Raw genomic sequence first — 56,262 nt, forward strand, 5'->3', positions numbered from 1 at the left:
CAGTTCATGGGCTTTATCTACGCCACCATGGAACACCTGGTGTCCCATGCCAGCCGCCTGCGCAACCGCACGCGTGGCCGCCTGAGTTGCCCGCTGGTGCTGCGCACGCCCATGGGTGCGGGCATTCGTGCGCCTGAGCATCACAGTGAAAGTACCGAGGCGATGTTCGCCCACGTGCCCGGCTTGCGCGTGGTGGTGCCGTCCTCGCCAGCGCGGGCCTACGGCTTGCTGCTGGCGGCCATCGATGACCCGGACCCGGTAATCTTCCTCGAGCCGACGCGGCTGTACCGGATGAACCCGCAGCCGCTGACCGATGATGGAAAGCGCCTGCCGCTCGATACCTGTTTCACCCTGCGCGAAGGCAGCGACCTGACCCTGATCAGTTGGGGCGCCAGTGTCATGGAAACGCTCAAGGCCGCCGATGCACTGGCTGAGCAGGGCGTCTCGGCGGAGGTCATCGATGTCGCCTGCATCAAGCCGCTGGACCTCGATACCCTGGAAGCCTCGGTGCGCAAGACTGGCCGGTGCGTGATCGTGCACGAAGCGCCACGCAGCTGTGGCGTGGGTGCCGAAATTGCCGCCAGCCTTTACGAGCGGGTTTTCCTGGATCTGCAGGCGCCGATCCAGCGCGTGACCGCACCGGACATTCCGCCACCCTTGTATCGCCTCGAGCACCTGTACATGCCGAGCGTGGAGGACGTCCTGCACGCCTGTGACAATGTCCTGAATTTCGCCTGAGGAGGCCTTGATGAAATTTTTCAAACTGCCCGATCTGGGCGAGGGGCTGCAAGAAGCGGAGATCGTGCAATGGCACGTCAAGGTCGGCGATACGGTCAAGGCTGACCAATTACTGGTATCGGTGGAAACGGCCAAGGCCCTGGTCGATATTCCGGCACCCTACGACGGCGTCGTGGCCAAGACCTATGGCGCAGAGGGGGACATCCTGCATGTGGGCGAACCCTTGCTCGGCTATGAGGGCGACGGAGATGCCGGCACCGTAGTCGGGCGCCTGGAAGGCGGGGGCAGCCTTCAGGCCGATCAGTTCTTTGTTGGCGCGGCACCGTCTACCCGGGAACACATGGCAACCCGGGCAACACCTGCGGTACGCCAGTTGGCGCGGCAACTGGGTATCGAGTTGAGTGCGGTGAGTGGCACCGGCAGCGATGGCCTGATTACCCGTGCCGATGTCGAAGCCGCGGCGCAAAGCGCGCAGGACCGCTTCGGTGGCGAGAAGCTGCGAGGGGTGCGCCGCAGCATGGCGCTGAACATGGCCAGGTCCCACGCCGAAGTGGTGCCGGTGACGCTGTTTGCCGATGCCGATCTGCACCGTTGGGGCGCGGCCCGCGATCCATTGATCCGGCTGAGCAGGGCGATGGCGGCGGCCTGCGCGGCAGTGCCGGTGCTCAACAGTTGGTTTGATGGCCGTAGTTTGTCGATTCGCCAGCATGACCGGCTTGACCTCGGCATCGCCGTCGATACCCCCGATGGCCTGTTCGTACCGGTATTGCGGGATGTAGGCAACCGCAGCGCGGACGACTTGAAAGCCGGTGTAAGCCGCTTGCGCGCCGATGTGCAGGCACGCTCGATTCCGCCCCAGGAGATGATGGGGGCGACCTTGACCCTGTCCAACTTTGGCACCTTGTTTGGCCGATACGCAAACCCGGTGGTGGTCCCGCCGCAAGTGGCCATTCTTGGCGCCGGCGGCATTCGCGACGAGCCGGTAGCGGTCGATGGCCAGGTCGTGGTGCACCCGATCCTGCCGCTGTCGCTGACCTTCGATCATCGTGTGGTGACGGGCGGTGAAGCCGCGCGCTTTTTCAAGGTGCTGGTACAGGATCTGGAGCAGCCTGACTAGCGGGCAACAAAAAAGCCCTGGGCAGAGGCCTCAGGGCTTTTTCGCGGTTGCGATCACTCGGCGGCTTCAGCCGTGAGCAACTCCGACAATGCATCGGGTTGGCTCTTGAACGCCTTGGCGAACACGTCGCGGTTCTTGGCCATGTAGATGCCGGCGTCTTCCACTTGTTGCTCGGTCAACGACGGCACGGCCTTCTTCAAGACTTCAGCGAGCAGTTCGGCCAGCTCGAGCATTTTGTCATGACGGTCAGCTTCGGCTTTATCCATGAACAAGCGCTCCAGATCTCGGCTGCTGCGGTATACCACTTCGACGGCCATTCACCACCTCACATGCCTTTGCGATAGTGGCCCTTCATGACCACTGTATTTTTATACAGCTAAAAGGATAAGCGAATCGCTCCCTCAACGCAAATCCTTGTAGCCGCTGCCGAAGGCTCGGTGCGCCGAACCCACGCCGGGTACGCCGAACAGGTGTCTTGCGTCGACCAAACGCCATCCTATTGAACCTGCTGGCCTTTTTTCTGCATGCAGAGAAAGCGTCATGTGCTTGCCGCATCATTCGTTCTAGTCGATCCAAGGAAAACCGCATCGTGAAAATCAATTGGGCCGAGTCCCTGCGCCAATGTGTCCATGAGCTGGCCGAGTCGTTGGGCAATCTGTTCGTGGAGTCCTTTCACTACCTGGCATTGTTCGCCATTGGTGCCGTCACGGCCTGGGCGGCGGTCATGGCCTTCCTGGGCATGATCGAGAAGGGCCATATCACCGTAGACGACATCCTGCTGCTGTTCATCTACCTAGAGCTCGGTGCCATGGTCGGCATCTACTTCAAGACCAACCACATGCCGGTGCGCTTTCTGATCTACGTGGCGATCACCGCGCTGACCCGCCTGCTGATCTCCGATGTTTCGCACCATAATCCGCCAGACCTGGGCGTGGTTTACCTTTCTGGGGCAATTTTGCTGCTGGCATTCGCCATCCTGGTGGTGCGCTACGCCTCCTCGCAGTTCCCTTCAGTGAAGATCGAGAGCCCGCACCGCAAATCGGGTCCAGGCGCCAGTGAACAGGTGGAAGTCGAGAAGGGCGAAATCTAGTTTCAGAGGCCCAGCGCCCCATGTGACAGGCTACGTGGCTTGTCGTTGCGCGCTGGGTTGACCAGCTTGAGGTTGTCGCCATCGGTCATGGCCGCCAGGATGTCCATGGCGCTGTGGCCCTGTTCGATGGCAATGCCGAATTGAATGCTTTCTATCAGGCGTTTCAGGCGCTGTGGGTCATTGCGCTGCTCGGCGCTGATCATGCGCTTGGCGACCACGCCCTGCGCATTGGACAGGGTCAGCATGATGCTGCCGTCCAGGCGTTGAATGCTCAGGTTGACCCGGTAGTGGGGTTGAAAGGCATCGCTGATCAATTGGAAAGGGTTGTCCATGTTTGTCACCTGACTGGTCAAGACATGCGTTTATTGACTGGGTGGGATCCTGTTTAGTTCGCGACACCAGACCGCTGACGGGTCTCTATCCAATCCAGAGCAAGACGCATGCCGGGCCGTCTGCCGTTCGCCGGGCATAAAAAAGCGAGCCTTGTGGCTCGCTTTTTTCGACAGGGTTTTTCAGCCTGGCCCATCAGCCATAGCGTACTGCTGCCTGTTCCTTTTCCAGAAATTCTTCCTGCAGCAGGGCGTCGGATTTTTCGGAGACGGTCCGGTTGACGGATGCGCGGTTGGTGCGCAGTTTGCCATACAGATGCGCCAGCGCATGCTCAAGCTTGGTGGCCGCGCCTTCGACTGCCTGATCCAGTGACGCGGCTTTATGGGTGACGGAAATCGGTTGGTGGCCTTTCGGGCGCGCTTCCATCTGGCAGCGCATGTCGTGCGGGCCTGGCTTGTCGCCATTTTCGTCGCGTAGATGAACCTCCACTCGGGTCAGGTCCTCTTCGTAACGTTCGAGCGCGGTGTCTACTGTGGTACGTACCCACTCCTCAAGTCGGATGCTGCTTTGAATATGGTTATCGCTATTGACTTGGATTTGCATAGTTCATCCCTTATTCAGCTAGCTCGCAAGAGAATCAATGGTGTCGCTCCGTGGAGCGGAAATCATTGCCTCTTGGTTACAAGGTCAGGCACTGAGAGAAACTTTTCAACCCCTTTTAAAATAAAAATATTTAGCCGCAAAAAAACGGAACGCATCATCAGTGATGGCAAACTCTTTGCGTAAGACCGCGGCATTTTGCGTTTGCGAATATTTATCATTACTATTGGCGTACTTTCCCCCCACCACATGAACAGCAATCGGCATTGAACTTAGCGCCGTGGATGCCGAGATGATGGACAGTCCGCAAGATTTGCACGGCCCCGCTGAGAAGGTGGGCGATGCGCCGAACGCACGGGCGCAGTTTCTCGAGGTGTTTCTCTCGCAGCGAGCCCGGATGGAAGCGCTGGTCAGCCGCCGCGTCGGCTGCCGGGCGACGGCCGCAGACCTGGTCCAGGATTTGTTCCTGCGCTTCTGGCGCAGGCCTGTGGTGCAGGTCGAGGAGCTCAGCACCTACCTTTTGCGCAGTGCCGGTAACATTGCCATCGATCATTTACGCAGCGAGGGCGCGCGCGAGCGGGTCAATGAAGGCTGGTTGCCCGAGCAACAGGAAAACCAGAGCGTCGAGCCCCAGGCGGTGCTGGAAGCGGGCAATGATCTACGCCATGTCGAGGCGGCCCTGCGCAGCCTGCCCGAGCGCACCCGGCAGATCTTTTTGCTCAATCGCATCCATGGCCGCAAATACGCTGAAATCGCCAAGGCCATGGGCCTGTCCCAGAGTGCCGTGGAAAAACATATGATGCGCGCTCTTCAGGCGTGCAAGGCGAGTTTGCACACGCCGCCCGCGATGCCAGGCAAGCCAGGGAATGCCGCGCGATGAACAACACTGTCAAGGTTACACCGGAGCAGGAAGAGGCCGCACTGGCCTGGCTGAGCCGTCTCCACGATCAACCCGGCAGCGGTGATCGGGCCACCTTCAGCCGTTGGCTGCTGGCCGACCCTGCCCATGCCGAGGCCTATGCCCAGGCACAGCTGCTCTGGGAGCGCTGCGAAGGGCCTGCCGGCACTCTGGCCGAAGAGGACGCAGGCGCCCTGCAGGGTTATCTCGATGCCATGGACAATGCCCGCGTCGGATCGCGGCGGCGCCTGGTATCTGCACTGGCCATGGCTGCCTGCCTGGTGCTGATGCTGGGTGTGACGGCCGGGTGGCAGCCCACGCACTGGCTGCAGGACATCGGTGCCGATTATGTGTCGGCAGCCGGAGAAGTCAGGACCGTCACCCTGGCCGATCAATCGCAGCTGACCCTTGATGCCGGCAGCGCGATTGCCGTGGACTTCAGCCACGGCCAGCGGCATGTCCAGGTACGCCGTGGCGCGGTGTTCTTCAGTGTCACCCACACCGGCGAGCCTTTCGTGGTCGAGGCCCAGGGCGGCGAAACACGCGTGCTGGGCACTCGGTTCGAAGTCCGCGTGCAACCGGTGGGGGCGCAAGTGACGGTGCTATCGGGGCGAGTCGGCATCAGCCCGGACCGGGGCCCGACGCAACAGATACTCAGTGCCGGACAGCAGGTCGAATATGCCCGGGGCAGCACCGCCGGCGTGCACCCGGTCGACAGCGAGGCGCAACTGGCCTGGCGTTCGGGCTGGTTGAACTATTACCAGATGCCCCTGGCCGAGGTGATCAAGGATCTGGGGCGCTACTACCCCGGACGAATCGTGGTGCTCAATAGCGAACTCGGCGCCCGCAAGGTCAGCGGCAGCTTCCCCAGCGCTGATCCGCAGGCAGTGCTCGATTCCTTGCGCGGGGTGCTCGGCTTCGAGCAACACAACGTTTTCGGCCGTCTGATCGTGCTGCGCTAGACGCGATCGAAAAAATAATCGGAAGGCAGGTGAGGTAACGCGCATCGGCATCCGTGTAGTGGGTGAAAGTGCGATTCATTCGCATCAAAACGCTTCCACTCACAGGTCACCAGCATGAAGTACAGGGCGAAACCGGTTGGACCCTGTTTGCGCCACCGGCAGTGGTCGCAGCCGATGAGGTACAGCAACGCAGCAGGCTTTTCAGCTTCGCCATGGCGGCCAAGCCCTTGCCCCAGGCGTTGAGCGACTTCAGCCGCATCACCGGCCTGAGCGTGATTTACACCGCTGACGCGCCGTACCGGGTCACGGCCCCTGCGCTGGACGGGCAGTTCACCGTCGAACAGGCCCTGCAACGGTTGCTCGCCAATTCCGGTTTCACCTATCGCCGTACCGATGCCCACACCCTCACCCTGGAACCGTTGGCGCTTGGCGGCGCATTGAACCTGGACGCGACCAACATTTCTTCCCGGGTCGCAGACGACACTAGCTACCAGCCGCCGGCGATCAGCTCGGTGATGCGCTCGCAGGCACCGATCCAGGAAATTCCCCAGGCGATCAACGTGGTACCGGCCCAGGTGCTCAAGGACCAGACGCCGCGCAACCTCGACGATGCCCTGGCCAATATCAGCGGCGTGACCCAGGGCAACACCCTGGGCAGCACCCAGGACTCGGTGATGAAGCGCGGTTTTGGCGACAACCGCGATGGTTCGATCATGCGCGATGGCATGCCGGTCGTGCAGGGCCGCAGCCTCAACGCCACCGCCGAGCGGGTCGAAGTGCTCAAGGGGCCGGCCTCGTTGCTGTATGGCATCCAGGACCCGGGCGGGGTGGTCAACGTGGTCAGCAAGCGCCCGCAGTTGGCCCGCTACAACGCACTGAACCTGCGCGGCTCGACTTACGGCGATGGCAAGAATGGCAGTGGCGGCGGGCTCGACAGCACCGGCGCGCTGGGCGATTCCGGGCTGGCCTACCGATTGATACTCGACCATGAAGATGAGGACTACTGGCGCAACTACGGCACGCATCGCGAGTCTCTGGTCGCGCCTTCGCTGGCCTGGTTCGGCGAAAGCACTCAGCTATCGATGGCTTATGAACAGCGTGAGTTTCTCTACCCGTTCGACCGGGGTACGGCCATCGATCCCAATACCAATCACCCGCTGGATATCCCCAGCACCCGGCGCCTGGACGAGCCATTCAACGATATGGAAGGGCGCTCGGACCTGTACCGCTTCGAGGCCGACCACCAGCTCAATGACGACTGGAAGGCCCATTTCGGTTACAGCTACAACCAGGAAACCTATGATGCCAGCCAGGTGCGGGTGACGGCGGTGAACCCGGCCAAGGGCACCTTGACCCGCAGTATGGACGGAACCGGCGGCGCCTTGAGCCGCGACCGATTCGCCACCTTGAGCCTGGAGGGGAATCTTCAATGGGCGGGAATGCGCCACGATCTGCTCTTTGGCCTGGATGATGAACATCGCAAGATCTATCGCGCCGACCTGATCCGGCAAAAGAGCCAGACCACCTTCAGTTACCTCGACCCGGTGTATGGCCGCGAAGTCGAAGGCACGAACGTCAGTGCCGGCGACAGTAACCAGAGCGACAAACTGCGCACTGATTCGCTGTTCTTCCAGGACTCGATCCACCTGACCGATCAATGGATCCTGGTTGCCGGGGCACGCTTCCTGGAATTCGACCAGATTGCCGGCAAGGGCCGTCCGTTTACCGCCAATACCAATAACAGCGGCCAGGCCTGGGTACCGCGGGCCGGGCTGGTCTATCGCTACACCGATGCACTGTCGTTCTATGGCAGCTATACCGAATCGTTCAAGCCCAACTCCACCATCGCGCCGCTGAGCGGCGGCACCGTGATCGATTCGTCGATCGAGCCTGAACAGGCCAAGTCCTGGGAGCTGGGTGCCAAGCTGGACATGCCGGGCGCCGTGACCGGGACGGTGGCGCTGTTCGAGATCACCAAACGCAATGTGCTGGTCTCCAACTATGACGCTGTGACCGACAGCACCACCTACAGCAACGCCGGCGAAGTGCGCTCCCGGGGGCTGGAGCTGGACCTGAGCGGCCAGTTGAGCGAGCGCTGGAGCCTGATCGGCAGTTATGCCTATACCGATGCCGAAGTCACCAAGGACCCGGAGCTCGAAGGCAAGCGTTTGCAGAACGTAGCGAAGAACAGCGGTTCGCTCTCGGCGGTCTATGACGCAGGCAGCCTGTTGGGCGGCGACCGTCTGCGGGTGGGGGCCGGGGCGCGCTGCGTCGGTGAGCGGGCGGCCAATGCGGTCAACGATTTCGAGCTGCCGGGCTACACCGTGGCCGATGCCTTTGCCAGTTACGACACCGAGCTCGATGGGCAGAAGGTCAGGCTTCAGCTCAATGTGAAGAACCTGTTCGACAAGACTTACTACACCTCGAGCGTGAACCGGTTCTTTGTGTCGATGGGGGATTCGCGGCAGGTGACGTTGTCCAGCACCCTGGAATTCTAGGTTGCCTGCACGGGCCTCATCGCGGGCAAGCCCGCTCCCACAAGTATGTGCACCACCTGCCTCTGTGGGAGCTGGCTTGCCCGCGATCGACCGCAAGGCGGTCGCGATGGGCTCAACGCAAAAACGCCAACCGATACTCCCCAGGCGCAGCCCCCACCGCCTGTCGAAACCGGTTGGTAAAATGACTGGCACTGGCAAACCCGCACGCCATGGCAATCTCACCCAACGGCAAGCTGCCATTGCGCAGCAACTCACGCGCCCGCCCCAGGCGGCGGGCCAGCAAATACTGATGGGGCGGCAAACCAAAGCTTTCGCGGAACATCCGTGCGAAGTGGTACTCGGACAGGCTGCACAGCCCCGCCAACTGTCCCAGGCTGAGCGGTTCACCCAGGTGCGTCTCGATGTAGTCGGTCAGCTGCCTGCGCAGATGCGCCGCCAACCCACCCTTGAGCTTGAGCCCCGAACGTGCGCCGACCTGGCTGAGCAGGGCATGGCTGAGCATTTCATGGGCCAGGCTGCTGGTCAGCAGACGCTCGCCAGGCTCGTCCCAGTTCATCGCGATCAACTGACGAAAACGCCAGGCCTGAATCGGGTCGTCGAGAAAGGTGCTCTCGCGCAATTGCAGTTCGCGAGGTTCGCGGTCAAGGAGGCTGATGCAACCGAGGGCGAACTGCTCCTGGCTGAAGTAGAGATGGGCCAGGCGGATATTGCCGTTGATGACCCACGCCGAGTCATGCCCGGCCGGGAGGACGCACAACTTGTCCGGGGCGCCTTTGGTGCCGGGCTGCTCGCGGCGAAAGGTTTCGGTGCCGCCAGCGATATAGCACGACAGGGTGTGGTGGCTCGGCCCCTGGTAATCCCGGGCGTCATGGTGGTTGTTCCACAAGGCCGCAACCATGCCGTCGCCCAGCTCCGCGCTGTGCTCCAGGCGAGCATTGGGCGAGCTGTGCAGGGCTTGAAAGACTTGCAGATGGTCCAGGCTGGTCATGATCGTTTCCTCAGCGTTTATCCTACCCCGCCCGCCTGGCGCTGCCAGCGTCGTGCGCTAAAAAGCGCAAGATTATGCAAGCGGCGACGCAACTGCGCCTTGAAACTGAAGGCTCTTCTCAGGAGCCCGATCATGAACCTCTCGCTTTACCTGTTGACCGTCTTGATCTGGGGCACCACCTGGATCGCCCTGAAACTGCAATTGGGCGTGGTCGCCATTCCCGTGTCGATCGTCTATCGCTTTGGTCTTGCGGCGCTGGTGCTGTTCGGTATTTTGCTGATCAGCCGTCGCCTGCAAGTGATGGACCGGCGCGGGCATCTGATTTGCCTGGCCCAGGGGTTGTGCCTGTTCTGCGTCAACTTCATGTGCTTCCTCACGGCAAGCCAATGGATTCCCAGCGGCCTGATCGCGGTGGTGTTCTCCACGGCGACCTTGTGGAATGCACTCAATGCCCGAGTATTCTTCGGCCAGAAGATTGCCGCCAACGTACTCGGCGGTGGCGCCTTCGGCCTGCTCGGGCTGGGGCTGCTGTTCTGGCCGGAATTGTCCGGGCACGCGGCCAGCCGCGAGACGGTGATGGGCCTCGCGCTGGCCTTGTTCGGCACCCTGTGCTTTTCTGCCGGCAACATGCTCTCGAGCCTGCAACAGAAAGCCGGCCTCAAGCCACTGACCACCAATGCCTGGGGCATGCTTTACGGCGCGTCGATGCTTGCGGTGTATTGCCTGTTCAGCGGTATTCCCTTCGACATGGAGTGGAACACACGCTACATCGGCTCGTTGCTGTACCTGGTCATTCCGGGCTCGGTCATCGGTTTTACCGCCTACCTGACCCTGGTCGGGCGCATGGGCCCGGAGCGTGCGGCCTATTGCACGGTGCTTTTCCCGCTGGTGGCATTGAACGTGTCGGCCTATGCCGAAGGCTATCAATGGACGGCACCGGCCCTGTTCGGGCTGGTGCTGGTGATGCTCGGCAATGTGCTGGTGTTTCGCAAACCCAAACCACCGACATTGACCGCCAGCGGCAAACTGGCCTGATCAGCCCTTCCAAACCTGCGGGTTGACCAGGTCCCGCGGGCGTTCGCCGAGCAGGGCGCTGCGCAGGTTATCCACAGCACGGTTGGCCATGGCTTCGCGGGTTTCGGAAGTGGCCGAACCGACGTGGGGCAGGGTCACCGCATTCTTGAGCTGGAACAGCGGTGATTCGGCCAGCGGCTCCTTCTCGTAGACGTCCAGGCCGGCACCGCGAATGGTGCCTTGCTGCAAGGCCTGGACCAGCGCCGGTTCGTCGACCACCGGCCCGCGAGAGATGTTGATCAGGTAGGCGCTGGGCTTCATCAGCGCCAGTTCGCGATGGCTGATCAGGTGTTTGGTCTGTTCGCTCAGCGGTACCACCAGGCAGACGAAATCCGCTTCGGCCAGCAGTTGCTCGAGGCTGCGGTATTGGGCGCCGAGTTCCTGTTCCAGCGCGGTCTTGCGGCTGTTACCGCTGTAGATAACCGGCATGTTGAAACCCAGGCGGCCACGGCGGGCGATGGCCGCGCCGATGTTGCCCATGCCGACGATGCCCAGGGTCTTGCCGAATACGTCGCTGCCGAACTGTGCCGGTGCCACGGTGGCCTGCCATTGCCCGGCCTTGGTCCAGGCATCCAGCTCGGCGACGCGGCGGGCGCTGGCCATGATCAGCGCGAAGCCAAGGTCCGCGGTGCTTTCGGTGAGCACGTCCGGGGTGTTGGTGAGCATAATGCCGCGTTCGTTGAAATAGCCCAGGTCGTAGTTGTCATAGCCGACCGAGACGCTGGAGACCACCTTCAACTGGCTGGCGTTTTCCAGTTGCGCGCGACCGAGCTTGCGGCCGACGCCAATCAAGCCGTGGGCGTGGGGCAGGGCTTCGTTGAACTGGGCCGCGATATCGCCTTGTTTCGGGTTCGGCACAATCACGTCGAAATCTTGCTGCAGGCGCTCGATCATCGGTGCAGTGATGCGGCTGAAGGCAAGTACAGTCTTTTTCATCGGGCGAACTCTCGGCAGGCGGTAAAGAATGAAAGGCACTAGTGGGTAGCAAGCTATCATTCTCTACGGCGTTTGTGCAGCCCGATTTCAGTTGGCGATACGCAGCTCGTGGGTCTTGAGGTCCGCTTCGTGGGCGGCGAGGATCTCCGGCAGGGAGTTGCGCAGGTACTCGACCCAGGTCTTGATCTTGGCATCCAGGTATTGGCGCGACGGGTAGATCGCGTAGAGGTTCAGCTCCTGCAGGCGGTACTGCGGCAGTACCCGCACCAGCGTACCGTTGCGCAGCCCTTCGATGGCCGAGTAGATCGGCAACACGCCCACGCCCATGCCGCTGCTGATGGCGGTATTCATGGCGTCGGCCGAGTTCACCTGGAACGGCGCCTCGGTGATGTTGACCACTTCCTGGCCTTCGGGGCCATCGAACATCCATTTTTCCAGCGCGATGACCGGGCTGACCATGCGCAGGCAGGCATGGTTGAGCAGGTCCCTGGGCTTTTGTGCGATGCCATGGGCTTTCACGTAATCGGGCGAAGCGCAGACGATGCTGTAGGTAATGCCCAGGCGTTGCGAGACAAAGCCCGAGTCCGGCAGCTCGCTGGCCAGCACGATGGACACGTCGTAGCCCTCGTCGAGCAGGTCCGGCACGCGGTTGGCCATGGTCAGGTCGAAGGTGACATCCGGGTGGGTCTTGCGATAACGGCTGATGGCGTCGATCACATAGTGCTGGCCGACGCCGGTCATCGAATGCACTTTCAACTGCCCGGCGGGGCGCGCATGGGCGTTGCTGGCCTCGGCTTCGGCTTCCTCGACGTAGGTCAGGATCTGTTCGCAGCGCAGCAGGTAGCGTTTGCCGGCTTCGGTCAGGGCAATCCGACGGGTGGTGCGGTTGAGCAGGCGGGTTTGCAGATGGGCTTCAAGATTCGAGACCGCGCGTGAAACGTTGGCGGTGGTCGTATCCAGTTGCACTGCGGCGGCGGTGAAACTGCCGACTTGGGCAACGCAACTGAAAGCACGCATGTTTTGCAGGGTGTCCATGGGTCGCTCTCTGAGTAGACGACAAATTGTGACACGAAGTTACAGCTTCAGTCTTCAGACTAAAGGCCGATTATCGCAGGATCGGTAACAAAGATTCGCAGGAATCCCGGCTTATCGGTGCTCATGCCGGCCCCTAGAATTGCGCTCCTCAACGCCGTATCCATCTTTTCTTCGGGAATTCGCAGCTGTGCCGCGTCGCATCATCAGAGAGCTCGGTGCTCTCAGCGTTCTGGCTTTAACCTTGAACATCAGCGGCTGCATCGGAACCGGGGGAATTGCCCCACAAGGCAAGACACTGGCAGCCAATGAGCTGGCGACCGACGAAGCGATCCAGGCCGCCGCCAGGGACGCGCACTGGCCGACCCGGCAATGGTGGAAAGCCTATGGCGACCCGCAGCTCGACCGCTGGGTCGAGCAGTCCGTGCAGGGCAGCCCGAGCATGGCCATGGCCGCTGCCCGGGTACGCCAGGCCAAGGCCATGGCCGGTGTCGTCGAATCGGCCGAATCATTGCAGATTAATGGCCAATCCACGCTCAAGCGGCACAATTGGCCGGCCGACCAGTTCTACGGCCCCGGCGAGTTGTCCGATAGCACGACCTGGGACAACAACGCCGCTGTTGGCTTGAGCTACGCCCTGGACCTCTGGGGGCGCGAGCACAATGCCAGCGAGCGCGCCGTCGATCTCGCCCACATGACCGTGGCCCAGGCCAGGCAGGCCCGGCTGGAGCTGCAAAACAACATCGTGCGCGTCTATATCCAGCTGTCGTTGCACTATGCTCAGCGCGACATCGTCGAGGCGACGCTGGCGCAACAGGAGCAGATCCTGGAACTTGCCGAACGTCGGCTCAAGGGCGGCATCGGTACTCACTTCGAAGTCAGCCAGGCGCAGACCCCGTTGCCCGAAACCCATCGGCAATTCGATGCGCTGGACGAAGAAATCGCCCTTGGCCGCAACCAGCTGGCCGCACTGGCCGGCAAGGGCCCGGGTAACGGTGCGCAGCTGCAACGCCCGAGCCTGGCCTTGCATACTGCCTTGAAACTGCCGTCGGCGCTGCCGGCCGAACTGCTTGGCCAGCGCCCCGATGTGGTTGCCAGCCGCTGGAGAGTCGCCGCCCAGGCGCGCGGTATCGAGGTGGCCCATGCCGGTTTCTACCCTAACGTTGACCTGGTTGGCAGCCTCGGCTACATGGCCACGGGCGGCGGTGCGCTGGAATTTCTGACGGGCAAGAAATTCAACTACAGCGTCGGCCCGGCCATTACCCTGCCGATTTTCGACGGGGGGCGGCTGCGCTCGGAACTGGGTGAGGCCTCGGCGGGCTACGACATGGCCGTGGCCGCCTACAACCAGACCCTGGTCGATGCGTTGAAGAACATCTCTGACCAGTTGATCCGCCGCGAGTCCATGGACAAGCAGCAGACCTTCGCCGCCGAATCGGTAGCCTCGGCCCGGAAAACCTACGACATCGCGATGATCGCCTATCAGCGCGGGCTGACTGACTACCTCAACGTGCTCAATGCGCAAACCTTGCTGTTTCGTCAGCAGCAGATCGAGCAGCAGGTTCAGGCCGCCCGCCTCAGTGCCCATGCCGAGTTGGTGACGGCGCTGGGCGGTGGCTTGCAGGCCGGCGACGACGCGCCCTTCGAGCAAAAGACCCAGGCACCGAAAACCCTGGCTGTATTCGATCACTGAGTAGGCGGCCATGAGCGCATTGTCTGTACCTTTTCGCTGGCTGGGTTCGCTGGAGTGGCGGCGTGGCTTCTTTGAGTGGGCCCGAAGCGACGGCGTGACCTGGGTTTATATCTTCAAGGTGTTGACTGCGGCCTTCCTGACCCTCTGGCTGGCCATGCGCCTGGAATTGCCGCAGCCGCGCACGGCGATGATCACGGTGTTTATCGTGATGCAGCTGCAGAGCGGCCATGTGTTCGCCAAGAGCTTCTATCGCTTCCTCGGCACGCTCGCCGGCTCGGTGGTGACGGTGGCCCTGATCGCCTTGTTCGCGCAGAACACCGAGCTGTTTCTGCCGAGCCTGGCCCTGTGGGTCGGGATCTGTTCGGCCGGTGCCATGCGCCATCGCAACTTTCGCGGCTATGGCTTCGTGCTCGCCGGGTACACGGCGGCAATGGTCGGTTTGCCGGTCCTGTCGCATCCGGAAGGGGCGTTCATGGCGGCTGTCTGGCGGGTGCTGGAAATCTCTCTGGGGCTGGTGGTTTCGACGGCAGTCAGTGCCGCGATTCTGCCGCAGTCGGCCAGTGCTTCGATGCGCAATGCCCTTTACCAGCGCTTCGGCGTGTTCGCCGGCTTCGTCGCCGAAGGTCTGCGCGGCACCCGCGAGCGTGACAGCTTCGAAAGCGCCAACGTGCGCTTCATCTCCGAGGCGGTGGGCCTTGAGAGCCTGCGCGGAGTGGTGGCCTTCGAAGACCCGCACATGCGCAGGCGCAGTGGTCGAGTCAGCCGCCTGAACAGCGAATTCATGGCCATTACCACCCGCTTCAATGCTCTGCACCAATTGCTCGAACGGATTCGTAGCCGGGGGCATGCCGAGGTGGTGACGGCCATCGAGCCAGGCCTGCATGCGCTGGCAAGCGTGCTCGACAACTTCTCCGGGCGCACCCTGACCGATGCCGACGCTGCCAGGCTGGCCGAGCAACTGGCGTTGTATAAAGAGGAATTGCCGTCGCACGTTCGACGCTTGCGTGAGCTGTTTGTCGAAAGCGGCCCCAGCGATGCCGACCTGCTGGATTTCCACACCGCCTACGAACTGCTCTATCGCTTTGTCGACGACCTGCACAGCTACGCCCTGACCCATGCCTCGCTGGTCGATCACAGCCATGCCCGGGAGAACTGGGACGAGCCGTTCATGCCGCAGACCAACTGGTTGGTGTCGCTGGCGGCCGGGATCCGGGCCTCCTCAATCCTTCTGATACTGGGCAGCTACTGGGTTGCCACCGCCTGGCCCAGTGGCGCGACCATGACCCTGGTCGCCGCCGCGACGGTCGGATTGTCGGCGGCCACGCCCAATCCCAAACGCATGTCGTTCCAGATGGCCTGCGGCACACTGTTCGGCGCGCTGGTGGGGTTTGTCGAAACCTTCTTCGTGTTCCCCTGGATCGATGGTTTCCCGTTGTTGTGCATGGTGCTGGCGCCGGTGCTGGTGATCGGTGCCTTTCTCGCTTCCAGGCCGCAACTGGCGGGCTACGGGGTGGGCTTGCTGATCTTTTTCTCGATCGGCTCGGTCCCTGACAACCTGACGGTCTACAACCCCTACACCTTTATCAACGACTACATCGCCATGATCATCGGCATGCTGGTCTGTGCCGCCGCCGGGGCAATCATCCTGCCGCCCAACAGCCGCTGGCTGTGGCACCGCATGGAGCAGGACCTGCGCGCCCAGGTGGTGTTCGCCATCAGCGGTCGCCTGCGTGGCCTCGGCTCGGCCTTCGAAAGCCGCACCCGCGACGTCCTGCACCAGGCCTATGGGCTGGCGGCAGGCAGGCCCGAGGTGCAGCGCAACCTGCTGCGTTGGATGTTCGTGGTGCTGGAGATCGGCCACGCGATCATCGAGCTGCGCCGCGAGCAGGCCCTGTTGCCAGTGCACCCGGCCTATGCCGAGTCGCAACCCTGGCGCCAGGCGATCCGGGTCATGGGCCGTTCATTGATCCGCCTGTTCATCCAGCCCAATGCCAGCAATCTTGAGCGCAGCCAAGTCGCGGTCGATCATGCCATCGCCCGTGTCCAGGGTACCGACGAGCCCTTTGCCCGGCACTTCGACACCTCCGCCTTGCGCCGGGTGCAAAGCTATCTGCACTTCATCCGTACCTCATTGCTCGACCCGCAATCACCGCTCGCCGACTTTGTTTTTACCCCCGCCCCGGCCCGCGAGCCGCAAGGACTGACCCATGCCCCGTGAAATAGCCTTCCATGGCATCTACATGCCGACCGTGTCGCTGATGTTCCTGATTGCCGCCGTGGTGGCCTGGGCCTTCGACCGGCTGCTCAGCGGGCTCGATGTCTACCGCTTCTTCTGGCACCCGGCGCTGCTGCGCCTGTGCCTGTTCATCTGCATCTTCGGCGCCATGGCGCTTACTGTTTATCGTTGAGACCCTGACTGATGAAAAAGCTTTTCAGCCTGCTCGGCACTTTGCTCGTCCTGGCCGTCGCCGTAGTGATCGGCCGCGAGCTCTGGGTCCACTACATGAACACACCCTGGACCCGCGATGGCCGCGTGCGCGCCGATATCATCAACGTCGCTGCCGATGTGCCGGGCTACGTGGTCGACGTGCCTGTGCGTGACAATCAACTGGTGAAAAAGGGTGACCTGCTCATGCAGATCGACCCCGAGCACTACCAGATCGCGCTCAAGCAAGCGCAATCGCTGGTGGCCTCGCGCAAGGCCACCTGGGAGATGCGCAAGGTCAACGCCAACCGCCGGGCCGATCTGGACAACCTGGTCATCTCCAGGGAAAACCGCGACGACGCCAGCAACATCGCCAACTCGGCATTGGCCGATTACCAGCACGCCCAGGCGCAACTGGACGCGGCCGAACTGAACCTCAAACGCACCCGCATCCTGGCTACGGTCGATGGCTATGTCACCAACCTCAATGTGCATCGGGGCGACTATGCGCGCACCGGCGAGGCAAAGATGGCCGTGGTCGACAAGGATTCGTTCTGGGTGTACGGCTTCTTCGAAGAAACCAAACTGCCGAACGTACGGGTCGGCGACAAGGCCGATCTGCAGATGATGAGCGGCGAAGTGCTCAAGGGGCATGTGGAGAGCATCTCGCGCGGCATCTATGACCGCGACAACCCGGAAAGTCGCGAGCTGATCGCCGACGTCAACCCGACCTTCAACTGGGTGCGTTTGGCCCAGCGGGTGCCGGTGCGGATTCATATCGATGAAGTACCGGACGGATTTTTGCTGGCGGCGGGGACGACCTGTACGGTGGTCGTGAAGCCAACCGAAGAAAAGGGCTGACTCGTGGGAGCGGCCCTGGCCGCGAATGACCCGGCACGGGTCACCAGCTATTGGGAAGGCTGCGCCTTCCTTCGCGGGCTGGCCCGCTCCCACATGCGTCGGTTACAACGCACCGTCCAGGCCGAAGCGCTTTTTCAGGACTTTTTCCAGCAATGCCTTGGGCAGCAGCCGCTCCATCAATGGCATGGCCCGGCTGCCATTGCCGATGCGCACCAGCCGCGGTGGGTTCGGCTGACGCACGGCCTTGAGCAGGTCGCGGGCGAAATCCGCGGCGGGAGTAGGGCGGTCCTGCGAGGCCCTGGCCCGCGCGCGGATGCTTTCGCGCAGCGGCCACCAGGGCGATTGCTGGGCAATGACCTGCTCGGCCTCGCGGCCAGCATTGCTGGCGAAACTCGAGGCGATGGCGCCGGGCTGCACTTCCATCACGCGGACACCGAACGGTGCAAGTTCCAGGCGCAAGACGTCGCTCAGGGCATGCACGGCAGCTTTCGACGCGCAGTAAGCACCGGCGAATGGCGTGACCAACACACCGGAAACGCTGCCGACATTGACCACCAGCCCACGGCTGCGGCGCAGTACCGGGAACAGTGCCCGGGTTACCCCGACCACAGCGAACACATTGGTTTCGAACTGCCTGCGCATGGCCTCGACGCCGCCATCGAGCAACGGCCCCATGGCGCCGTAGCCGGCGTTATTGATCAGCACATCGAGACCGCCGCTGCGCTGAATGATCGCCTCGCCCAGTTGCTCCAGCGCCGCCTCGTCGTTGACGTCCAATTGGCGGGCGACAAAACCGGCGGTCGCCAGCTGGGCAACATCCTCGGGCTTGCGGCCCGTGGCCCAGACCTCGTAGCCGGCATCTTTGAATGCGTCGGCCAAGGCGCGGCCAATGCCGCTGGAGCAACCGGTGATGAGAGCGATTGGCATGGGGCTGGCCTTTTGATCAGGATGGTGTCAGGAAGCGCTGATCATACGACAAGCCGGGTCATAGCAGTCTAGCCAGCGCCTTATCGATTATTTCCTGCTTTGTTCCGGGCACTAGCTCATATCTGCCCGTGCGGGGAATGAAGATTTGGGTCGGGAAAAACTGCAGCTCAAGACTGGCGAAGAACACCGTCAGTTCTTCGTTCGCCTTCTCTGGATCGATCTGCGCCTGCATGTACCTCTCGGCGTTGAAGGCGTAGAAATCTATATCGGTTCTTTCGCGCGCGACTTTCTCCACTTTAGGATGAAGCTCGGCGCAGGGAGGACAGCCATCGGAGTAAACAAGCACCACCGCAGGCAAGGATCTGGTCCTGGAAGCGTCCAGGAGCGCCTCGACTTCGCTGATGGATTTTAATTCTTTCACGTCTGTGTCTCCTGACAATGTTGACCCATTGGCGCTTATTCAACGCCCATTTGGCGAAACATGTAACTGTCAGAAATGACAGGTCCGACTAGTCGGAGAAGCTGCCTTGCAGGCGTTCTGCCCGAAACTCCAGGGTTTGTGGGCGGTAACCTGGACGCAGCGGCGGCAGCGGCAGGCAGTCTTCCCAACTGGCGCCGGCCTGCAGCTCGCCGGGGCCGCGATAACGGGGGGCAGCGTAGATGTTTTCCGCGAGGTTGACCGTATCGCCGGGGGCATAGGCGGCGACACGCCAGCGCAGTTCCAGCAGAGGCACGTCGTTGCCGTTGTTCAGTTGCACCAGCAATGGACGATCCGCCGGGCAACGTTGCGGGTTGCTGCTGCTTGGTGCATAGCTCAGGCGCAGCTCCAAACGCGCAAGCTGGCTGGCCTCGCGATTGTCCAGCCAGACGACCCAGAGCGCGACCAGGCCCAGGCCGAACAAGGCCGCCAACGATACCGGAAAAGCCTTGGCCGGGTAGCGCAGCAGCAGGACGAACCAGGTCAGGACAAGCAGGACGCCGATGAACATGAAAGCAAGCACCTCAGCTGGTGTGATAGTGCCATCCTAACAAAAAAGCCCCCGGCCAACCCGCTGCGGATAGGGGGCGCAGCGGACTGGCCAGGGGCCGGGTACAGCTTCAGCGGGTATTATTGTGCAATCGTCTTGACCGAAATCCCGCGCTCGATCGGCGTAGACCGTCCGTAGATATCCTCGAAACGTTCGATGTCGTCTTCGCCCAGGTAACTGCCCGACCGGACCTCGATGATCTCCAGCGGGATCTTGCCCGAGTTGCGCAGACGGTGCACCGAGGCGATCGGGATCTAGGTCGACTGGTTTTCGGTCAGCAGGAACACGTTTTCGTCACAGGTGACTTCGGCTGTGCCCGAGACCACGATCCAGTGCTCGGCACGGTGGTGGTGCATCTGCAATGACAGGCAGGCGCCGGGCTTGACCGAGATGTGCTTGACCTGGAAGCGCCCGCCCATGTCCACCGAGTCGTAGGAGCCCCACGGGCGGTACACTTCGCAATGGTTCTGGGTTTCGGTCCGGCCCTGCTCATTGAGCGTGTTGACCAGTTGCTTGACGTCCTGAACCTTGTCCTTGTGGGCAATCATCATGGCGTCCTTGGTTTCGACGACCACTATGTTTTCCAGGCCGATCACCGAGACCAGCTTGCCATTGCCGTGGATCATGCAGTTGCGGCTGTCCTGCACCACCACATCGCCCTTGGTCACGTTGCCGTTGTGGTCCTTTTCGTGGACATCCCACAGCGACGACCAGCAACCGACATCACTCCAGCCTGCGCTGAGCGGCACCACGCAGGCGCGCTGGGTCTTTTCCATCACTGCGTAGTCGATGGAATTGTCCGGGCAGCAGGCGAAGGTGGCTTCGTCGATCTCGATATTGTCACCGTCGTGCTGGCTGCGTTCCAGGGTCAGCATGCAGGTGTCGTAGATGTCAGTGTCGTGCTTTTTCAGCTCTTCGAGGAAGCGGCTGGCGCGGAACAGGAACATGCCGCTGTTCCAGAAATAGCCACCGGCCTGGACGAACTCGTTGGCGCGCTTCTCGAGGATGCAGAAGCCGCCGGCCGAGAGGTCCTCGAGCCGTGCGTCCAGGGTTTCACGGTTGGCGCCTATGTAGCGCAGCTTGGCCGGAATCCGGACCCGTGCGTGTTGGCGCTGGGCTTCGGATTCATGCACGACATTGACGTTCACGGCTGTATTCATGGCGGTTGTTCCTACTTAAATCCATTCGGGTTCCGGCTCACACGACCATGAACAGCACAGCAACGAAAATGCTGGCCGCCGAGAAGGTCATGGTCCGGGAAGACCAGGTGTTGAACCATTGTTGAAAGCTGGCCAGATCACGCTTGAGGGCAGTGGGCTGGCGCGTCCAGGACTGTTTGTCGAGGCGGAAGAAGACGTAGATCTTCATGATCGCCCCGACGATCTGGTTGTAATAAAGGATCAGCGGGTAGGCCGGGCCGATGGAGTGGCCGGAACACACCAGCATTAAAGTGAGGATCAGCCGGGTGATGCCGATCCACAGCAGATACACCAGCAGGTAGGCCGGGCTGAACTTGATGCTGGCGATGACGGCGACCGTCAGGCCCAGCAGGCTGGTCCACATCGAAACGCGCTGATCGAACAGCACCACGCTGGTGAACAGCCCCAGGCGGCGAACGCCCAGGCCCAGTGCTCGCGAGTTCTGCCGCAGGTTGTTGCCGTACCAGCGGTACATCAATTTGCGGCTGGCCTTGATGAAGCTCTTTTCCGGCGGGTGCTCGACCGTGTTGATAGCGGCATCCGGCACGTAGAAGGTGTCGTAGCCCAGGCGCATCAGGCTGAACCAGCTGGACTTGTCGTCACCGGTGAGGAACTTGAAGCGGCCCAGGCGCCAGTGCTGCAGCGAGTCGCTTTCCACGTCGGCGATGAATTCGGGGTTGGTCACCACCTGGGCGCGGAACACCGACATCCGCCCGGTCATGGTCAGCACGCGCTTGGACAAGGCCATCGAGCACATGTTGATGTGACGCTGGGCGAAGCGCAGCTTGTGCCATTCGCTCATGATGTAGCCGCCGCGCACTTCGCAGAATTCGTTGGTGGTCAGGCCGCCGACATTGCCGAACAGCTTGAACCAGGGCACGGTCTTGCGTACCACGCCCTCTTCGAGCACGGTGTCGCCGTCGATCACCGCGACCACGGCGTTCTCGTCCGGCAGGTGACGGGAGATGGCCCGGAAACCAAAGGCCAGGCCATCGCGCTTGCCGGTCCCGGCGATGCGCACGAAGTCCAGCTTGACCCGGCCAGGCGGGTTCAGCTTGGCCCAGAGGCTTTTGACCAGCAGCTCATCGGACATTTCCACCAGCGAGCAGACCACGGTGGTCGGGTAGCCACAGGCGATCGCCTCGCGAATCACCGAGCTGTAGACCTGGGCGGTGGTCAGCGCGTCGATGCGAAAACTGGTGACCATCAGAAATACGTGGGACGGATCAGCCGCGGTACCGAGCTTGCGCACCTTGCGCCGCAGGTGCGGGTAGACCACGTAGAGAAACAGCATGCCGCGCACGAAATGCGTGGCACCCATGGAGTAGCGCCAGATACCGACGGCACCCACCAGGAAAATGAAATCCTTCGACTCGGGGTCGAAAATGGTTTTGGGCAGCATCAGGGCGATCGCCATGAGCAAGCTCTTTTCACGGTGCCCGGCAGTACGGTACTGCGCACGACGATGGTGTGGCGGGTGGCTTTGTCACGCAGGACGAAACCAATTTCGCGGCACACCGATTCGATGTAGTTGAGTTCCAGATCGCCGTTCTTCTTGCTCGGTGTACCGACGCAAATCATCGACAAGTCGGTGTCGCGAATGGCGGCGGAGAAGTTGGTGGTGCCACGCAGCCGGCCATTCTTGATGCCCTGTTGCAGCAGATCTTCCAGACCGGGTTCGACAATGGGCGATTTGCCGTTGTTAATCAGGTTGATCTTGGTGTTGGAAACATCCACGCCAACGACGTCATGGCCCCGTGCAGACAGGCAACCGGCGCAGACTGCACCGACATAACCCAAACCAAAAATGCTGATACGCATCGCATTCACCTCATGTGTTTATCACGCCGGCTCAAATAACAAGAGCCGGACTGGATTAATTAACCAGCAACATTCGGGCACTCGGAAGTATGACGGTTTAATGTCAAAGTGCCGGGTGCAGGCAGAATAGGTTTTGAGTGTCTAAGAATGTGCACTCAAGTTTTACGCAACTTGGCCTTGTTGTAGTGGCAAGCCCTGGGATATAGCCGGTGTTGATGGCAGAACGCTTCTCTGCTCATGCGGGTGCTTGTCTTGTTTCTGTAAAAAAAGCCATGAATATCAAGCACTAATGTGCATAATGAGGCGTTCGGAAGACGCTGGCGCGGCCTTGTAGGGATACTTTCGGGGTGCTATCTCCTGCGTTCAACTTTCATGGGGCATCGCTATAGCCCTGACGTTAAAGTTGCCTGACATAACTTTCAGGCCCCTTCCGGCCGTAATGTAAGTTATCTCTCACAGATCGCCAGAGAATCGTTACGGTGTGTATGAGCGGTCCTCAAGGAGATTAGTTCCGAAGCTCGTTCGCAAAGGATGACGATATTTTTAATAATTCTTCGGCTTTGCGTACTTTCAATCTGATAGCACTTGCGGGCTTTACCCCTATATATAAAGGAGCATTCTAGTGTGAGATAGTTTTGTGCCAGCACTGAAAAAAATTATCGATTTGTTGATAAAAAAACTACGAGTGGTGAGATTTCAAATGGCCATATATACGGAGTCGAAATATTGGCGTCATTGATATGGCGCCATTTGGCTGCGACGCGGAGCGTCAGGGGCGCGATTCCCACGCAGAGCGTGGGAACCAGGGTCAGGAAGGGGGGAAGTTGCTACTCGTTCCCACGCGTGGGAATGCCTCGGCAGACGCTCCAGCGTCGTGAACGCAGAACGTGCGGGCCTGTTTATTCCTCAGGATGATCGCGCAGAAACACCAGATTGTCCGGCTTGGAGAGCTCGGCACTGAACCGGTACCCCTGCACATCGAACTGCTTGAGCTGCTCCGGATCGTTGATTTGCTCCTGGATCACGAACCGGCTCATCATGCCGCGGGCCTTCTTGGCGTAGAAGCTGATGATCTTGTACTGGCCGTTCTTCCAGTCGCGGAATTCGGTGTTGATGATTCGCGCATTCAGAGCCGAGCGCTTCACGGCCGAGAAGTATTCGGTGCTGGCCAGGTTGAGCAGGATGTCGTCGCCCTGGTCTGCCAGGGCTTCGTTGAGCCATTCGCTGATGCGCGTGCCCCAGAACGCATACAGGTCCTTGCCACGGGCATTGGCCAGTTTGGTACCCATCTCCAGGCGGTAGGGTTGCATCAGGTCCAGCGGGCGCAGCAGGCCGTACAGGCCCGAAAGCATGCGCAAGTGGTCCTGGGCATAGCTGAAATCGTCTTCGCCGAGGCTTTCGGCGTCCAGGCCCGTGTAAACATCACCCTTGAAGGCGAGCAGGGCCTGCTTGGCATTGGCCGGGGTGAATGCCGGGGTCCAACTGCCGAAACGCGCGACGTTGAGGCCGGCGAGCTTGTCGGACAGGTGCATCAGCTCGCTGACCTGCGCCGGCGACAGTTCGCGCAGCTGCAGGATCAGTTCCTGGGAATGGTCCAGGTATTGCGGCTGGGTGTGCCGCGCAATGACGGGCGGTGTTTCAAAGTCGAGGGTCTTGGCCGGGGAAATCACCGTCAGCATATGTAGGCTCCTTTAAGCATGGCGCGGATTTTAGGGGGGATGGGGGATGATCTCCAGTTATGGTGTCGATAGTTTGGGTTTAAGCCGATGAATTGAGGTGGCCGCATCGCTGGCAAGCCAGCTCCCACAGAGGTTGCGGCCGGCCACAAAACAAGGGCATTCCATCGATCCAATGTGGGAGCGGGCTTGCCCGCGATAGGGCGAAGCCCGCTTAATAGCGCACCGCGCATAAACGGAGACTTGTCTTGCGCATCGCTTTCATATTCGTTGCCGCATTATTGAGCGTCCTCGCCCAGGCCGCCCCACAGCCGCCGGTCGCGACGATCGACCGCAGCACCTGGCCCGAGCAGCTGAACACCCCAGCCCTGTTCGACGTCGCCTCACGCGCCGAGATCCTGACCTTTTCCCGGGCGCTGCTGGCCAGCGAGGCGCTGGATGAAGCCGGCCTGGCCACGCGCCTGGGGCTCAAGCAGGTGAACCTTGTCTCGGTCAATCAACTGCGCCAGCGTCTTTGGCAACGCCTGTGGCAGAACTTCGATTTTGCTCAGCAGAGTTGCGGGCAGGATGCCTCCTTCTGCTATGCCATCGAGGATGTGCCCGGCCTGCGCGAACAGGCCGGCAAGTTCGAGGTGGGCGCCGATTCGTTCTATGCGCACTGGGCCGAACCTGCCCGGACGTTCCATGAGCGCTACCTCGACGAGCAGTTGCGCAAGGCAGCACTGTTTCCGCAGATAGCCAGTGAGGTGGAACGTTACTCGGACCTTGAACGCAACGGTGATGAGCTCAACGACCGCCTGTTTCTGCTGACGTTCGACGGTGGGCCCGGCCCTGTGGGCGGTTACACCGATGCGTTGGCCCACTACCTGCGCCGACAGAAGATGAGCGCAACCTTCTTCGTCCTGGGCAACAGCGTGCAGCAACGCCGCGACAGGACCTCGGTCGGCGATCTCCGTACGCTGTACGAGGGCCAGTGCGTAGGCGTGCAGGGCTGGCAATACCGCTCCCACAGCCAGTGGCGCGACTGGCAGGATTCGGTCCTGCGCAGCGTGGCCCAGGTGCAGGGCGATCTGCCCGACAACTTCGTCCCGCTGTTTCGCCCGCCCTATGGGCAGCGAGGGGCTGACAGCCAGGCTTTTTTCAGCAGCCAGCAATTGCAGGTGGCACTTTGGGACATCGACGCGCTCGACACCAACAGCCAGGTGACTGCCGAGCAGTCTGGCCAGCGGGTCTTGACCCTGATGCTGTTGTGGCGACGCGGGGTGATTGCCTTCCACGATACCCAGGCCAAGGCGCAGACGGCGGTGCCCTGGCTCATGCAGCAAACGGCGCAAAGCGGGATCGGTTGGGAAGACTGTGAGGATTTTGCCGAAAGCCGCTGAATAGAGCGGTCTAGGCATGTTGGGCAGGATTTTTCACCGATCATTTCTGACGGGTTGAACTCTGACTGTAGCGGTGCTTTGGTCAGTCGCCAAGTGATTTTCATGCTTGCGAAAAATAAACTTCAAAAAAGCGTCAAAGTGCTTTTTTCTGTCATACGTTTAGCGGTATTAAGAAGACAGACCGCCGAACCCTGCAACACAGGTGGCGTCCTGACCCGGCCCATTCTTTGTTCGCAGCCTCGATCCGTCACAAGTGGATTGGGGAACGGCGGCCACTTCGCGGCGCAGCACTGCTCTGGTATTGCGTCGCCTGGCTCCCACAAAGGTGACCGAGTATGGATGATCAAGGACGCACCACCTCTTCCGACCAGCCGATCCTTTATGTGCTCGATACCAACGTTCTGATTCACGATCCGAACGCGCTGCTGAATTTCGAGGAGCACCACGTCACGATCCCGATGACGGTGCTGGAGGAGCTCGACAAGCTCAAGGACGGAAAACATTCAGTCGCCGCCGAATGCCGTCAGGCCATTCGCCTGATTGACCAGACACTGGGCGATGCCACCCCTGCAGACGTCGAGCAGGGTGTCCCGATACAGCGTGGCAAGAGTGGCCCAAAAGGCCTGCTGTCGATTCTGATGAGCCGCCGCACAGAGCCCCACAGCCTGTTGCCCGAGCACCTCAACGACAACATCATAATCAACCAGTTGATCGACCTGCACACCCGCAACCCGAGCTTGAACGTGGTGCTGGTGACCAAAGACATCAACATGCGCCTGAAAGCGCGTGCCTGTGGGATCGACGCCGAGGATTACAGCACCGACCAGTTGGTCGATGACGTTTCCCTGCTGTCGCGTGGCTACCACAACGTAACCGGTTCCTTCTGGGATCGGGTCAGCACCGTCGATACCCGCCAGGACCATGGCCGCACCTGGCATCGGGTGCAGCTGATCGACAACCTGCCAGCGGTTCACGTCAATGAGTTCATCATCGACGAGCAAGGTTTCGTCGGCTGGATCAAAGGGATCGAAGCCAATGAACTGCTGCTGCTCGACCTGCACCAGGAGCCGCTGTTGCACCAGGAAGCCTGGGGCCTGAAACCGCGGGACATCTATCAGGGGCTGGCCCTGTTCGCGCTGCTGGACCCGGATATCCACCTGGTCAACCTGTCCGGTGCGGCCGGCTCGGGCAAGACCATCCTGGCGCTGGCCGCGGCCATCGAGCAGACCATGGTCAGCAAGCGCTACCGGCGCATTATCGCGACCCGCAGCGTGCAGGGCCTGGACCAGGAGATCGGGTTCCTGCCCGGTACCGAAGCGGAAAAGATGGAGCCATGGCTCGGCGCCATCACCGACAACCTCGAAGCCCTGCACATGGATGATGAAAGCACTCACGGCAGTGTCGATTACATCCTCAGCAAGGTGCCGCTGCAGTTCAAATCGCTGAACTACATTCGTGGTCGCAGCTTCCAGCAAAGCCTGATCCTGATCGACGAGTGCCAGAACCTGACGCCGCACCAGATGAAAACCATCATCACCCGTGCCGGCGCCGGCTCCAAAGTGATCTGCCTGGGCAACCTGGCGCAGATCGATACCCCTTACCTGTCCGCCACCAGCTCGGGCCTGACCTACCTGACCGAGCGCTTCAAGGACTTCCCCAACGGTGTGCACATCACCCTGCAAGGGGTGCCGCGTTCGATCCTGGCCGAATACGCCGAAACCATGCTGTAAACAACAGCGGGCGGCCTTGCGCCGCCCGGCTGCTTTTTGTTCCGGGATCACAAAGGGTTGTCCAGTTATAAAAGTATAAAAGTTCTTCATGAGACTCAGCTCCTCATCAATAATGTAAATCACCTTCGGGGTTGTGTTCGCCATACATCAAGTGGATAAATAAAGAAAATAAGTCACAGTAAATCGATGAATGTCTTTTTATGCTATTGAGGGTAGTGTAGCTCTCCAGCGTTTCGCTAAAGTGGCTTCGCAACTCCTTCAGGAGTTTATTATTGAGTTTGCGGGATGTGTTAAAAGAGAAATCATCGCGGAGTGATCGCCAAATGATCTTGCCTTCGTCCAAGTGTTCGCCCGGTAGGTTTAATGCAATCAACAGGTCTCTATCAAGTGGGTTTTGATTGTTGGTATTTTTATTGGCGATGTTGGTGGTGTTGACTATGTCGGTTTTTAATTGACAAAGCGTAATAATGCACCAGGCGGTTGCGCTAGTTGATAGTCCGTTTTCGTAATGTGCCATTATTTTGTTTATGTTGAAGGCATAGTCGTGGCTTAGTAGCCGTGGTTTGTATTTTTCTTGTACGGATAAGCATTTGTTGTAGATTGCTTTCCAGGGACCCTGTTTTTTTTGGATTTCGGCAAAGAAGGAATCAATGTCATTTTTCATAATTCAATAGCCGTTCTCGTAGGCGTATCTAAGTATATTTTTTTGTTGAGTATTGTTTGTGGTTCAAGATTTTCGTCGTTTATAAATATCGACGGTACTTTCATTGAGCGCGCAAACATGGACCTAACGAAAAACTCTCCCCTGTCACTTCCTGAGAATATGTAGGCTTCTGGTAGATTTTTTTCATCAAAGTTAAATGCTGTGTTATCTAAATTAAGGCTGATTTTCCCTTCTCCCCAGCCGTCAAGCCCCTCTTTTATTAGTCCGACAGAGGTTCCAGGAACTTCACAAATGCCATCTGAGAAATTGATACTTGCGGTTTTGTTTTCAAGGTGCGTTATTTCAGAAATGATGGCGTCTTGCTCATCAATATCAATTAATGTGATATTGAGGTCGTCAATTTGTTTTTGTTGAGATTGTCCGTATTTGATTATATGATTTAAGTTGTGCTTCGCCTCAATGCCAATGACTTTAGCTCTGTACAGTAACTCAGGAGCTAGCCATTTATGTTTTGTCGCTAACCCTCCCGAGAAGACGAAGTTAGAAGCGGCAGGTGCAAAAGATACTGCCTTAAAAATTTCTGTTGCAATAGAGAGTAAATATGTGTCTTTTTCAATATAAAACTGATTATCGTTTAATATGCTTTCTACCGTTATATTGTTGTTGGGGGAGATATCTGCTAACCCATAAATGCCACTTCTCCTGTTAAGGATGTTAGGTAGTAGGTTTGAATTTAATCCATATTTAAGCATCCTCAGTACCAGTCCAGCGGGCTGAGTTCCTGATCTATTATGCATAATAGGGCCATCACAAGCCGCGAACTGCATGGTGTTAAATACAGCTTTGCCCTCGATAAATGCAGACACGCTAACGCCAGAACCAATGTGGCAGATAATGCCGCTAAAATTTTGGGTGTTGCAGGTTTTGTTTATTTCTCTCAAGCATGCCTTTATGGCAAGGCCGTGATAACCGCTGGCGTATAATCCATATCTTTTTATATGCGATTTTTCGAAAGGAATTCTCTCCTGTACATGTAATGAGAGATCGTTAACGGCTTGGTCTCTAACGATTATTTGGATGGCTTCTGGAAAGCATCGTTTGGCTTCATGGATAACAGTCAGGCACAGTTTATTATGTCTCGAGCTTAAATAGTCATTGAACTCTAATATGTGTTCTTGAAATTCTGTTGCTTGTTGGGCGGGTAACCCAAAGCCCGCGAACTTTACGCGGTGACCTATTTTGTCTGGAGTTGGCCATTTTAATTTGGCTATGATTGTCTTGACTTTATTCAGCACTGCAGTTGCTGCTTTAAGTAGGTCGTCGCCAGTGTTTAATGTGTACGACTCATGACCGATTTCAAGGTCTGGGCTATATTTGGCTTTCATTGTTTGAGTTGCTAGGCCTATGAAATTGATGTTGACATCAACTCTACTGCAATTGTAAAAAATTGCTGTTTTGATTGAAGAACTACCAACATTTATCGCCATCAAGGCTGGCATTTCACTGCTTCGCTTTTTATTCATTCGCTTAACCCCACTCTTTTAGTAAGCTGTTAAGGGAAGGGGTATCTTCAGCGGCAAAATATTTTTTCCTGAAGTAGTATTCGCAAGTTGATATTTTATGCTCTGTGTGTTTTCTGCTGTCGAACTCATGATTCAAGGCGTTTAATGACTCTTGCAGTGTGGGGTATGTTTCACACTTTTGTAGCAGTCCTTGCATGGCTAAAAATACTGTGTCTATATACTCAAGAGTTTCTTCTATGAATAGACGACATTCAACCTCTGAGATAGCTCCCTTTCGAGACAAGCTGTAGAAGGTGTTTTTTATATGTTCGAAACCTCGTATTCTAAACAAATTGGAATATATCCATTTTGGGTGTTTGTTGGTTACGCCAGTAAGGTATGTAAAGCTCATGGTTGTTTTTAACATTAAGTCTCTGGCTATTTCGCAGCCCATCCATAAGTTTCCTGATTGCCAACACCCTTGAATATCTTGAAATGCATAAAATACGGGGAGTTTTTCTCGGTGAGCTACATATAGATGCTTCTCAACAGGTATTCTTTTTTTGAGTTGGTTGAATTTTGTCTGGTTCACTAGCACGCAGCCCGTCAGCGAACGATGAACGATGTTGTTTTCTCTTTCCAGTAAAGCTGGGCTGTAGAGAAACCGTTGGTCAGATACGACCTCATTGAAGGCGTTTTCAATTTTCAGGATGACATCTTCTACTTCGCTAAATGTTATGTAATCCGTATCGATGTGTAGACCTTTATTTCCGTAAAAGTCGGTCGTATTGTGAACGTCATCGTTTTTGCTAAGGAAGTGATAGTTTATATCTGTCACCAATGCATGATCATGGTGTGCGACATCGTTCGCTTTTGGCCTTTCCTCACAAAGAACGATGCAGTCAATGTCCGAATGGATATTGCCTATGCCCTCGATTAAGGTTCCTGAAACAATGAGAGCACTATTTTTGTCGAGGTGTATACGTTCAATGATATTATGCGTTGGTATTTGTATGGCTCCATCCAATATTGAAATTTCGTCGTTGCTTATATTTGCTTTCGTTATTTTTATTAGTGTGTTGTCTGTCATTGTGAATATCCTTTTTGAAGTTTCCTGGCTCAGATTTGTTTGTGGGAGTTGATTGCGGCGCGGTGCTGATGTGGGATGGTTTTTGGAATTTTGGCTAAGGTGAATGGATGATGAAACAGGGTCAACCAGTAATTTGTGTGATGTTTCTTACAGTCTATGGGTGTAAATAAACGGGATTGTAAGAGGCTCTAATTAGTTGTTGTTTTTCATTGAGTTAAAGGCGTGGTTCTGTGTGCTGCTTTAAAAAAAATGGAGATATTTTTATTTTGCGAAAAATTTGGTTACTTATTCTTGCTGCATTGCTCAGTTGAAGAATCATCAAAGCTTGCGACAAACCCTTGTCGATTCTTGACGAGCAACGAGGTCATCAAGGCATCCTCAGACCTGTCCCTTCAGCTTTTTGCAACGTACGCCAGCCCCTACATTGATAGGTGCGAAAATCTGACTCGCGGGTTTACAATCGCCTCTCCTGATCAGGAGTAAGGCTGTGCTGACTCATCTCGATTCCCAAGGTCGCGCCAACATGGTCGACGTCACCGAAAAAGCCGTGACGTTCCGCGAAGCCGTGGCCGAAGCGCGTATACGCATGCTCCCGCAAACCCTGCAGATGATCGTCGATGGCGAGCACCCCAAGGGTGATGTCTTCGCCGTGGCGCGGATCGCCGGGATCCAGGCCGCGAAGAAAACCAGCGACCTCATCCCGCTGTGCCACCCGTTGATGCTCACCAGCGTCAAGGTCGAGCTCAAGGCCGAAGGCGCCGACACAGTGCATATCGTCGCCCGCTGCAAGCTGGCCGGGCAGACCGGCGTGGAAATGGAAGCCCTCACCGCCGCCAGCGTGGCCGCGCTAACCATTTACGACATGTGCAAGGCCGTGGACCGTGGCATGACCATTGAAAGCGTGCGGGTGCTGGAGAAGCAGGGCGGCAAGAGCGGGCATTACCAGGTGGATCCGCAATGAAACTGAACGTTCAGTATTTTGCCCGTTATCGCGAGGCGATCGGTCATGACGGCGAAGTGGTCGAAGGAGACTTTGCCACTGTCGATCAACTGCGCGTGCATTTGCTTGAGCGCGGCGGTGCCTTCGAAGTGTTGGCCGAACAAAACCTGATGTGCGCACGCAACCAGGATCTCTGCCAGGTAGCCGAGCCCCTGGCCGACGGCGACGAAGTGGCATTCTTCCCCACCGTGACCGGAGGCTGACCATGGCGATCCGGGTGCAAGCGGCGGCCTTCGACCCAGGCGCCGAGCTCAATGCCCTGCATGACGCCAACGTCGGCGTGGGTGCGGTAGTGGGGTTTGTCGGCTATGTGCGCGACTTCAATGACGGCCGGGAAGTAGCCGGGATGTTTCTCGAGCATTACCCGGGCATGACGGAAAAGGCCCTGGGCAAGATCGCCGCCGAGGCTGAGCAGCGCTGGCCGCTGCTCAAGCTCGAGGTGCTGCACCGCATTGGCGCCCTGGAGCCGGGTGAACCGATCGTTTTCGTGGGTGTGGCCAGCGCCCATCGCCAGGCGGCGTTCGACGCCTGCAACTTTGTCATGGACTACCTCAAGACCCGTGCACCGTTCTGGAAGAAGGAAAATACCCAGGAAGGGCCGCGGTGGGTGGAGGGGCGGGACAGTGATCATGCGGCGGCGGGGCGGTGGGATAAGCCTTCCTGACACACGCCTTCACCTTCGCGCCGGACGCCTTTTCATGTAGCCGCTGCCGCAGGCTGCGCTAAGGTCCGCAGGACCTTCATTCGGTCCGAAAATTTGCGTCCGCTTCGCGGCCGAGCGCAGCCTTCGGCAGCGGCTACAGGGATCGTGGATGGCAACACGCTCTCGGTGATTGACGACCAATACATAAAAGTCCAAGATGGAATTATAAGTACAAAATAATTCCAGGCACGTCCACGCCTTCACTTTCTTCTGTCTTGCAACAAACCTCCAATAACGAGCGAGAGAGACCCATCATGAAGAAGTTCACCCTGATCAGCGGTCTGGCCCTGAGCCTGTTGGCCAGCAGCAGTCTGTTCGCCGCCGAAAAGACGCTGCGTATTGGCATTGAGGCCGCTTATCCACCCTTTGCCTCCAAGACCGACAAGGGCGAGATCACCGGCTTCGACTACGACATCGGCAACGCGCTGTGCGCGCAGATGCAGGTCAAGTGCGAGTGGAAAGAGGTCGAGTTCGACGGGCTGATCCCTTCGCTGAAAGTGAAGAAAATCGACGCGGCGCTGTCGTCGATGACCATCACCGACGAGCGCAAGAACTCGGTGGATTTTACCCACAAGTACTACTTCACCTCGTCCAGACTGGTGATGAAGAAAGGCGCGGTGGTCGATGACCAGTACGAAAGCCTCAAGGGCAAGACCGTTGGCGTGCAGCGCGCTACTACCACGGACCGTTTTGCCACGGAAAACTTCGAACCCAAGGGCATCAAGGTCAAGCGCTACAGCAACAACGAAGAAATCTACATGGACCTGGCATCCGGGCGTGTGGATGCCATTTTCGCCGATACCATCCCGCTGGATGACTTTCTGTCGCTGCCGCGCGGCGCCGATTATGCCTTCGTCGGCCCGGAGTTGAAGGACCCGAAATACGTTGGCGAGGGCGCCGGGATTGCCGTGCGCAAGGGCAATACGGAACTGGTGACCCAGCTTAACACTGCCATCGATGCCATTCGTGCCAATGGCGAGTACCAGAAGATTCAGTCCAAGTACTTCAAGTCGGACATTTACGGCGATTGATTGCCGGCCTCAAGGCCTGATGCGAATCAGGCCTTGAGTTCTTTCAGGTGTTTGTACACCGTCGCTCTGCCCATCCCCAGCACATTGGCCACATAGTTGGCCGCACTCTTGCCTCGGAACGCGCCTTCGGCGTGCAGCGCCAGGACCAGCTCTCGCTTGTGCTCGCGGGTCAGCAGGTTCAGGCCCAATTGACGCTGGCGCAACCAGCTGTGCAGGAAGGTGTTGATCCGCTCCTGCCAGTCGTCGCGAAACAGCGCATCGGGCTGCGGGATCAGTTTGCTCGGTGAGAGGAACAGATCCAGCGCGGCCTTGGCATTTTCAAACAGGGAAATATTCAGGTTGATGCACAGCACGGCTATCGACGCACCCTGGGCATCGCGCAGCACGGTACTGAGCGAGCGGATTTTCTGGCCATCCCAATTGAGCTTCTCGTAGGGGCCAATGTTCCGTTCGCTGATTTCTTCGCTGAGCATGTCCTCCAGTGCGGCATCGTCGCCAACCTCCCGCTTGGACAGATTGTTGGCGATGTAATCGATCTTTTGCGTGCGCAGGTCGTGCAGCACCACTTCGGCGTGGGGGAAAAACAGCGTGGCGATGGCGTCGGCAATCGCCCGGTAATTCTCCAGGGCGGGATCGGGACGGGATGGGCTCATGGGTGATTCTCCAGACGACGTCAGCGCCCTGGCATTGCAGGGCGCTGCGAGTGTGCCGCAAACACTTGTGCACGTCATCCGTCGGCGCGCGATTGCTCCAGGCGGCGTGGCGACAGCATCTCGGCACTCAGGCCGAACGAACGCAGGTGTTCGGGCAGTGGTTGGCCCTGAACCAGTGCGGCACTGGCCTGGCCCATGGCCGCCGAGGTCTGGATGCCGTAGCCACCTTGAGCGGCAACCCAGTATAAGCCAGGCACCTTGGGATCGAAGCCGGAAATCAGGTCGCCATCACTGACGAAGCTGCGCAACCCGGCCCAGGTCCGGGAAGGCCTGCGAATGCTCAGGGTGGTGGCTTCTTCGATCTGGTAGATGCCCATGGCGATGTCCAGTTCTTCAGGCTGAACGTCGTGCGGGTCCACCGGGTCGGCATTGGCAGGAGAGCCCAGGAACATGCCGGCGTCGGGCTTCATGTAGAAGGATTCGTCCAGGCTCACCAGCATCGGCCAGTGGTGGATGTCCAATCCCTCCGGTGGCGCGAATATGAAGGCGGCCCGACGTTTCGGCTGCAGGCCCAGCGGCGCTGCACCGGCGAGTGCGCCGATGGTGTCGGCCCAGGCGCCGGCGGCGTTGATCAGTACCGGTGCGCTGTAGCTGGCAGTGGCCGTGTGCACCTGCCAGAGCCCTTCAGCGGTGCGCTCCAGGCGCACGACTTCGCTGTCGGTATGGATCTGGCCCTGGTTGCGGCGGATGCCGCGCAGGTAGCCCTGGTGCAGGGCATCGGTGTCGATATCGCTGGCGCTGGGGTCGTACAGCGCGCCATGGACCTTTTCCGCACGCAGGATCGGCAGGCGCGCGCAGGCTTCTGCGGCGCTGAGCAGTTCCATCTCCGGCACACTGGCCTTGGCGCTCTGGTACTGGCGTTGAAGCTCTTCGGGGTCGCCGGTGAAGTCCACGGTCATTTCCCCACGCGGGGTCAGCAGCGGATGCTCGGCAAAGCCCGATGGCGGGGCATCGAAGAACGCCCGGCTGGCCAGGGTCAGGGCACGCACCTGGGGCGTGCCGTAGGCTGCGGTGTACAGGGCAGCGGAACGACCGGTGGAGTGGTAACCGGGGTGCGATTCACGTTCGAGCACGATCACCCGCGCCTGCTGCGACAGCCAGAAACCGGTGGAAGCGCCGGCGATACCGCCGCCGATGATGATGTAGTCAGCCTGTTGCATGAAGTCCTCCTGCTGGCGTGAGGGTTAACCGGCGTGCTGCAAACGATAGAGTGCGTTGGCCAGGGCGATGTCTTCCAGGCCCAGGCCGATCGAGCGGAAGAACGCATGGCGTTGATAATCCGGACGCGGCGCCTTGCCGCTCAACAGTTCCGGCAGGTCGCCAACGATCGCTTCGTTTTGCCAGCCGTGTTGCTCGCCGGCAATCAGCATTTCCCCGGCCGAGCCTGGCGTGGTGCGGCGATAGTCGCAGTAGACGGCCATGGCGTTCAAGGCCTGCGGCGGCACTTCGTGGGCGCGCGGGGCGTTGGTGCTGATGGACGTGATCAGGGCCGGTTTGCTCAGGGTGGCCGGGTCGATGACCGGTGCCGCCGATGAGGTGCAAAGCATGATCACATCGGCATCGACCAGGGCATGTTGCAGCTCGCTGACGATTTCCAGACGTGGGTCGAGTTGTTTCAGCTGAGCCTGGGCCTCGGCGTTTTTGTTGGCCAGGGCAGGGGAGTAGATGCGGATGTCCTCCCAGCTGCGCAGGTCTTTGACATAGTGCAGGTGCGCGCGTGCAATCAGGCCGCTGCCGATAATGGTCAGGCGTCTGGCCGCTTCCGGGGCGAGCGCATCGACGGCCACGGCAGTGGTGGCGGCGGTGCGGGCGATGGTCAGTTCGCCAGCGTCGCAGAGCAGCAAGGGTTGGCCGCTGTCCATGGACATCAGCAAGGTCCAGGCGGTCACCAGCGCACCTTCGCTGCGCACGATGTAGGGCGAAGTCTTGACCCCGTAGACACGGTCTTCGGCCAGTACGCCGCCGTAGTTGATGAAGTCACCGGCGCCCTGGGGGAATTCGACCAACTGCTGGGGAGGTTGCACGGCCTGGCCGGCGGCAAGATCCCGGAACAGCTTGCGCAGGATCTGCGGGACGTCCAGCTGGGACAGGAGCGTGCGGGCTTGCTGTTGGTCGATCACGTAGGGCGCGGACATGCTGGACTCTCCATGGAAACTAATTTGTCCATTATGGACTTTTAGTTTCTATGGGCAAGATCGCGGGAGCAAAAAAAAGCGCAACCTGTCGAGAGGGTGCGCTTTGGGTAGTTAGAAGGCCCTTTGGGCCTTATCGCGGGCAAGCCCGCTCCCACAGGGGGATGCGGTGTTCACAATATTGTGGGAGCTGGCTTGCCAGCGATCGAGCGCAAAGCGCTCGCCTGATATCAATGATGCTTACGCGGCACCGGCTTGAGCAATTCGGTCGGCGGCGTCTCGCAGTTGATCTTGCGCCCCAGCAGGGCCTCGATCGACGGCAGCTGGTAGGAGTCGTCTTCACCGGCAAAGCTGATCGAAACACCACTGGTGCCAGCCCGGCCGGTACGGCCGATGCGGTGCACGTAATCGTCGGGCACTTCCGGCAGGGTGAAGTTGATCACATGGCTGATGCCTTCGATGTGAATCCCGCGCCCCGCCACATCGGTTGCCACCAGCACGGTGATGCGACCTTCGCGGAAGTTCTCCAGGGTCTTGATCCGCTTGTGCTGCGGTACATCGCCGGACAGTTGCGCGGCATTGACACCATCGCGTACCAGGCGCTCTTCGATGCGGCGTACTTCGTCCTTGCGGTTGGCGAAGACGATGACCCGTTCCCATTTGTTGATGGTCACCAGGTTGTACAGGAGTTTGTACTTGTCGCTGCCGGCGACGGCGTAGACGTGCTGCTCGACCGTTTCGCTGGCAACGTTCTCCGGCTCGATCTCGACGATTGCCGGCTCTGTCGTCCACTGTTTGGCCAGGTTCATCACGTCTTCGGTGAAGGTGGCCGAGAACAGCAGGGTCTGGCGCTCGGTTTTCGGCGGGGTCTGGCGAATGATCTGGCGCACTTGTGGAATGAAGCCCATGTCGAGCATGCGGTCGGCTTCGTCCAGCACCATCACTTCGACCATGTCCAGGTGCACTTCGCCGCGCTGGTTGAAGTCCAGCAGGCGGCCAGGGGTGGCCACCAGAATGTCGCAATGGCGGGACTCGAGCTGCTTGAGTTGCTTGTCGAAGTCCATGCCGCCGACGAAGGTCATGACATTGAGCCCGGTGTACTTGGTCAGGGAGGCCGCATCCTTGGCGATCTGGACCACCAGTTCGCGGGTCGGGGCGATGATCAGGGCCCGTGGCTCGCCCATGAAGCGCTCTTTGGGCGGTGGCGTCTGTTGCAGCTGGGTGATGATCGAAATCAGGAAGGCCGCGGTCTTGCCGGTGCCGGTCTGGGCCCGACCAATGGCGTCCTGGCCCTTGAGGGTAAAGCCCAGCACCTGCGCCTGGATCGGCGTGCAGTAGGGGAAACCCAGGTCATGGATCGCGTGCATCAATTCAGGCGACAGCTTGAAATCGTGAAAGCGCGTCTTGCCTTCTTGCGGCTCGACGGCGAAGTGTTCCAGCTTCCACGACGAGGCCGCAGGTTTTGGCTTGCGCTCGCGACGCTTGTGTTCGGCAGCCGTGGGCTCGGCGCGCGGCGTTGGGCTGGCGCTGTCCTGGGGTTGAGCAGTCGGGCCAGGCTGTGGGCTGGCAACGGGGGCGGCAGGTTGCGTCGCTGGGGTAGTCGTGTCGGGTGCGAGCTGCTCAGCCTCGCTTTTTCCGAACATTTTCTTGAGTGCTTTGAGCACGGTCATCTCATCAATTGGTTAAGGAATGTACGCCGGGCAGTGTAAAGCAAGAAGCGGGCGCGGCGTAGTGGATTGCTCTGCGGGCTGCGGGAAGTTTGTACCTCAGATGAGGCGTTCGGCCAGCCAGGCGCCGATATCGCGGATCTCTTCGGGTAACACTTCGTGCCCCATTGGGTATTCCTGCCAGGTAACGGTGACGCCCCACTTTTTCAAGTACTCATAAGCGGTACGGCCCATGGCGTTCTGCACCACTTCATCGTACTGGCCGTGCAGGCACAGTACCGGCACGCGCTGCTGGCTGGCCGACGGTTGCAGGTCGTCGTGGAAGGTCGGGGCATAAGTGGACAGCGCCAGCACGCCACCCAGCGGGCCCTGCCATTTCAGGAAGGCCGCGTGCAGTATCACCGCGCCGCCCTGGGAGAAGCCTGCCAGGAAGATCCGGGTAGGGTCGATCCCGCTGGCGCGTTGTTCTTCGAGTAACTCGATGGCCCGGTCTGCCGACTCGTCCAGTTGCTCGCGGTTGATTGCGCGGGCCGGGCTCATGGCCAGAATATCGTACCAGCTGGGCATTTCGTAGCCACCATTGATGGTCACGGCGCGGCTGGGAGCCTGGGGCAACACGAAGCGAGTGGTCAGCAGTGTTTCCTGCAAGGCTTCGGCCACCGGCAGGAAGTCGTAGCGGTCGGCCCCCAAGCCGTGCAACCAGATCACACAGGCGTCGGCTGCTTTTACCGGTTCAAGAATCATTGGATTGCTCATGACTGCTCCATAAAAGTGCATGCGCTCTCAATAGGTGCAACCACCTCGGGCACGCTTGTTAGATCAGAGAAGAAGATGTCGCAAGGCTACAACTTTTACGCTTGACGTGCACTGAATCGCTTTAGCCGTGCACTGTGGTACGCGCTTTGCTACTAAACCCGAGATGTGACGATACGCGTTTGGACGGTAACACTATCAACCGTCCAAGGCTGTCGTAGAACAGCGTTTATGCGCCAATTGACCCAAAAATAAGCCAACACGGGTCTGATGCGCCCCATAAGGGTGCGGCGTAGTCTGGGCTCGAATACAACAAGAGCAAAATGGAGGTTTTGAATGAAGATGTTGAAATCCACCCTGGCGGTCATGACTGCAGCAGCGGTATTGGGCGTCAGCGGTTTTGCGCAGGCGGGCGCAACCCTCGATGCAGTCAAGAAGAAAGGTTTTATCCAGTGCGGCGTCAGTGACGGCCTGCCGGGCTTCTCGGTACCGGATTCGACCGGCAAGCTCAACGGCATCGACGTCGATGTCTGCCACGCAGTGGCTGCAGCGGTCTTCGGTGATGCCTCCAAAGTCAAATTCAGCCAGTTGAACGCCAAGGAGCGTTTCACCGCCCTGCAGTCGGGTGAAGTCGACGTGCTGTCGCGCAACACCACCTGGACCAGCTCGCGTGATGCCGGCATGGGTCTGATGTTCGCCGGCGTGACTTACTACGACGGCGTAGGCTTCCTGGTGAACAAGAAGCTCGGCGTTTCCAGCGCCAAGGAACTCGATGGCGCGACCATCTGTATCCAGGCCGGTACCACCACCGAGCTGAACGTCTCCGACTTCTTCCGCTCCAACAATCTGAAATACACCCCCATCACCTTCGACACCTCCGATGAAAGCGCCAAGTCGCTCGAAGGCGGCCGTTGCGACGTGCTGACCTCCGACCAGTCTCAGTTGTATGCACAGCGCATCAAGCTGGCCGCCCCGGATGAGTACGTGGTGCTGCCGGAAGTGATCTCCAAGGAGCCGCTGGGCCCGGTCGTGCGCAAAGGCGACGAAGAGTGGTTCACCATCGTCAAGTGGACCCTGTTCGCCATGCTCAATGCCGAAGAAATGGGCATCACCTCGAAAAACGTCGAAGCCGAAGCCAAGTCCACCAAGAACCCGGACGTCGCACGTCTGCTCGGTACTGACGGCGAATACGGCAAGGACCTGAAGCTGCCGAAGGACTGGGCAGTGCAGATCGTCAAGCAAGTGGGCAACTATGGCGAAGTGTTCGAGAAGAACATCGGCATGGGCAGCGAGCTGAAGATCAAGCGCGGCCTCAATGCGCTGTGGAACCAGGGTGGCATTCAGTACGCACCGCCAGTGCGCTGATTGTTCCCGCGCCTGGCAGCACTCGCTGCCAGGCGCTGTTTCATTGCATTTTTCCTGGGGCACTTCATGCAAAAAGAAATCGGCGCACCCAAGGGTTTTTCCCTGACCGATCCACGTGTGCGTGCGTGGCTATTCCAGATCATCACGATTGTCGCGGTGATCTCCCTGGGCTGGTATCTGTTTGATAACACCCAGACCAACCTCGAACATCGCGGCATCACTTCGGGGTTCGGCTTTCTTGAACGCAGTGCCGGCTTCGGTATTGCCCAACACCTGATCGACTACACTGAATCGGACACTTACGCCCGGGTCTTCGTGGTCGGCCTGCTCAACACCTTGCTGGTTTCGATCATCGGTATCGTGCTGGCGACCATTCTTGGTTTCATCATCGGCGTGGCGCGGCTGTCGCCGAACTGGGTGATCAGCAAGCTGGCCACCATCTACATCGAGACCTTCCGCAACATTCCGCCGCTGCTGCAGATCCTGTTCTGGTACTTCGCAGTACTGGGGCCGTTGCCGGGGCCGCGTAACAGTCACAACATCGCTGATACCTTTTTCCTCAGCAACCGTGGCCTGAACATGCCGGCGTCGTCGATGGCCGAGGGCTTCTGGCCGTTCGCGATCAGCCTGCTGGTGGCCATCGTGGCCGTCGTGCTGATGGTGCGTTGGGCCAACAAGCGCTTTGAAGCCACGGGCGTGCCGTTCCACAAGTTCTGGGCCGGGCTGGGGTTGCTGATCGTGATTCCGGCGCTGTCGGTCATTGCCGCTGGCAGCCCGTTGCATTGGGCGGTGCCGGAGCTCAAGGGCTTCAACTTCGTGGGTGGCTGGGTACTGATCCCTGAGCTGCTGGCCTTGACCATTGCCCTGACCTGCTACACCGCAGCCTTTATTGCGGAAATCGTGCGCTCGGGGATCAAGTCCGTCAGCCACGGCCAGACCGAGGCGGCGCGCTCGCTCGGGTTGCGCACAGGGCCGACCCTGCGCAAGGTGATCGTGCCGCAGGCACTGCGCGTGATTATCCCGCCACTGACCAGCCAATACCTGAACCTGGCGAAGAACTCTTCGCTGGCCGCCGGTATCGGTTACCCGGACATGGTTTCGCTGTTTGCCGGCACGGTGCTGAACCAGACCGGCCAGGCCATCGAAGTCATTGCCATCACCATGAGTGTGTACCTGGCAATCAGCATCAGCATTTCGCTGTTGATGAACTGGTACAACAAGCGCATTGCGCTGATCGAGCGGTGAGGAGAAGCGCATGACGACTCATACTTTCAAACCCGACATGCCCGCCCCGAAAACCAGCGTTGGTGCGGTGGCCTGGATGCGCGCTCACCTGTTCTCCAGCTGGATGAACACCCTGCTGACCCTGTTCGCGATCTACCTGATCTGGTTGATCGTGCCGCCGCTGCTGCAGTGGGCGATCCTCGATGCCAACTGGGTCGGCACCACCCGTGCCGACTGCACCAAGGAAGGCGCCTGCTGGGTATTCATCCAGCAGCGTTTCGGCCAGTTCATGTACGGTTACTACCCGACAGGCCTGCGCTGGCGCGTGGACCTGACCGTGTGGCTGGCGATCATTGGCGTGGCGCCGTTGTTCGTCAACCGCTTCCCGCACAAGGCCATTTACGGGCTGAGCTTCCTGGTGATCTACCCGATCCTGGCCTATACCTTGCTGCACGGGGGGTACCTGGGCCTGGAGACGGTGCCGACCAGCCAGTGGGGCGGCCTGATGCTGACCCTGGTGATTGCCACCGTGGGCATTGTCGGTGCCTTGCCGCTGGGCATTCTGCTGGCGCTGGGGCGACGCTCGAAGATGCCGGCCATTCGCGTGGTCTGCGTGACCTTCATCGAGTTCTGGCGCGGCGTGCCGTTGATCACCGTGCTGTTCATGTCCTCGGTCATGCTGCCGTTGTTCCTGCCTGAAGGCATGAGCTTCGACAAGCTGCTGCGCGCGCTGATCGGCGTAATCCTGTTCCAGTCGGCGTACATCGCCGAGGTGGTGCGCGGCGGCCTGCAGGCCATCCCCAAGGGCCAGTATGAAGCGGCTGCGGCCATGGGCCTGGGCTACTGGCGCAGCATGGGCCTGGTGATTCTGCCGCAAGCCCTGAAGCTGGTGATCCCCGGCATCGTCAACACCTTCATCGCCCTGTTCAAGGACACCAGCCTGGTCATCATCATCGGCCTGTTCGACTTGCTCAACAGCGTCAAGCAGGCGGCTGCCGACCCGGCATGGCTGGGCATGGCGACCGAGGGCTATGTGTTCGCGGCCCTGGTGTTCTGGATTTTCTGTTTCGGTATGTCCCGCTACTCCATGCATCTGGAGCGTAAGCTGGATACAGGCCACAAGCGTTAGGAGTTTTCTCATGAGTGAAGCGATCAAACAGCCTGTGGGCCCTGAAGGCATTATTCAGATGCAGGGCGTGAACAAGTGGTACGGCCAGTTCCACGTGCTCAAGGACATCAACCTGAACGTGCGTCAGGGCGAGCGTATTGTCCTGTGCGGGCCTTCGGGCTCGGGCAAGTCGACCACTATCCGCTGCCTCAACCGCCTGGAAGAGCACCAGCAGGGCCGCATCGTGGTCGATGGGGTAGAGCTGACCAACGATCTCAAGCAGATCGAGGCCATCCGCCGCGAAGTGGGCATGGTGTTCCAGCACTTCAACCTGTTCCCGCACCTGACCATTTTGCAGAACTGCACCCTGGCACCGATGTGGGTGCGCAAGATGCCCAAGCGCAAGGCCGAGGAAATTGCCATGCACTACCTTGAGCGCGTGCGCATTCCCGAGCAGGCCAACAAATACCCGGGGCAGTTGTCCGGTGGCCAGCAGCAGCGGGTAGCGATTGCCCGTGCCCTGTGCATGAAACCCAAGATCATGCTGTTCGACGAGCCCACCTCCGCGCTCGACCCGGAAATGGTCAAGGAAGTACTCGACACCATGGTCAGCCTGGCCGAAGACGGCATGACCATGCTCTGCGTGACCCACGAAATGGGCTTTGCCCGGACGGTGGCGAACCGGGTGATTTTCATGGACAGAGGGGAGATCATTGAGCAGGCGGCGCCCCATGACTTCTTCGATAATCCGCAGAATGAGCGGACGAAGTTGTTCTTGAGCCAGATTTTGCATTGATCCAGCGTATGTACTGAAGAAGCCCGGACTTGTTCCGGGCTTTTTGTTTGTCTGGCCGATTGCTGCGACCGCTTCGCGGTCGAGCGCAGCCTGCGGCAGCGGCTACATGGGTCGGCATGACGTGGACGGTGTAGCCGCTGCCGCAGGCTGCGCTCGAGCGCGAAGCGGTCGCAATGGGCTCCGCAATTTGCCTCCTGTCCAATTTGCGATTAACCTTTCCTGCAAATTCATCCTATGATTGGATGTTAAGCGAGAACCCATGCCAACCCCCCTCATCAAACGCTCCCTCGTCGACCAGGCCCTGGAGCAACTACGCCAGCGCATCAACAACGGCGCCTGGACCATCGGCCAGCGCCTGCCGACCGAACCGGAGCTGGCCAGCGAACTAGGCATCAGCCGCAACACCGTGCGTGAAGCCATGCGCGTACTGGCGTTCACCGGCCTGATCGAAATACGCCAGGGCGATGGCAGCTACTTGCGCGGCAACGTCGACCCGCTCGACACCATCAAAGCCTTGTCCAGCTGCTCGCTGGAGCACGCCCGGGAAACCCGGCACATCATCGAAGCCGAAGCCATCGGCCTGGCCGCCCTGCGGCGTACCGAGCAAGACCTGCAAGGCCTGCGCGAAGCGCTGAAAGAGAGCCAAGCGCACTACCACCACGACCTGGATTGCTACATCGCCTGCGACCTGGTGTTTCACCGCCGGCTGGTCGATGCCGCGCACAACCCGACCCTGAGCGAGTTGTACCGCTATTTCTCCAGCGTGGTCGGGGCAGCCGTGCGCCATAGCCTGAGCCATGGACCACGGCGGCAGTCGGTCTTCGACCTGCACGTGGACATGCTCGAGGCCGTCGAACAGCGTGACCCGGAGCGGGCCAAGACGCTGTGCCGGACCTTGATTGATGAACCCTGACCCGAGATAACCATGCCTGATAACGCTACACCTGCCACCAGCAGCCGGCCGTCCCCCGAGCTCGACGAACTGTTGATCGACTGCGAAGCCGATGATGAACAGGTGCAACAACAGCCGGTCGTGCTCAAGCGCCCCTGGTTGCTGTTGCTGGGCTTGATTCTGGTGGCGTTGAACCTGCGCCCGGCCTTGTCGAGCATGGCCCCGCTGCTCAGCGATGTGTCGCAAAGCCTTGGCCTGAGCGCCGCGCAGGCTGGCTTGCTGACCACATTGCCAGTGCTCTGCCTGGGCTTGTTCGCGCCGTTGGCGCCAGTGCTGGCGCGGCGATTTGGCAGTGAGCGGGTGGTCCTGGGGATCCTCGTGATGCTAGCCGCGGGCATCGCCTTGCGCAGCTCGTTGGGCTCAGTCGGGCTGTTCGCCGGGAGCATCCTCGCCGGGGCCAGTATCGGCGTGATCGGCGTGCTCTTGCCGGGCATCGTCAAACGGGATTTCGCCCAGCAGGCCGGGACCATGACCGGGGTCTACACCATGGCGCTGTGCCTGGGCGCGGCGATGGCGGCCGGTGCCACGGTGCCGTTGAGCGAGCATCTGGGCGACAGTTGGGCGATGGGGCTGGGTTTCTGGCTGCTGCCGGCGCTGGTCGCGGCGCTGTTCTGGTTGCCGCAAGCCAAGCAAGGGCATGGTGCGCATCAAGTGGCGTATCGGGTACGCGGGTTGTTCCGTGATCCGCTGGCGTGGCAGGTCACGCTGTACATGGGGCTGCAATCCTCGCTGGCCTACATCGTGTTTGGCTGGTTGCCATCGATTCTGATCAGTCGTGGCCTGACGGCGACCGAGGCCGGGCTGGTATTGTCCGGTTCGGTGATAGTGCAACTGGCAAGCTCGCTCACTGCGCCGTGGCTGGCGACCCGTGGGCGTGACCAGCGTCCGGCGATCCTGATTGTGATGCTGCTGACCTTGGCCGGGCTGTTCGGCTGTCTCTATGCACCGATCGAAGGGCTGTGGGGCTGGGCTGTGGTGCTTGGGCTGGGGCAGGGCGCTACCTTCAGCCTGGCCTTGACCCTGATCGTGCTGCGCTCACGTGATTCCCATGTGGCGGCGAACCTTTCGGGCATGGCCCAGGGCATTGGCTATACGCTGGCGTCGATGGGGCCGTTTGCCGTGGGAATCGTCCATGACATGACCGGCGGCTGGGATGCGCTGGGGTGGATTTTTGGGGTGATCGGGGTGGGTGCCATCGTTGCCGGGTTGGGGGCGGGGCGGGCGCTTTATGTGCGGGTTGAAAGCGAAAAGGTTTGAGACCGAGTTGGCTGCATCGCTGGCAAGCCAGCTCCCACAGAAGATCGCTGGGGTCCACAAATCGCGGGTCCGCCTCAACCCCCCCTGTGGGAGCTGGCTTGCCAGCGATAGCGATACAACTGTAGGCAATTTCTTTATTTCGCGAACGCCATTTCCCAATCATAATCAGCCCGCCTCAAACGCTGTTGCGCCTGTGTTTCCGGGTAGTTAGTGTTGCCCAGTCGTTGCCAATTCAACGACCGGGTTTCGCAGCCCTGGTTACAGAAGGCATTACAGCGTTCATTTCCGAGATTCGGCATTTTTATAGCTGGAACTTTGTTATGGCGGCTGTACGTGGGGCATCTTCGGGTGCGCCGAGTTGCCTCTGTCTCGGTCTGCGAACCCGCGTATAGCTGCCACCTTTATTCGTTTCGCAGCGATCGGTAGGCGGCTTCACCATACCGAGGCTGAAAAAATGATAAAAATCGTCCCCGATCCGCCAACTTCCACCCCTGCACTCACCACCATCGAAAAACCCTTCGGCACCCTCGACAGCAACGGCCAACCACTGTTCGCCGTGCGCGCCGGCATTCCCGCCGAAGACGCCTTGCTCCACGCCACCACCCTCATCGAATGCGCCGAAGGCTGCGCTCGACCGCGTAGCGGGCGCAGATTCTGACGACCGCCGGAGCCCCTTCGGGTCTCAGCGCAGCCTGCGGCAGCGGCTTGTATCTCGACTAACGCCTCTCAGGAGGCGATAGTTCTCGACTGATCATCGAGGAAGAGGAATGAAGCCGGGCAGCGACTAAGGCCTTGGGGGCCAAGGGCCTGCTGCTGGGATGGACGCCGCTGGTGCAAGGCAAGGTGCACCAGCAGGCGCTCAAAGGGCTGCGCGCGTTCCAGGCGGGGCGTTAAACGCTTTCTGCAACGCGCTTGCGGCAGGCTTCGCCGAAGGCGGAGAACAGTTTCACCGAATCCGGGTTGCTCGTAGCTTGCCATTCCGGGTGCCACTGCACCGCGCAGGTAAACTGCGGCAGGTCGGGCGCATGGATGGCTTCGATCAGTCCGTCTTCGGCATGGGCCAGCGGTGCCAGGCCTTCGCCCAGGGTCTTGATGCCCTGGCCGTGCAGCGAGTTGACCTTGATCGAGTCGGTGCCCATCAGTTCGGCGAACCAGGTGCCGGGCACCAGGTTCACGCTGTGGCTCTCGGCGTACTGCATGTCGACAGGCTCGTCGGTGTCTTCACGGTGATCGTTGAAGCCATCTTCGGCGTAGACCTTCTGGTAGATGTCGCCACCGAGTGCCACGTTGATTTCCTGCATGCCACGGCAGACACCCAGAATCGGCAGGCCACGGGCGATGGCAGCACGAACCAGCGGAATGTCGAACAGGTCGCGGTCGCGGTCCTGGGCCTTTTCCGGGGTCAGGTTGTCCTGGCCATACAGGGCAGGGTCGATGTTGCTGCCGGCACCGGTCAGGTATACGCCGTCGACCAGGTCCAGGTATTGATCGAGGTCTTCGGTGCCACAGCAGGTCGGCGCCAATACGGCGACGCAGCCGGCGATATCCACCAGCGGCGTGATGTATTTGTGGGTCATGACCTGGTAGGCGTGCCCTTTGCGCTCCTGGGCGCCCATGGACATCAGTACTACGGGTTTACGGGTTTTCTTGGCAGGGTTTGCAGTATTGCTGTTTGACATACGTCACCTTGGTGACAGGCTGGGCCTGTCGTGGTTTTTGCAGGCGCTCGTGGCCTGTTTCAACAGGTTCCGTACTGTCGCTCGCAGGACGAGCGGCTTGGGCAACACCCCTGGCTGGAAGCTGCATCCGAAGCGTTGTCCGGAGTGCGCTGGCGCTATGGTCGTCTGCCCGAGCCGGCCTGATAGTGGCCGGAACCTGCGCACCAGTCTGCCAAAGCCGTAAAATATGTCAAACGGTAGTGGTGTTTTTCTCTGGAATTTTTTTCAGGCCATTAGGGCTGAAGCCTACTGTTTTAGCCGTGAAAGCCTTGCGCTGTCGGGCTTTGAGCGTAGCTATTGATCAAATATCTTTAACAGTCTGTTCAGCTCGACGGCAGAGACGTTAAGCTGAAGCCTTTAGCGCCTTGTGCCCATTTGCTCCATGACTGACTCCAGCCCCTGCACCTCATCCAGCCCCGCCAGCAAGGCGTGGAGTGTTTACCTGGTCCGCGCCGCCAACGGTTCCTTGTACTGCGGCATCAGCGATGATCCTCAGCGCCGCTTCGCCGCCCACCAGCGTGGCAAGGGTGCGCGATTTTTTTGCTCGAGCCCGGCAGTGGCACTGGTTTATGTCGAAGCCTGTGGCGACAAGGGGGAAGCCCTTCGGCAAGAGCGCTTGATCAAAAAACTCAGAAAAAGCGCCAAGGAAGCCCTGGTCGCGTCGTTCACGCCGATCAGCGAACCTGATGAGTCGTTATCGGCTTGAGCGGGTAGGCTTCTGCAAACGCCAAGGGTAAGCTCAAAGCATACCTTCATGTGACGGAGCCCAAGATGACCGATCTGATCCTGCATCACTACCCCACTTCACCCTTTGCCGAAAAAGCCCGCCTGCTGCTGGGCTTCAAGGGGGCATCGTGGCGTTCTGTCCTGATCTCGCCGGTCATGCCCAAACCGGACCTGACGGCATTGACCGGTGGTTATCGCAAGACGCCGGTGTTGCAGGTCGGGGCTGATATCTATTGCGACACCGCTCTGATCGCCCGCCGCCTGGACCAGGAAAAAGCCTTGCCTGCGCTCTTCCCCGAAGGCCAGGAAATGACCACTGCCGCCTTCGCCGCCTGGGCCGATTCGGTGGTGTTCCAGCATGCGGTAAGCCTGGTGTTCCAACCCGAATCGGTTGCCGTGCGTTTTGCCCGCCTGCCTCCCGAAGCGGTCAAGGCCTTTATCGACGACCGAAAGGCGCTGTTCAGTGGCGGCAGTGCCCAGCGTCTGTCCGCCGAGCAGGCCAAACACCAGTGGCCGACGATCATGGCGCGGCTGGAGCAACAACTGCAGCGTGAGGAGGGCGACTACCTGTTCGGCGAGCCGTCGATTGCCGACTTCGCCATGGCCCATCCGTTGTGGTTCCTCAAGGGCACGCCGGTGACGGCGCCCTTGGTCGATGCGCACCCGGCCGTGCATGCGTGGCTGGGGCGCGTGCTGGGCTTCGGTCACGGCGCCTATAGCGAGCTCAGTAGCGAAGAAGCCCTGGCGATTGCGTGCGATGCTCAACCGGCGCCCTTGCCGGAAGAGGCCTTCAATGAGCTCAATGGTTTCAAGGCTGGTGATCGGGTGTCGATTGCCGCGACCGACTATGGCGTGGATCCGGTGGAAGGGGAGTTGGTGTTTGCCGGGGTCGAGGAGTTGATTCTACGCCGCGAGGATGAACGGGCCGGGGTGGTGCATGTGCACTTTCCGCGGTTTGGCTTCAAGGTAGAGGCGCGCTGAGGCAGCGGGTGCATAAGAAACTCATTGCCATTCGAAGCGCTGCTGCTTCACGTTTTGAGAATCCAGGCCGATTTGCAGGTTGAACTCACCGGGTTCTGCGGCGTACTGCAAGCGCGAGTTGTAGAATTTCAGGTCATGCTCATCGACGGTGAAATGCAGGGTGCGTTCTTCGCCGGCCTTGAGCATGATTTTCTGGAAGTCTTTCAGTTCCTTCACAGGCCTGCTGATGGAGGCTGAAACGTCCTGGATATACAGCTGCACAACCGTTTCGCCATCGCGAGTGCCCGTGTTTTTAACCTTGATGCTGGCCTCGAGTGTGTTATCGGCGCTCAAGCGTTGGGTGGATAACGTGATGTCGGACAGGCTGAAATCGGTGTAGCTCAGGCCATAACCGAACGGGTACAACGGGCTGTGAGGCAGGTCGAAGTATTGCGACGTATAAATGGCTGACGCACCGGGTGTGAGCGGCCTGCCTGTATTCAGATGATTGTAGTAAGTGGGAATTTGCCCCACCGAGCGCGGGAAGGTAATCGGCAACTTGCCGGAAGGGTTGTAGTCACCCAACAGCACATCGGCAATTGCGTTACCGCCTTCGGTGCCGCTGAACCAGGTTTCCAGCACTGCGTCGGCCAGGTCATGCTCTTTGCCAATCGACAATGGGCGACCGTTCATCAATACCAGCACCAACGGTTTTCCGGTGGCTTTCAGCGCAGCCAGCAGTTCGCTCTGGCGACCCGGGAGGCTCAGGTTGGTCCTGCTCGCTGCTTCGTGGGTCATGCCACGCGATTCGCCAAGCACGGCGACCACCACATCGGCTTGCCGGGCCACATCAAGTGCTTGTTCAAGCATTTGCGTTGCCGGGCGGGGGTCGATTTCGACGTTGCCATCTGCCAGTTTGTCGATGCTCGTTTTGTCTTCGATGATGTTTGCCCCTCGCGCATAGAGGAGGGTGGCCTTGTTGTGCAAGGCGCTTGCCAGGCCATCGTAAACGGTCACTGACTGGGATGGCTGCCCGCTGGCATGCCAGCTGCCGAGGATGTCGACCGGGTTTTTGGCCAGGGGGCCGACAAGGGCGATGGTGCCTTGTTTCTTCAAGGGCAAGGTGTCGTTGCTGTTTTTCAGCAATACCAGTGTCTTGCGTGCCACTTCGCGGGCTTGTGCTCTATGCAGGCGACTTTCGGCATGGCTGTCGATCGGGTCGTCATTGGCACTGCCTATGCGTCGGTAAGGGTCTGCAAAGAGGCCCATGTCATACTTGGCCACCAGCACCTGGCGTACGGCGTTATCGATTTCTTGTCGGGAAACTTCCCCGGATAGCAGCAGGCCAGGCAATTCCTGCCCGTAGAAAGTATCGCTCATGCTCATGTCGATACCCGCTTTGATTGCCGCTTTGGCCGCCTGCCTTCCATCGCGGGCCACACCATGCTCAATCAACTCGGCAACAGCGCCATGATCACTGAGGGTCAGCCCCTTGAAGCCCCAGTCCTTGCGCAGCAGATCCTGCAACAGCCAGTCATTGGCGGTGGCCGGCACGCCATTGACCGTGGTCAAGGCAACCATCATCGAACCGGCGCCCGCGTCGATGGCAGCGCGGTAAGGGGGTAGATAATCCTGGTACATGCGGACCGGGCTCATGTCTGTGCTGTTGTAGTCGCGACCGCCTTCGACAGCCCCGTACAACGCAAAATGCTTGACGCAGGCCATGATGCTGCCGGGTGCGCTTGGGGCCTCGCCTTGAAATGCCTTGGTCATTACCCCGGCGATCCGGGAAACAAGGTAGGTGTCCTCGCCAAAGCCTTCCGAAATGCGTCCCCAACGCGGGTCACGGCTGATATCGACCATGGGGGCAAACGTCATGTCCAACCCGTCCGCACTGGCCTCCTTGGCCGCGATACGACCGCTCACGGCGATAGCATCCATATCCCAACTGGAGGCCAATGCGAGGTTGATCGGGAAGATGGTTCTGTGACCATGGATCACGTCGTAGCCAAAAAACAGCGGGATTTTCAAACGACTCTGTTTTACCGCGGCGTCCTGCAGGGCGCGGATCACCGGGCGAGGCGCCATTCCGAACATTGCCCCGGTTTTTCCGGCGGCAATGCTCTGTAGTACCTCGGGTTCGGGCATTGCTGAACTGGCAAAGCGTTGACGCAGCTGCCCGATTTTTTCTTCCGGGGTCATCTGATCGAGCAGCTGGTTTATGAAAGTAGTCTTGTCGAGAGCCGGGGCGGGCTGGGTTACTGCAAGTACAGGTGCGCACTGCAGGCTGATGAACAGTGCGAACAAACACAGCCTGTCGTGACGTGATCTATGAAAACCATCCATGATCGCCCCCTATCGTTCCTGACCTAAGGATGGAGTTTCCAACCTCGGCAGACTACTGTCATAAATGACAGGTTTTTGCCTGGAATACTACCGTTTGTCTGGAGTCAGGCAGGGCGTTTTGCGGGCCATCGCGGCCAGTCGCAATGCCCCCCAACCGCTCCCACACGGCATTGCTTCAGTCCTTGCGGCGCTTCAGCTGGTCGGTCAATTGCGTCGGCAGGCCCTTGATGATCAGGGTACCGGCTTGCTCGTCGTACTCGATCTTCGAACCGAGCAAATGCGCCTCGAAGCTGATCGACAAACCTTCGGCCCGCCCGGTGAAGCGGCGGAACTGGTTGAGCGTGCGCTTATCCGCCGGGATCTCCGGCGACAGCCCGTAATCCTTGTTGCGGATGTGATCGTAGAAGGCCCGTGGGCGGTCTTCGTCGATCAGGCCGGAGAGTTCTTCCAGGCCCACGGGTTCGCCCATTTTGGTCTGGCCGGTGGCGTAGTCGACCAGGGCCTGGGTTTTTTCGCGGGCGGCTTCTTCGGGCAGGTCTTCGCTTTCGACGAAGTCGCTGAAGGCCTTGAGCAGGGTGCGGGTTTCGCCCGGGCCGTCGACGCCTTCCTGGCAGCCGATGAAGTCGCGGAAGTATTCCGAGACCTTCTTGCCGTTCTTGCCCTTGATGAAAGAGATGTACTGCCTGGACTGCTTGTTGTTCTGCCACTCGGAGATGTTGATGCGCGCGGCCAGGTGCAACTGGCCCAGGTCCAGGTGGCGGGACGGGGTCACATCCAGCTCGGCGTTCACCGCCACGCCTTCGCTGTGGTGCAGCAGGGCGATGGCCAGGTAGTCGGTCATGCCTTGTTGGTAGTGGGCGAACAATACGTGGCCGCCCACTGACAGGTTGGACTCTTCCATCAACTTTTGCAGGTGTTCGACCGCCACGCGGCTGAACGCGGTGAAGTCCTTGCCGCCGTCCAGGTATTCCTTGAGCCAGCCGCTGAACGGGTGCGCGCCGGACTCGGCATGGAACAGCCCCCAGGCTTTACCCTGTTTGGCGTTGTAGCTGTCGTTGAGGTCGGCCAACAGGTTTTCGATGGCCGCAGACTCGGCCAGTTCCGAATCGCGGGCGTGCAGCACCGCAGGGGTGCCATCGGGTTTCTTGTCGATCAGGTGGACGATGCAATGACGGATCGGCATGGGCTTCTCGGCGTTCAAAAGGTGATGGCGGCCAGGACGCTTTGCCGCGCTGCAAAGTCGCCAAGTGTAACCCAGCTGGGCCTTTGGGCTGTGTGATGGTGTTACCGAAAGGGCGAGTTGGGCGGAAATTCGGTTATTTTTCGCTCAAAACCCTGATATTCCTGAGCAAATGGCCAGGTTATGGCGGATATTTATCTGTCTGTATGGTAGTTTTGCGCCCGTCTAGCGCCCTACAAAGGCGCATAGCTGGCAGGCCGCTGCTGTCGCGTCGAACCAAACGCGTTTTTTAGTATCTACATCCGCGATTGGCGTTGATGGCTGACGTAGCACTCTGCAATCCAACTGAATTTGATAGGGAAGGAACACCACCATGGCATTGACCAAAGACCAACTGATCGCCGATATCGCTGAAGCTATCGACGCGCCGAAAACCACCGCGCGCAATGCTCTCGAGCAGCTCGGCCAGATCGTTGCTGATCAACTGGAAAATGGCAGTGAAATCACTCTGCCAGGCATTGGCAAACTGAAAATCACTGAACGTCCTGCCCGTACTGGCCGCAACCCTTCGACTGGCGCTGCCATCGAAATCGCTGCAAAGAAAGTCGTAAAGTTCGTACCAGCCAAAGTGCTGACCGATGCTGTAAACAAGTAATTGTAAGCAGCTCCAAAAAACCGCGCCTGATTCACCTCGGGCGCGGTTTTTTTTATGCCTTCTGCGCCCAGCGCAGTTGCCGCCAGGTTTGTTGCTGCGTCTTGTCGAGGAAGGTCCAGGCGACGAAGCGGCTTTGTTTTTGCCCCTGACCCATCTCCACGACTCGGGTTTCCAGCGCCCCGGCCTTCTTCAGCGCAGCCTGGATGCCCGGCAGGTTGGAAGCCTTGGATACCAGGGTGCTGAACCAGAACACCTGTTGGCCCACCTGCGCGCTTTCATTGATCAATTGGCTGACAAAGCGGATCTCGCCGCCTTCGCACCACAGTTCGTTGCCCCGGCCGCCGAAATTCAGCACCGGCAACTTGCGCTTGGGGTCGGCCTTGCCCAGCGCCCGCCATTTGCGCTGGCTGCCACGGGTGGCTTCTTCCAGTGACGCATGGAAGGGTGGGTTGCACAGGGTCAGGTCGAAACGTTCGTCGCTTTGCAGCAGGCCGAGCAGGATGTGCTTGCGATTGGCTTGCTGACGCAGGCCGATAGCTTTGGCGAGCCCGTTGGCCTGGACGATGGCCTTGGCCGACGCCAGGGCAACAGGGTCGATATCCGAACCCAGGAATTGCCAGCGGTAATCGCTATGGCCGAGCAAGGGATAGACGCAGTTGGCGCCCACGCCCACGTCCAGCGCACGCACGCTGGCACCACGCGGGATCACGCCAGCGTTGCATTCGGCGAGCAGGTCGGCGAGAAAGTGCAGGTAATCGGCCCGGCCCGGAATTGGCGGGCACAGGTAATCGGCCGGGATATCCCAGTGGTTGATGCCGTACAAGGCCTTGAGCAGGGCACGGTTGAAGACCTTGACCGCCGCCGGGTTGGCGAAGTCGATGCTTTCCTTGCCGTAGGGGTTGAGGATCACGTACTGGCCCAGTTCCGGGCTGCTTTTGATCAGATGGGGGAAGTCGTAACGGCCTTGGTGGCGGTTGCGCGGGTGTAGGGTGGGTTTGTTGGGGGTGGTCATGGCGTGTGATGTGTCCGGTAGATCGCATCGCGGGCAAGCCCGCTCCCACAAAGAGCAAAGCCCGCTCCCACAAGGAATATACACCTCCTGTGGGAGCGGGCCGGGCGGCGATCCGCTTGCCCGCGATAGCGTTACTGAAGCTTGCGTAAATTACAGGCTAGCAATCCGCGCATGCTGCTCGGCCAGTTTGCCCAGGGCCTGTTCGGCCTCGGCCAGTTTGGCGCGTTCCTTGTCGATGACCTGTGGCGGCGCCTTGTCGACGAAGGCGGCGTTGGACAGCTTGCCGCCCACGCGTTGCACTTCGCCTTGCAGGCGCTGGATTTCCTTGTCCAGGCGGGCCAGTTCGGCGCCCTTGTCGATCAGCCCGGCCATTGGCACCAGCACTTCCATCTCACCGACCAGCGCAGTGGCGCTCAGCGGCGCTTCGGCGCCTTCGGCCAGCACGGTGATCGATTCGAGTTTGGCCAGTTTCTTGAGCAGCACTTCGTTTTCGCTCAGGCGACGCTGGTCTTCGCTGCCGGTGTTCTTGAGGAACAATTGCAGCGGCTTGCCCGGGCCGATGTTCATTTCGCCACGGATGTTGCGCACGCTCAGCATCAGGCCCTTGAGCCATTCGATGTCGTCTTCGGCGGCAGGATCGATGCGCTCTTCCACGGCCACTGGCCATGGCTGCAGCATGATGGTCTTGCCCGGAGTACCAGCCAGCGGCGCCAGGCGCTGCCAGATCTCTTCGGTGATGAACGGCATGAACGGATGCGCCAGGCGCAGGGCCACTTCCAGTACGCGCACCAGGGTGCGACGGGTGCCGCGCTGGCGCTCGATCGGCGCGTTCTCGTCCCACAGTACCGGTTTGGACAGCTCCAGGTACCAGTCGCAGTACTGGTTCCAGATGAACTCGTAGAGCGCCTGGGAGGCCAGGTCGAAACGGAACTGATCCAGTTGGCGGGTCACTTCGGCTTCGGTGCGCTGCAGCTGCGAGATGATCCAGCGGTCGGCCAGCGACAACTCGTAGGCTTCGCCGTTCTGGCCGCAATCTTCGCCTTTGTCCAACACGTAGCGGGCAGCGTTCCAGATCTTGTTGCAGAAGTTGCGGTAGCCTTCGACGCGGCCCATGTCGAACTTGATGTCGCGACCGGTCGAAGCCAGCGAGCAGAAGGTGAAACGCAGGGCGTCGGTGCCGTAGCTGGCGATGCCCTCGGCGAACTCCTGGCGGGTCTGCTTCTCGATCTTCTTGGCCAGTTGCGGCTGCATCATGCCGGTGGTGCGTTTCTGCACCAGGGCTTCGAGCTCGATGCCGTCGATGATGTCCAGCGGGTCCAGGACGTTGCCCTTGGACTTGGACATCTTCTGGCCCTGGCCATCACGTACCAGGCCATGCACGTAGACGGTCTTGAACGGTACCTGCGGGGTGCCGTCTTCGTTCTTCACCAGGTGCATGGTGAGCATGATCATCCGGGCGACCCAGAAGAAAATGATGTCGAAGCCGGTGACCAGCACGTCGGTGGAGTGGAAGGTCTTGAGGAAGTCGGTCTGCTGCGGCCAGCCCAGGGTGGAGAAGGTCCACAGGCCCGAGCTGAACCAGGTGTCGAGAACGTCGTTGTCCTGTTGCAGCGCGATGTCCGGGCCGAGGTTGTGCTTGGCACGCACTTCGGCTTCGTCGCGGCCGACGTAGACTTTGCCCGACTCGTCGTACCAGGCCGGAATCCGGTGGCCCCACCACAGCTGGCGGCTGATGCACCAGTCCTGAATGTCGCGCATCCAGGAGAAGTACATGTTTTCGTATTGCTTGGGCACGAAGGCGATGCGGCCATCTTCCACGGCGGCGATGGCAGGTTCTGCCAGCGGTTTGGTGGAGACGTACCACTGGTCGGTCAGCCACGGCTCGATGATGGTGCCGGAGCGGTCGCCTTTCGGCACTTTCAGGGCGTGGTCGTCGACGCTGACCAGCAGGCCGGCTTCTTCGAAGGCGGCAACGATCTCGCGGCGCGCCTGGAAGCGGTCCAGGCCAGCGTATTCGGCTGGCAGGGTGCCGTCGATCTCTTCATTGAGGCTGCCGTCGAGGTTGAACACATGGGCCGCAGGCAGCACGTTGGCATTCTTGTCGAAGATGTTGATCAGCGGCAGGTTGTGGCGCTTGCCGACTTCGTAGTCGTTGAAGTCGTGGGCCGGGGTGATCTTCACGCAGCCGGTGCCGAATTCCGGGTCGCAGTATTCGTCGGCGATGATCGGGATGCGGCGACCAACCAGTGGCAGTTCGACGAACTTGCCGATCAGGGCCTTGTAGCGCTCGTCTTCCGGGTTCACGGCCACGGCGGCGTCGCCGAGCATGGTTTCCGGGCGAGTGGTGGCGACGATCAGGTGGTCCTGGCCATCAGCGGTCTTGACGCCGTCGGCCAGCGGGTAGCGCAGGTTCCACAGGTGGCCTTTCTCGTCGTGGTTTTCCACTTCCAGGTCGGAGATCGCCGTGTGCAGCTTGGTGTCCCAGTTGACCAGGCGCTTGCCGCGGTAGATCAGGCCGTCTTCGTGCAGGCGCACGAAGGCTTCCTTGACCGCTTCCGACAGGCCGTCGTCCATGGTGAAGCGCTCGCGGCTCCAGTCCACGGACGAGCCCAGGCGGCGGATCTGCCGGCTGATGTCGCCACCGGACTGGTCCTTCCACTCCCAGACTTTCTCGAGGAATTTTTCCCGGCCCAGGTCGTGGCG

General features: G+C 59.7%; 52 protein-coding genes and 3 pseudogenes (2 of these 55 only partly in view). 28 read left to right on the plus strand and 27 right to left on the minus strand.

The window, feature by feature from the left end:
• On the plus strand, positions 1-738 hold the 3' portion of the coding sequence (locus tag NVV94_RS04615) for an alpha-ketoacid dehydrogenase subunit beta (protein WP_258446060.1). It extends 249 nt beyond the left edge of the window; the window shows 738 of its 987 coding nt (coding positions 250-987); the start codon falls outside the window, past its left edge; its stop codon occupies positions 736-738.
• Between the two features lie 10 nt (positions 739-748).
• The gene (locus NVV94_RS04620; protein WP_258446061.1) at positions 749-1,855 is read left to right on the plus strand and encodes a dihydrolipoamide acetyltransferase family protein; all 1,107 of its coding nucleotides are present in this window, start codon (positions 749-751) and stop codon (positions 1,853-1,855) included.
• Between the two features lie 53 nt (positions 1,856-1,908).
• Here the strand turns inward: NVV94_RS04620 and NVV94_RS04625 are convergent, their stop codons facing one another.
• The gene (locus tag NVV94_RS04625) at positions 1,909-2,172 is read right to left on the minus strand and encodes a YebG family protein (protein WP_258446062.1); all 264 of its coding nucleotides are present in this window, start codon (positions 2,170-2,172) and stop codon (positions 1,909-1,911) included.
• 272 nt (positions 2,173-2,444) lie between these two features.
• On the opposite strand from NVV94_RS04625, the gene NVV94_RS04630 reads away from it, so the two are divergent.
• Positions 2,445-2,945, plus strand: a complete 501-nt coding sequence (locus NVV94_RS04630; RefSeq protein ID WP_258446063.1) for a phosphate-starvation-inducible protein PsiE — start codon at positions 2,445-2,447, stop codon at positions 2,943-2,945.
• 2 nt (positions 2,946-2,947) lie between these two features.
• Here the strand turns inward: NVV94_RS04630 and NVV94_RS04635 are convergent, their stop codons facing one another.
• From NVV94_RS04635 to NVV94_RS04645, 3 genes are all read right to left on the minus strand, one after another.
• Positions 2,948-3,277 carry a DUF3509 domain-containing protein gene (locus tag NVV94_RS04635; protein WP_258446064.1) on the minus strand — a complete coding sequence of 110 codons (330 nt, stop codon included), beginning with the start codon at positions 3,275-3,277 and terminating at the stop codon, positions 2,948-2,950.
• 193 nt (positions 3,278-3,470) lie between these two features.
• Positions 3,471-3,878, minus strand: a complete 408-nt coding sequence (locus NVV94_RS04640; RefSeq protein WP_258446065.1) for an HPF/RaiA family ribosome-associated protein — start codon at positions 3,876-3,878, stop codon at positions 3,471-3,473.
• Positions 3,879-3,983: 105 nt separating this feature from the next.
• On the minus strand, positions 3,984-4,142 hold the full coding sequence (locus NVV94_RS04645) for a hypothetical protein (RefSeq protein WP_258446066.1): 159 nt from the start codon (positions 4,140-4,142) through the stop codon (positions 3,984-3,986).
• 28 nt (positions 4,143-4,170) lie between these two features.
• Here NVV94_RS04645 and NVV94_RS04650 point away from each other — a divergent pair, with 28 nt between their 5' ends.
• The 3 genes from NVV94_RS04650 (at position 4,171) to NVV94_RS04660 (ending at position 8,233) form a co-directional block, all read left to right on the plus strand.
• Positions 4,171-4,755: an RNA polymerase sigma factor gene (locus tag NVV94_RS04650; protein WP_258447620.1), complete on the plus strand. Its 585-nt coding sequence runs from the start codon at positions 4,171-4,173 to the stop codon at positions 4,753-4,755.
• Positions 4,752-5,735, plus strand: coding sequence for a FecR family protein (locus tag NVV94_RS04655; protein WP_258446067.1), 984 nt, complete (start codon positions 4,752-4,754; stop codon positions 5,733-5,735). The genes NVV94_RS04650 and NVV94_RS04655 overlap by 4 nt, the downstream gene beginning before the upstream one ends.
• Positions 5,736-5,896: 161 nt before the next feature.
• Positions 5,897-8,233 carry a TonB-dependent siderophore receptor gene (locus tag NVV94_RS04660; protein WP_408733478.1) on the plus strand — a complete coding sequence of 779 codons (2,337 nt, stop codon included), beginning with the start codon at positions 5,897-5,899 and terminating at the stop codon, positions 8,231-8,233.
• Positions 8,234-8,345: 112 nt separating this feature from the next.
• On the opposite strand, the gene NVV94_RS04665 is transcribed toward NVV94_RS04660, so the two are convergent.
• The gene (locus tag NVV94_RS04665; protein WP_258446068.1) at positions 8,346-9,221 is read right to left on the minus strand and encodes a helix-turn-helix domain-containing protein; all 876 of its coding nucleotides are present in this window, start codon (positions 9,219-9,221) and stop codon (positions 8,346-8,348) included.
• A 132-nt stretch (positions 9,222-9,353) separates the two neighbouring features.
• Here NVV94_RS04665 and NVV94_RS04670 point away from each other — a divergent pair, with 132 nt between their 5' ends.
• Entirely contained in the window at positions 9,354-10,256 is a 903-nt protein-coding gene (locus tag NVV94_RS04670; protein ID WP_258446069.1) for a DMT family transporter, read from the plus strand.
• Here the strand turns inward: NVV94_RS04670 and NVV94_RS04675 are convergent, their stop codons facing one another.
• Positions 10,257-11,231, minus strand: a complete 975-nt coding sequence (locus tag NVV94_RS04675; RefSeq protein ID WP_258446070.1) for a D-glycerate dehydrogenase — start codon at positions 11,229-11,231, stop codon at positions 10,257-10,259.
• Between the two features lie 87 nt (positions 11,232-11,318).
• Entirely contained in the window at positions 11,319-12,266 is a 948-nt protein-coding gene (locus tag NVV94_RS04680) for a LysR family transcriptional regulator (RefSeq protein ID WP_258446071.1), read from the minus strand.
• A gap of 187 nt (positions 12,267-12,453) precedes the next feature.
• Here NVV94_RS04680 and NVV94_RS04685 point away from each other — a divergent pair, with 187 nt between their 5' ends.
• Genes NVV94_RS04685 through NVV94_RS04700 form a run of 4 tightly spaced genes read left to right on the plus strand, consistent with a single transcriptional unit; the run spans position 12,454 to position 17,242 of the window.
• On the plus strand, positions 12,454-13,956 hold the full coding sequence (locus NVV94_RS04685; RefSeq protein ID WP_258446072.1) for an efflux transporter outer membrane subunit: 1,503 nt from the start codon (positions 12,454-12,456) through the stop codon (positions 13,954-13,956).
• A 10-nt stretch (positions 13,957-13,966) separates the two neighbouring features.
• Positions 13,967-16,174 carry an FUSC family protein gene (locus NVV94_RS04690; RefSeq protein WP_258446073.1) on the plus strand — a complete coding sequence of 736 codons (2,208 nt, stop codon included), beginning with the start codon at positions 13,967-13,969 and terminating at the stop codon, positions 16,172-16,174.
• Positions 16,164-16,364: a DUF1656 domain-containing protein gene (locus NVV94_RS04695; RefSeq protein ID WP_258446074.1), complete on the plus strand. Its 201-nt coding sequence runs from the start codon at positions 16,164-16,166 to the stop codon at positions 16,362-16,364. The genes NVV94_RS04690 and NVV94_RS04695 overlap by 11 nt, the downstream gene beginning before the upstream one ends.
• 11 nt (positions 16,365-16,375) lie before the next feature.
• Positions 16,376-17,242, plus strand: a complete 867-nt coding sequence (locus NVV94_RS04700) for an HlyD family secretion protein (protein ID WP_258446075.1) — start codon at positions 16,376-16,378, stop codon at positions 17,240-17,242.
• Positions 17,243-17,344: 102 nt separating this feature from the next.
• Here the strand turns inward: NVV94_RS04700 and NVV94_RS04705 are convergent, their stop codons facing one another.
• From NVV94_RS04705 to yaaA, 7 genes and pseudogenes are all read right to left on the minus strand, one after another.
• Positions 17,345-18,169: an SDR family oxidoreductase gene (locus NVV94_RS04705; RefSeq protein WP_258446076.1), complete on the minus strand. Its 825-nt coding sequence runs from the start codon at positions 18,167-18,169 to the stop codon at positions 17,345-17,347.
• A 58-nt stretch (positions 18,170-18,227) separates the two neighbouring features.
• Entirely contained in the window at positions 18,228-18,590 is a 363-nt protein-coding gene (locus NVV94_RS04710; protein ID WP_258446077.1) for a thioredoxin family protein, read from the minus strand.
• 88 nt (positions 18,591-18,678) lie between these two features.
• Complete coding sequence (locus tag NVV94_RS04715; protein ID WP_258446078.1) at positions 18,679-19,158, minus strand: multidrug transporter; 480 nt, start codon at positions 19,156-19,158, stop codon at positions 18,679-18,681.
• Positions 19,159-19,277: 119 nt separating this feature from the next.
• Positions 19,278-20,198, minus strand: a pseudogene (locus NVV94_RS04720) (mannose-1-phosphate guanylyltransferase/mannose-6-phosphate isomerase); the annotation flags it as partial.
• 196 nt (positions 20,199-20,394) lie between these two features.
• Positions 20,395-21,819 carry a mannuronan synthase gene (alg8, locus tag NVV94_RS04725; RefSeq protein ID WP_258446079.1) on the minus strand — a complete coding sequence of 475 codons (1,425 nt, stop codon included), beginning with the start codon at positions 21,817-21,819 and terminating at the stop codon, positions 20,395-20,397.
• An 8-nt stretch (positions 21,820-21,827) separates the two neighbouring features.
• Positions 21,828-22,217 (minus strand): annotated as a pseudogene (locus NVV94_RS04730) (GDP-mannose dehydrogenase); the annotation flags it as partial.
• An 899-nt stretch (positions 22,218-23,116) separates the two neighbouring features.
• Positions 23,117-23,896 (minus strand): peroxide stress protein YaaA, encoded by a 780-nt coding sequence (gene yaaA, locus NVV94_RS04735; protein ID WP_258446080.1) that lies wholly within the window; start codon positions 23,894-23,896, stop codon positions 23,117-23,119.
• A gap of 245 nt (positions 23,897-24,141) precedes the next feature.
• Here yaaA and NVV94_RS04740 point away from each other — a divergent pair, with 245 nt between their 5' ends.
• Together NVV94_RS04740 and NVV94_RS04745 are read left to right on the plus strand one after the other, a co-directional pair.
• Entirely contained in the window at positions 24,142-25,275 is a 1,134-nt protein-coding gene (locus NVV94_RS04740) for a polysaccharide deacetylase family protein (protein WP_258446081.1), read from the plus strand.
• A 335-nt stretch (positions 25,276-25,610) separates the two neighbouring features.
• Positions 25,611-27,005, plus strand: a complete 1,395-nt coding sequence (locus tag NVV94_RS04745; protein WP_258446082.1) for a PhoH family protein — start codon at positions 25,611-25,613, stop codon at positions 27,003-27,005.
• A 106-nt stretch (positions 27,006-27,111) separates the two neighbouring features.
• Here the strand turns inward: NVV94_RS04745 and NVV94_RS04750 are convergent, their stop codons facing one another.
• Genes NVV94_RS04750 through NVV94_RS04760 form a run of 3 tightly spaced genes read right to left on the minus strand, consistent with a single transcriptional unit; the run spans position 27,112 to position 30,261 of the window.
• Positions 27,112-27,669, minus strand: coding sequence for a hypothetical protein (locus NVV94_RS04750; RefSeq protein ID WP_258446083.1), 558 nt, complete (start codon positions 27,667-27,669; stop codon positions 27,112-27,114).
• Positions 27,666-29,192 carry a hypothetical protein gene (locus tag NVV94_RS04755; RefSeq protein WP_258446084.1) on the minus strand — a complete coding sequence of 509 codons (1,527 nt, stop codon included), beginning with the start codon at positions 29,190-29,192 and terminating at the stop codon, positions 27,666-27,668. The genes NVV94_RS04750 and NVV94_RS04755 overlap by 4 nt, the downstream gene beginning before the upstream one ends.
• A 4-nt stretch (positions 29,193-29,196) precedes the next feature.
• A complete protein-coding gene (locus NVV94_RS04760; protein WP_258446085.1) occupies positions 29,197-30,261 on the minus strand; it encodes a hypothetical protein in 1,065 nt (354 codons plus the stop codon).
• 487 nt (positions 30,262-30,748) lie between these two features.
• Here NVV94_RS04760 and moaC point away from each other — a divergent pair, with 487 nt between their 5' ends.
• The 4 genes from moaC to NVV94_RS04780 all read left to right on the plus strand — a co-directional run bounded on the left by moaC (position 30,749) and on the right by NVV94_RS04780 (position 32,995).
• Positions 30,749-31,222 carry a cyclic pyranopterin monophosphate synthase MoaC gene (gene moaC, locus NVV94_RS04765; RefSeq protein WP_258446086.1) on the plus strand — a complete coding sequence of 158 codons (474 nt, stop codon included), beginning with the start codon at positions 30,749-30,751 and terminating at the stop codon, positions 31,220-31,222.
• Positions 31,219-31,464, plus strand: a complete 246-nt coding sequence (locus NVV94_RS04770) for a MoaD/ThiS family protein (RefSeq protein ID WP_258446087.1) — start codon at positions 31,219-31,221, stop codon at positions 31,462-31,464. The genes moaC and NVV94_RS04770 overlap by 4 nt, the downstream gene beginning before the upstream one ends.
• Before the next feature lie 2 nt (positions 31,465-31,466).
• Positions 31,467-31,925 carry a molybdopterin synthase catalytic subunit MoaE gene (moaE, locus tag NVV94_RS04775; RefSeq protein WP_258446088.1) on the plus strand — a complete coding sequence of 153 codons (459 nt, stop codon included), beginning with the start codon at positions 31,467-31,469 and terminating at the stop codon, positions 31,923-31,925.
• Positions 31,926-32,218: 293 nt separating this feature from the next.
• Positions 32,219-32,995, plus strand: a complete 777-nt coding sequence (locus NVV94_RS04780) for an ABC transporter substrate-binding protein (protein WP_258446089.1) — start codon at positions 32,219-32,221, stop codon at positions 32,993-32,995.
• Between the two features lie 26 nt (positions 32,996-33,021).
• On the opposite strand, the gene NVV94_RS04785 is transcribed toward NVV94_RS04780, so the two are convergent.
• From NVV94_RS04785 to NVV94_RS04805, 5 genes are all read right to left on the minus strand, one after another.
• On the minus strand, positions 33,022-33,648 hold the full coding sequence (locus NVV94_RS04785) for a transcriptional regulator (protein ID WP_258446090.1): 627 nt from the start codon (positions 33,646-33,648) through the stop codon (positions 33,022-33,024).
• Positions 33,649-33,722: 74 nt separating this feature from the next.
• Positions 33,723-34,868 carry an FAD-binding oxidoreductase gene (locus NVV94_RS04790; protein ID WP_258446091.1) on the minus strand — a complete coding sequence of 382 codons (1,146 nt, stop codon included), beginning with the start codon at positions 34,866-34,868 and terminating at the stop codon, positions 33,723-33,725.
• 24 nt (positions 34,869-34,892) lie between these two features.
• Entirely contained in the window at positions 34,893-35,843 is a 951-nt protein-coding gene (locus NVV94_RS04795; RefSeq protein ID WP_258446092.1) for an ornithine cyclodeaminase family protein, read from the minus strand.
• A 227-nt stretch (positions 35,844-36,070) separates the two neighbouring features.
• Complete coding sequence (gene rhlB / locus NVV94_RS04800; RefSeq protein ID WP_258446093.1) at positions 36,071-37,504, minus strand: ATP-dependent RNA helicase RhlB; 1,434 nt, start codon at positions 37,502-37,504, stop codon at positions 36,071-36,073.
• Positions 37,505-37,606: 102 nt separating this feature from the next.
• Positions 37,607-38,263, minus strand: coding sequence for an alpha/beta hydrolase (locus tag NVV94_RS04805; protein WP_258446094.1), 657 nt, complete (start codon positions 38,261-38,263; stop codon positions 37,607-37,609).
• 333 nt (positions 38,264-38,596) lie between these two features.
• Between NVV94_RS04805 and NVV94_RS04810 the strand changes: the two genes are divergently transcribed.
• From NVV94_RS04810 to NVV94_RS04845, 8 genes and pseudogenes are all read left to right on the plus strand, one after another.
• On the plus strand, positions 38,597-39,625 hold the full coding sequence (locus tag NVV94_RS04810) for an amino acid ABC transporter substrate-binding protein (protein ID WP_258446095.1): 1,029 nt from the start codon (positions 38,597-38,599) through the stop codon (positions 39,623-39,625).
• A gap of 66 nt (positions 39,626-39,691) precedes the next feature.
• A complete protein-coding gene (locus NVV94_RS04815) occupies positions 39,692-40,870 on the plus strand; it encodes an amino acid ABC transporter permease (RefSeq protein WP_258446096.1) in 1,179 nt (392 codons plus the stop codon).
• A 10-nt stretch (positions 40,871-40,880) separates the two neighbouring features.
• Positions 40,881-41,978: an amino acid ABC transporter permease gene (locus NVV94_RS04820; RefSeq protein ID WP_258446097.1), complete on the plus strand. Its 1,098-nt coding sequence runs from the start codon at positions 40,881-40,883 to the stop codon at positions 41,976-41,978.
• Positions 41,979-41,988: 10 nt separating this feature from the next.
• The gene (locus NVV94_RS04825; RefSeq protein WP_258446098.1) at positions 41,989-42,753 is read left to right on the plus strand and encodes an amino acid ABC transporter ATP-binding protein; all 765 of its coding nucleotides are present in this window, start codon (positions 41,989-41,991) and stop codon (positions 42,751-42,753) included.
• A 259-nt stretch (positions 42,754-43,012) separates the two neighbouring features.
• Positions 43,013-43,666, plus strand: coding sequence for a FadR/GntR family transcriptional regulator (locus NVV94_RS04830; RefSeq protein WP_258446099.1), 654 nt, complete (start codon positions 43,013-43,015; stop codon positions 43,664-43,666).
• A 12-nt stretch (positions 43,667-43,678) separates the two neighbouring features.
• Positions 43,679-44,962 (plus strand): MFS transporter, encoded by a 1,284-nt coding sequence (locus NVV94_RS04835; protein ID WP_258446100.1) that lies wholly within the window; start codon positions 43,679-43,681, stop codon positions 44,960-44,962.
• 454 nt (positions 44,963-45,416) lie between these two features.
• Positions 45,417-45,620, plus strand: coding sequence for a DUF3077 domain-containing protein (locus NVV94_RS04840; RefSeq protein WP_258446101.1), 204 nt, complete (start codon positions 45,417-45,419; stop codon positions 45,618-45,620).
• Between the two features lie 116 nt (positions 45,621-45,736).
• Positions 45,737-45,856, plus strand: a pseudogene (locus tag NVV94_RS04845) (DUF4440 domain-containing protein); the annotation flags it as partial.
• On the opposite strand, the gene NVV94_RS04850 reads toward NVV94_RS04845, so the two are convergent.
• Positions 45,853-46,641 carry a gamma-glutamyl-gamma-aminobutyrate hydrolase family protein gene (locus NVV94_RS04850; protein ID WP_258446102.1) on the minus strand — a complete coding sequence of 263 codons (789 nt, stop codon included), beginning with the start codon at positions 46,639-46,641 and terminating at the stop codon, positions 45,853-45,855. The pseudogene NVV94_RS04845 and the gene NVV94_RS04850 overlap by 4 nt on opposite strands.
• 421 nt (positions 46,642-47,062) lie before the next feature.
• Here NVV94_RS04850 and NVV94_RS04855 point away from each other — a divergent pair, with 421 nt between their 5' ends.
• Positions 47,063-47,386 carry a GIY-YIG nuclease family protein gene (locus tag NVV94_RS04855; protein WP_258446103.1) on the plus strand — a complete coding sequence of 108 codons (324 nt, stop codon included), beginning with the start codon at positions 47,063-47,065 and terminating at the stop codon, positions 47,384-47,386.
• Between the two features lie 65 nt (positions 47,387-47,451).
• Positions 47,452-48,387, plus strand: coding sequence for a glutathione S-transferase family protein (locus NVV94_RS04860; protein ID WP_258446104.1), 936 nt, complete (start codon positions 47,452-47,454; stop codon positions 48,385-48,387).
• A 21-nt stretch (positions 48,388-48,408) separates the two neighbouring features.
• Here the strand turns inward: NVV94_RS04860 and bglX are convergent, their stop codons facing one another.
• Entirely contained in the window at positions 48,409-50,712 is a 2,304-nt protein-coding gene (gene bglX / locus NVV94_RS04865; protein WP_258446105.1) for a beta-glucosidase BglX, read from the minus strand.
• Positions 50,713-50,887: 175 nt separating this feature from the next.
• A complete protein-coding gene (gene yejK / locus NVV94_RS04870; protein WP_258446106.1) occupies positions 50,888-51,895 on the minus strand; it encodes a nucleoid-associated protein YejK in 1,008 nt (335 codons plus the stop codon).
• Between the two features lie 370 nt (positions 51,896-52,265).
• Here yejK and NVV94_RS04875 point away from each other — a divergent pair, with 370 nt between their 5' ends.
• Entirely contained in the window at positions 52,266-52,547 is a 282-nt protein-coding gene (locus NVV94_RS04875; RefSeq protein WP_009398256.1) for an HU family DNA-binding protein, read from the plus strand.
• Between the two features lie 52 nt (positions 52,548-52,599).
• On the opposite strand, the gene rlmF is transcribed toward NVV94_RS04875, so the two are convergent.
• Positions 52,600-53,559, minus strand: a complete 960-nt coding sequence (gene rlmF / locus NVV94_RS04880; protein ID WP_258446107.1) for a 23S rRNA (adenine(1618)-N(6))-methyltransferase RlmF — start codon at positions 53,557-53,559, stop codon at positions 52,600-52,602.
• Between the two features lie 150 nt (positions 53,560-53,709).
• Positions 53,710-56,262, minus strand: the 3' portion of a protein-coding gene (locus NVV94_RS04885; RefSeq protein WP_258446108.1) for a valine--tRNA ligase. The gene runs 294 nt beyond the window's last position; only the last 2,553 of its 2,847 coding nucleotides appear in the window; its start codon lies beyond the right edge, outside the window; its stop codon occupies positions 53,710-53,712.

The sequence above is a fragment of the Pseudomonas sp. LS1212 genome, from assembly GCF_024741815.1.
Lineage (GTDB): Bacteria > Pseudomonadota > Gammaproteobacteria > Pseudomonadales > Pseudomonadaceae > Aquipseudomonas.

Excerpts from the sequence above, each read along its gene's own strand:
- NVV94_RS04770 (WP_258446087.1), top strand. The coding sequence starts at position 31,219 with ATGAAACTGAACGTTCAGTATTTTGCCCGTTATCGCGAGGCGATCGGT.
- bglX (WP_258446105.1), bottom strand. The coding sequence starts at position 50,712 with ATGGATGGTTTTCATAGATCACGTCACGACAGGCTGTGTTTGTTCGCA.
- NVV94_RS04835 (WP_258446100.1), top strand. The coding sequence starts at position 43,679 with ATGCCTGATAACGCTACACCTGCCACCAGCAGCCGGCCGTCCCCCGAG.
- NVV94_RS04795 (WP_258446092.1), bottom strand. The coding sequence starts at position 35,843 with ATGTCCGCGCCCTACGTGATCGACCAACAGCAAGCCCGCACGCTCCTG.
- NVV94_RS04695 (WP_258446074.1), top strand. The coding sequence starts at position 16,164 with ATGCCCCGTGAAATAGCCTTCCATGGCATCTACATGCCGACCGTGTCG.
- NVV94_RS04755 (WP_258446084.1), bottom strand. The coding sequence starts at position 29,192 with ATGAATAAAAAGCGAAGCAGTGAAATGCCAGCCTTGATGGCGATAAAT.
- NVV94_RS04645 (WP_258446066.1), bottom strand. The coding sequence starts at position 4,142 with ATGCCGATTGCTGTTCATGTGGTGGGGGGAAAGTACGCCAATAGTAAT.
- NVV94_RS04815 (WP_258446096.1), top strand. The coding sequence starts at position 39,692 with ATGCAAAAAGAAATCGGCGCACCCAAGGGTTTTTCCCTGACCGATCCA.
- NVV94_RS04625 (WP_258446062.1), bottom strand. The coding sequence starts at position 2,172 with ATGGCCGTCGAAGTGGTATACCGCAGCAGCCGAGATCTGGAGCGCTTG.
- yaaA (WP_258446080.1), bottom strand. The coding sequence starts at position 23,896 with ATGCTGACGGTGATTTCCCCGGCCAAGACCCTCGACTTTGAAACACCG.
- NVV94_RS04640 (WP_258446065.1), bottom strand. The coding sequence starts at position 3,878 with ATGCAAATCCAAGTCAATAGCGATAACCATATTCAAAGCAGCATCCGA.
- NVV94_RS04780 (WP_258446089.1), top strand. The coding sequence starts at position 32,219 with ATGAAGAAGTTCACCCTGATCAGCGGTCTGGCCCTGAGCCTGTTGGCC.
- NVV94_RS04810 (WP_258446095.1), top strand. The coding sequence starts at position 38,597 with ATGAAGATGTTGAAATCCACCCTGGCGGTCATGACTGCAGCAGCGGTA.
- NVV94_RS04830 (WP_258446099.1), top strand. The coding sequence starts at position 43,013 with ATGCCAACCCCCCTCATCAAACGCTCCCTCGTCGACCAGGCCCTGGAG.
- NVV94_RS04820 (WP_258446097.1), top strand. The coding sequence starts at position 40,881 with ATGACGACTCATACTTTCAAACCCGACATGCCCGCCCCGAAAACCAGC.
- NVV94_RS04850 (WP_258446102.1), bottom strand. The coding sequence starts at position 46,641 with ATGTCAAACAGCAATACTGCAAACCCTGCCAAGAAAACCCGTAAACCC.
- NVV94_RS04705 (WP_258446076.1), bottom strand. The coding sequence starts at position 18,169 with ATGCCAATCGCTCTCATCACCGGTTGCTCCAGCGGCATTGGCCGCGCC.
- NVV94_RS04650 (WP_258447620.1), top strand. The coding sequence starts at position 4,171 with ATGGACAGTCCGCAAGATTTGCACGGCCCCGCTGAGAAGGTGGGCGAT.
- NVV94_RS04620 (WP_258446061.1), top strand. The coding sequence starts at position 749 with ATGAAATTTTTCAAACTGCCCGATCTGGGCGAGGGGCTGCAAGAAGCG.
- NVV94_RS04700 (WP_258446075.1), top strand. The coding sequence starts at position 16,376 with ATGAAAAAGCTTTTCAGCCTGCTCGGCACTTTGCTCGTCCTGGCCGTC.
- NVV94_RS04790 (WP_258446091.1), bottom strand. The coding sequence starts at position 34,868 with ATGCAACAGGCTGACTACATCATCATCGGCGGCGGTATCGCCGGCGCT.
- yejK (WP_258446106.1), bottom strand. The coding sequence starts at position 51,895 with ATGCCGATCCGTCATTGCATCGTCCACCTGATCGACAAGAAACCCGAT.
- NVV94_RS04655 (WP_258446067.1), top strand. The coding sequence starts at position 4,752 with ATGAACAACACTGTCAAGGTTACACCGGAGCAGGAAGAGGCCGCACTG.
- moaE (WP_258446088.1), top strand. The coding sequence starts at position 31,467 with ATGGCGATCCGGGTGCAAGCGGCGGCCTTCGACCCAGGCGCCGAGCTC.
- NVV94_RS04745 (WP_258446082.1), top strand. The coding sequence starts at position 25,611 with ATGGATGATCAAGGACGCACCACCTCTTCCGACCAGCCGATCCTTTAT.
- NVV94_RS04825 (WP_258446098.1), top strand. The coding sequence starts at position 41,989 with ATGAGTGAAGCGATCAAACAGCCTGTGGGCCCTGAAGGCATTATTCAG.
- NVV94_RS04690 (WP_258446073.1), top strand. The coding sequence starts at position 13,967 with ATGAGCGCATTGTCTGTACCTTTTCGCTGGCTGGGTTCGCTGGAGTGG.
- NVV94_RS04665 (WP_258446068.1), bottom strand. The coding sequence starts at position 9,221 with ATGACCAGCCTGGACCATCTGCAAGTCTTTCAAGCCCTGCACAGCTCG.
- NVV94_RS04670 (WP_258446069.1), top strand. The coding sequence starts at position 9,354 with ATGAACCTCTCGCTTTACCTGTTGACCGTCTTGATCTGGGGCACCACC.
- NVV94_RS04855 (WP_258446103.1), top strand. The coding sequence starts at position 47,063 with ATGACTGACTCCAGCCCCTGCACCTCATCCAGCCCCGCCAGCAAGGCG.
- NVV94_RS04715 (WP_258446078.1), bottom strand. The coding sequence starts at position 19,158 with ATGTTCATCGGCGTCCTGCTTGTCCTGACCTGGTTCGTCCTGCTGCTG.
- NVV94_RS04680 (WP_258446071.1), bottom strand. The coding sequence starts at position 12,266 with ATGGACACCCTGCAAAACATGCGTGCTTTCAGTTGCGTTGCCCAAGTC.
- rlmF (WP_258446107.1), bottom strand. The coding sequence starts at position 53,559 with ATGACCACCCCCAACAAACCCACCCTACACCCGCGCAACCGCCACCAA.
- NVV94_RS04635 (WP_258446064.1), bottom strand. The coding sequence starts at position 3,277 with ATGGACAACCCTTTCCAATTGATCAGCGATGCCTTTCAACCCCACTAC.
- NVV94_RS04785 (WP_258446090.1), bottom strand. The coding sequence starts at position 33,648 with ATGAGCCCATCCCGTCCCGATCCCGCCCTGGAGAATTACCGGGCGATT.
- NVV94_RS04875 (WP_009398256.1), top strand. The coding sequence starts at position 52,266 with ATGGCATTGACCAAAGACCAACTGATCGCCGATATCGCTGAAGCTATC.
- NVV94_RS04840 (WP_258446101.1), top strand. The coding sequence starts at position 45,417 with ATGATAAAAATCGTCCCCGATCCGCCAACTTCCACCCCTGCACTCACC.
- NVV94_RS04675 (WP_258446070.1), bottom strand. The coding sequence starts at position 11,231 with ATGAAAAAGACTGTACTTGCCTTCAGCCGCATCACTGCACCGATGATC.
- NVV94_RS04805 (WP_258446094.1), bottom strand. The coding sequence starts at position 38,263 with ATGAGCAATCCAATGATTCTTGAACCGGTAAAAGCAGCCGACGCCTGT.
- NVV94_RS04750 (WP_258446083.1), bottom strand. The coding sequence starts at position 27,669 with ATGAAAAATGACATTGATTCCTTCTTTGCCGAAATCCAAAAAAAACAG.
- NVV94_RS04860 (WP_258446104.1), top strand. The coding sequence starts at position 47,452 with ATGACCGATCTGATCCTGCATCACTACCCCACTTCACCCTTTGCCGAA.
- NVV94_RS04760 (WP_258446085.1), bottom strand. The coding sequence starts at position 30,261 with ATGACAGACAACACACTAATAAAAATAACGAAAGCAAATATAAGCAAC.